54 protein-coding genes and 3 pseudogenes are annotated in these 57,128 nt (G+C 41.7%); 40 read left to right on the forward strand and 17 right to left on the reverse strand.

What is annotated here, in order from left to right; all coding sequences use genetic code 11:
- The 3 genes from B2727_RS07105 to B2727_RS07115 all read left to right on the forward strand — a co-directional run.
- The coding region (locus B2727_RS07105) for an iron-containing alcohol dehydrogenase (RefSeq protein ID WP_291348696.1) at positions 1-790 on the forward strand (790 nt) is incomplete at its 5' end.
- Positions 791-875: 85 nt separating this feature from the next.
- A complete protein-coding gene (locus tag B2727_RS07110; RefSeq protein WP_031956405.1) occupies positions 876-1,553 on the forward strand; it encodes a type 1 glutamine amidotransferase domain-containing protein in 678 nt (225 codons plus the stop codon).
- 200 nt (positions 1,554-1,753) lie between these two features.
- Positions 1,754-2,881 carry an alkene reductase gene (locus tag B2727_RS07115; protein ID WP_291348701.1) on the forward strand — a complete coding sequence of 376 codons (1,128 nt, stop codon included), beginning with the start codon at positions 1,754-1,756 and terminating at the stop codon, positions 2,879-2,881.
- Between the two features lie 83 nt (positions 2,882-2,964).
- Here B2727_RS07115 and B2727_RS07120 read toward each other — a convergent pair whose 3' ends face one another.
- Together B2727_RS07120 and B2727_RS07125 are read right to left on the reverse strand one after the other, a co-directional pair.
- On the reverse strand, positions 2,965-3,195 hold the full coding sequence (locus B2727_RS07120) for a hypothetical protein (protein WP_005206927.1): 231 nt from the start codon (positions 3,193-3,195) through the stop codon (positions 2,965-2,967).
- Positions 3,196-3,299: 104 nt separating this feature from the next.
- Entirely contained in the window at positions 3,300-3,908 is a 609-nt protein-coding gene (locus B2727_RS07125; protein ID WP_005093648.1) for a TetR/AcrR family transcriptional regulator, read from the reverse strand.
- A gap of 143 nt (positions 3,909-4,051) precedes the next feature.
- On the opposite strand from B2727_RS07125, the gene B2727_RS07130 reads away from it, so the two are divergent.
- Together B2727_RS07130 and B2727_RS07135 are read left to right on the forward strand one after the other, a co-directional pair.
- Positions 4,052-5,071, forward strand: coding sequence for an NADP-dependent oxidoreductase (locus B2727_RS07130; protein ID WP_005206929.1), 1,020 nt, complete (start codon positions 4,052-4,054; stop codon positions 5,069-5,071).
- Between the two features lie 16 nt (positions 5,072-5,087).
- Positions 5,088-5,726: a glutathione S-transferase family protein gene (locus B2727_RS07135; protein WP_005206931.1), complete on the forward strand. Its 639-nt coding sequence runs from the start codon at positions 5,088-5,090 to the stop codon at positions 5,724-5,726.
- Positions 5,727-6,138: 412 nt separating this feature from the next.
- On the opposite strand, the pseudogene B2727_RS07140 reads toward B2727_RS07135, so the two are convergent.
- Positions 6,139-6,318, reverse strand: a pseudogene (locus B2727_RS07140) (hypothetical protein); the annotation flags it as partial.
- On the opposite strand from B2727_RS07140, the pseudogene B2727_RS07145 reads away from it, so the two are divergent.
- The 9 genes and pseudogenes from B2727_RS07145 to B2727_RS07185 all read left to right on the forward strand — a co-directional run.
- Positions 6,304-6,477, forward strand: a pseudogene (locus B2727_RS07145) (DDE-type integrase/transposase/recombinase); the annotation flags it as partial. The pseudogenes B2727_RS07140 and B2727_RS07145 overlap by 15 nt on opposite strands.
- 296 nt (positions 6,478-6,773) lie before the next feature.
- Positions 6,774-8,363: a peptide chain release factor 3 gene (locus B2727_RS07150; RefSeq protein ID WP_005312123.1), complete on the forward strand. Its 1,590-nt coding sequence runs from the start codon at positions 6,774-6,776 to the stop codon at positions 8,361-8,363.
- Between the two features lie 69 nt (positions 8,364-8,432).
- Positions 8,433-9,260 (forward strand): hypothetical protein, encoded by an 828-nt coding sequence (locus B2727_RS07155; RefSeq protein ID WP_033133799.1) that lies wholly within the window; start codon positions 8,433-8,435, stop codon positions 9,258-9,260.
- Between the two features lie 119 nt (positions 9,261-9,379).
- On the forward strand, positions 9,380-10,294 hold the full coding sequence (locus B2727_RS07160; protein ID WP_033133800.1) for an RsiV family protein: 915 nt from the start codon (positions 9,380-9,382) through the stop codon (positions 10,292-10,294).
- Positions 10,294-11,109 carry a TatD family hydrolase gene (locus tag B2727_RS07165; RefSeq protein WP_033133801.1) on the forward strand — a complete coding sequence of 272 codons (816 nt, stop codon included), beginning with the start codon at positions 10,294-10,296 and terminating at the stop codon, positions 11,107-11,109. Before B2727_RS07160 ends, B2727_RS07165 begins: the two co-directional genes overlap by 1 nt.
- Before the next feature lie 126 nt (positions 11,110-11,235).
- Complete coding sequence (gene acnA / locus B2727_RS07170; protein ID WP_033133802.1) at positions 11,236-13,992, forward strand: aconitate hydratase AcnA; 2,757 nt, start codon at positions 11,236-11,238, stop codon at positions 13,990-13,992.
- Positions 13,993-14,102: 110 nt separating this feature from the next.
- Positions 14,103-15,290, forward strand: a complete 1,188-nt coding sequence (locus B2727_RS07175) for an MFS transporter (protein WP_033133803.1) — start codon at positions 14,103-14,105, stop codon at positions 15,288-15,290.
- A gap of 61 nt (positions 15,291-15,351) precedes the next feature.
- Positions 15,352-16,122 (forward strand): tRNA threonylcarbamoyladenosine dehydratase, encoded by a 771-nt coding sequence (locus B2727_RS07180; RefSeq protein ID WP_033133804.1) that lies wholly within the window; start codon positions 15,352-15,354, stop codon positions 16,120-16,122.
- Positions 16,123-16,221: 99 nt separating this feature from the next.
- Entirely contained in the window at positions 16,222-17,328 is a 1,107-nt protein-coding gene (locus tag B2727_RS07185) for a DUF695 domain-containing protein (RefSeq protein ID WP_005312136.1), read from the forward strand.
- Positions 17,329-17,494: 166 nt separating this feature from the next.
- Here the strand turns inward: B2727_RS07185 and B2727_RS07190 are convergent, their stop codons facing one another.
- Positions 17,495-17,974, reverse strand: a complete 480-nt coding sequence (locus B2727_RS07190) for a CHAP domain-containing protein (RefSeq protein WP_005184842.1) — start codon at positions 17,972-17,974, stop codon at positions 17,495-17,497.
- A gap of 670 nt (positions 17,975-18,644) precedes the next feature.
- On the opposite strand from B2727_RS07190, the gene B2727_RS07195 reads away from it, so the two are divergent.
- The gene (locus B2727_RS07195; protein WP_033133805.1) at positions 18,645-19,124 is read left to right on the forward strand and encodes a copper resistance protein NlpE N-terminal domain-containing protein; all 480 of its coding nucleotides are present in this window, start codon (positions 18,645-18,647) and stop codon (positions 19,122-19,124) included.
- Between the two features lie 268 nt (positions 19,125-19,392).
- Here B2727_RS07195 and dusA read toward each other — a convergent pair whose 3' ends face one another.
- The 3 genes from dusA to B2727_RS07210 form a co-directional block, all read right to left on the reverse strand.
- The gene (gene dusA / locus B2727_RS07200) at positions 19,393-20,397 is read right to left on the reverse strand and encodes a tRNA dihydrouridine(20/20a) synthase DusA (protein WP_241345366.1); all 1,005 of its coding nucleotides are present in this window, start codon (positions 20,395-20,397) and stop codon (positions 19,393-19,395) included.
- A 112-nt stretch (positions 20,398-20,509) separates the two neighbouring features.
- Positions 20,510-21,703 carry an MFS transporter gene (locus B2727_RS07205; protein ID WP_033133831.1) on the reverse strand — a complete coding sequence of 398 codons (1,194 nt, stop codon included), beginning with the start codon at positions 21,701-21,703 and terminating at the stop codon, positions 20,510-20,512.
- 19 nt (positions 21,704-21,722) lie between these two features.
- Complete coding sequence (locus B2727_RS07210) at positions 21,723-22,130, reverse strand: RidA family protein (RefSeq protein WP_033133832.1); 408 nt, start codon at positions 22,128-22,130, stop codon at positions 21,723-21,725.
- 865 nt (positions 22,131-22,995) lie between these two features.
- On the opposite strand from B2727_RS07210, the gene B2727_RS07215 reads away from it, so the two are divergent.
- The 4 genes from B2727_RS07215 (at position 22,996) to B2727_RS07230 (ending at position 26,708) form a co-directional block, all read left to right on the forward strand.
- Positions 22,996-24,123 carry a Re/Si-specific NAD(P)(+) transhydrogenase subunit alpha gene (locus B2727_RS07215; RefSeq protein ID WP_004655720.1) on the forward strand — a complete coding sequence of 376 codons (1,128 nt, stop codon included), beginning with the start codon at positions 22,996-22,998 and terminating at the stop codon, positions 24,121-24,123.
- An 11-nt stretch (positions 24,124-24,134) separates the two neighbouring features.
- A complete protein-coding gene (locus B2727_RS07220; protein WP_004655717.1) occupies positions 24,135-24,458 on the forward strand; it encodes a proton-translocating transhydrogenase family protein in 324 nt (107 codons plus the stop codon).
- Between the two features lie 3 nt (positions 24,459-24,461).
- Positions 24,462-25,916, forward strand: coding sequence for an NAD(P)(+) transhydrogenase (Re/Si-specific) subunit beta (locus tag B2727_RS07225; RefSeq protein ID WP_004655715.1), 1,455 nt, complete (start codon positions 24,462-24,464; stop codon positions 25,914-25,916).
- 216 nt (positions 25,917-26,132) lie between these two features.
- On the forward strand, positions 26,133-26,708 hold the full coding sequence (locus B2727_RS07230) for a hypothetical protein (protein ID WP_016542050.1): 576 nt from the start codon (positions 26,133-26,135) through the stop codon (positions 26,706-26,708).
- A 93-nt stretch (positions 26,709-26,801) separates the two neighbouring features.
- On the opposite strand, the gene B2727_RS07235 is transcribed toward B2727_RS07230, so the two are convergent.
- From B2727_RS07235 to B2727_RS07265, 7 genes are all read right to left on the reverse strand, one after another.
- Positions 26,802-27,623: an SDR family NAD(P)-dependent oxidoreductase gene (locus B2727_RS07235; protein WP_033133833.1), complete on the reverse strand. Its 822-nt coding sequence runs from the start codon at positions 27,621-27,623 to the stop codon at positions 26,802-26,804.
- A gap of 180 nt (positions 27,624-27,803) precedes the next feature.
- Positions 27,804-28,424 carry an NUDIX hydrolase gene (locus tag B2727_RS07240; protein WP_033133834.1) on the reverse strand — a complete coding sequence of 207 codons (621 nt, stop codon included), beginning with the start codon at positions 28,422-28,424 and terminating at the stop codon, positions 27,804-27,806.
- 179 nt (positions 28,425-28,603) lie between these two features.
- Positions 28,604-29,002 (reverse strand): ribosome silencing factor, encoded by a 399-nt coding sequence (gene rsfS, locus B2727_RS07245; protein ID WP_004655709.1) that lies wholly within the window; start codon positions 29,000-29,002, stop codon positions 28,604-28,606.
- Between the two features lie 81 nt (positions 29,003-29,083).
- Positions 29,084-29,878 carry a hydroxypyruvate isomerase family protein gene (locus tag B2727_RS07250; RefSeq protein WP_033133835.1) on the reverse strand — a complete coding sequence of 265 codons (795 nt, stop codon included), beginning with the start codon at positions 29,876-29,878 and terminating at the stop codon, positions 29,084-29,086.
- Between the two features lie 23 nt (positions 29,879-29,901).
- A complete protein-coding gene (locus B2727_RS07255; protein WP_033133836.1) occupies positions 29,902-30,768 on the reverse strand; it encodes an NAD(P)-dependent oxidoreductase in 867 nt (288 codons plus the stop codon).
- A 21-nt stretch (positions 30,769-30,789) separates the two neighbouring features.
- Positions 30,790-31,578: a crotonase/enoyl-CoA hydratase family protein gene (locus tag B2727_RS07260; protein WP_033133837.1), complete on the reverse strand. Its 789-nt coding sequence runs from the start codon at positions 31,576-31,578 to the stop codon at positions 30,790-30,792.
- 129 nt (positions 31,579-31,707) lie between these two features.
- Positions 31,708-34,518: a GacS-like sensor histidine kinase gene (locus tag B2727_RS07265; RefSeq protein ID WP_033133838.1), complete on the reverse strand. Its 2,811-nt coding sequence runs from the start codon at positions 34,516-34,518 to the stop codon at positions 31,708-31,710.
- Between the two features lie 149 nt (positions 34,519-34,667).
- On the opposite strand from B2727_RS07265, the gene cysM reads away from it, so the two are divergent.
- From cysM to B2727_RS07285, 4 genes are all read left to right on the forward strand, one after another.
- The gene (gene cysM / locus B2727_RS07270; protein ID WP_005207044.1) at positions 34,668-35,597 is read left to right on the forward strand and encodes a cysteine synthase CysM; all 930 of its coding nucleotides are present in this window, start codon (positions 34,668-34,670) and stop codon (positions 35,595-35,597) included.
- A gap of 81 nt (positions 35,598-35,678) precedes the next feature.
- Entirely contained in the window at positions 35,679-36,500 is an 822-nt protein-coding gene (locus tag B2727_RS07275; protein ID WP_005207046.1) for a 3'-5' exonuclease, read from the forward strand.
- Between the two features lie 9 nt (positions 36,501-36,509).
- The gene (gene rlmD, locus B2727_RS07280) at positions 36,510-37,919 is read left to right on the forward strand and encodes a 23S rRNA (uracil(1939)-C(5))-methyltransferase RlmD (protein ID WP_005207048.1); all 1,410 of its coding nucleotides are present in this window, start codon (positions 36,510-36,512) and stop codon (positions 37,917-37,919) included.
- A 31-nt stretch (positions 37,920-37,950) separates the two neighbouring features.
- Positions 37,951-40,257 (forward strand): RelA/SpoT family protein, encoded by a 2,307-nt coding sequence (locus B2727_RS07285; RefSeq protein ID WP_004804453.1) that lies wholly within the window; start codon positions 37,951-37,953, stop codon positions 40,255-40,257.
- Between the two features lie 44 nt (positions 40,258-40,301).
- Here B2727_RS07285 and B2727_RS07290 read toward each other — a convergent pair whose 3' ends face one another.
- Positions 40,302-41,075, reverse strand: a complete 774-nt coding sequence (locus tag B2727_RS07290; protein ID WP_005207049.1) for an SDR family oxidoreductase — start codon at positions 41,073-41,075, stop codon at positions 40,302-40,304.
- Positions 41,076-41,176: 101 nt separating this feature from the next.
- Here B2727_RS07290 and mazG point away from each other — a divergent pair, with 101 nt between their 5' ends.
- The 9 genes from mazG to yjgA all read left to right on the forward strand — a co-directional run bounded on the left by mazG (position 41,177) and on the right by yjgA (position 47,835).
- Positions 41,177-41,983 carry a nucleoside triphosphate pyrophosphohydrolase gene (mazG, locus tag B2727_RS07295; RefSeq protein WP_005312258.1) on the forward strand — a complete coding sequence of 269 codons (807 nt, stop codon included), beginning with the start codon at positions 41,177-41,179 and terminating at the stop codon, positions 41,981-41,983.
- Positions 41,952-42,380, forward strand: a complete 429-nt coding sequence (locus B2727_RS07300) for a ComEA family DNA-binding protein (RefSeq protein WP_005207054.1) — start codon at positions 41,952-41,954, stop codon at positions 42,378-42,380. The genes mazG and B2727_RS07300 overlap by 32 nt, the downstream gene beginning before the upstream one ends.
- Before the next feature lie 140 nt (positions 42,381-42,520).
- Positions 42,521-43,975 carry a polynucleotide adenylyltransferase PcnB gene (pcnB, locus tag B2727_RS07305; RefSeq protein WP_005207055.1) on the forward strand — a complete coding sequence of 485 codons (1,455 nt, stop codon included), beginning with the start codon at positions 42,521-42,523 and terminating at the stop codon, positions 43,973-43,975.
- Positions 43,972-44,460 (forward strand): 2-amino-4-hydroxy-6-hydroxymethyldihydropteridine diphosphokinase, encoded by a 489-nt coding sequence (gene folK, locus B2727_RS07310; protein ID WP_004804461.1) that lies wholly within the window; start codon positions 43,972-43,974, stop codon positions 44,458-44,460. The genes pcnB and folK overlap by 4 nt, the downstream gene beginning before the upstream one ends.
- A gap of 39 nt (positions 44,461-44,499) precedes the next feature.
- Entirely contained in the window at positions 44,500-45,309 is an 810-nt protein-coding gene (gene panB, locus B2727_RS07315; RefSeq protein ID WP_004655682.1) for a 3-methyl-2-oxobutanoate hydroxymethyltransferase, read from the forward strand.
- 3 nt (positions 45,310-45,312) lie between these two features.
- A complete protein-coding gene (gene panC, locus B2727_RS07320) occupies positions 45,313-46,158 on the forward strand; it encodes a pantoate--beta-alanine ligase (protein ID WP_004804463.1) in 846 nt (281 codons plus the stop codon).
- Between the two features lie 20 nt (positions 46,159-46,178).
- The gene (gene rapZ, locus B2727_RS07325; RefSeq protein ID WP_004804464.1) at positions 46,179-47,030 is read left to right on the forward strand and encodes an RNase adapter RapZ; all 852 of its coding nucleotides are present in this window, start codon (positions 46,179-46,181) and stop codon (positions 47,028-47,030) included.
- Entirely contained in the window at positions 47,027-47,296 is a 270-nt protein-coding gene (locus B2727_RS07330; RefSeq protein WP_004804467.1) for an HPr family phosphocarrier protein, read from the forward strand. The genes rapZ and B2727_RS07330 overlap by 4 nt, the downstream gene beginning before the upstream one ends.
- 2 nt (positions 47,297-47,298) lie before the next feature.
- The gene (yjgA, locus tag B2727_RS07335; protein WP_005207061.1) at positions 47,299-47,835 is read left to right on the forward strand and encodes a ribosome biogenesis factor YjgA; all 537 of its coding nucleotides are present in this window, start codon (positions 47,299-47,301) and stop codon (positions 47,833-47,835) included.
- Between the two features lie 38 nt (positions 47,836-47,873).
- Here the strand turns inward: yjgA and B2727_RS07340 are convergent, their stop codons facing one another.
- A complete protein-coding gene (locus B2727_RS07340) occupies positions 47,874-49,520 on the reverse strand; it encodes an acyl-CoA synthetase (RefSeq protein WP_033133839.1) in 1,647 nt (548 codons plus the stop codon).
- 264 nt (positions 49,521-49,784) lie between these two features.
- On the opposite strand from B2727_RS07340, the gene thrS reads away from it, so the two are divergent.
- From thrS to B2727_RS07375, 7 genes and pseudogenes are all read left to right on the forward strand, one after another.
- Positions 49,785-51,707: a threonine--tRNA ligase gene (gene thrS / locus B2727_RS07345; RefSeq protein WP_005184776.1), complete on the forward strand. Its 1,923-nt coding sequence runs from the start codon at positions 49,785-49,787 to the stop codon at positions 51,705-51,707.
- Positions 51,708-51,712: 5 nt separating this feature from the next.
- Entirely contained in the window at positions 51,713-52,264 is a 552-nt protein-coding gene (gene infC / locus B2727_RS07350) for a translation initiation factor IF-3 (RefSeq protein ID WP_081400781.1), read from the forward strand.
- 171 nt (positions 52,265-52,435) lie between these two features.
- Positions 52,436-52,756: a DUF7709 family protein gene (locus B2727_RS07355; protein WP_033133840.1), complete on the forward strand. Its 321-nt coding sequence runs from the start codon at positions 52,436-52,438 to the stop codon at positions 52,754-52,756.
- Between the two features lie 128 nt (positions 52,757-52,884).
- On the forward strand, positions 52,885-53,505 hold the full coding sequence (locus B2727_RS07360) for a glutathione S-transferase N-terminal domain-containing protein (protein WP_004804476.1): 621 nt from the start codon (positions 52,885-52,887) through the stop codon (positions 53,503-53,505).
- On the forward strand, positions 53,502-53,945 hold the full coding sequence (locus tag B2727_RS07365; RefSeq protein ID WP_033133841.1) for a hypothetical protein: 444 nt from the start codon (positions 53,502-53,504) through the stop codon (positions 53,943-53,945). The genes B2727_RS07360 and B2727_RS07365 overlap by 4 nt, the downstream gene beginning before the upstream one ends.
- Positions 53,946-54,065: 120 nt before the next feature.
- Positions 54,066-54,916: pseudogene (locus B2727_RS07370) on the forward strand (arylamine N-acetyltransferase family protein).
- Positions 54,917-54,980: 64 nt separating this feature from the next.
- Entirely contained in the window at positions 54,981-55,406 is a 426-nt protein-coding gene (locus B2727_RS07375) for a YqaA family protein (protein WP_005207073.1), read from the forward strand.
- A gap of 34 nt (positions 55,407-55,440) precedes the next feature.
- Here the strand turns inward: B2727_RS07375 and B2727_RS07380 are convergent, their stop codons facing one another.
- The gene (locus B2727_RS07380; protein ID WP_005207075.1) at positions 55,441-56,694 is read right to left on the reverse strand and encodes an MFS transporter; all 1,254 of its coding nucleotides are present in this window, start codon (positions 56,692-56,694) and stop codon (positions 55,441-55,443) included.
- A 237-nt stretch (positions 56,695-56,931) separates the two neighbouring features.
- Between B2727_RS07380 and rpmI the strand changes: the two genes are divergently transcribed.
- Complete coding sequence (gene rpmI / locus B2727_RS07385) at positions 56,932-57,126, forward strand: 50S ribosomal protein L35 (RefSeq protein ID WP_004804484.1); 195 nt, start codon at positions 56,932-56,934, stop codon at positions 57,124-57,126.
- Positions 57,127-57,128 lie beyond the last annotated feature (2 nt).

The following is a 57,128-nucleotide window of genomic DNA, read 5'->3' on the forward strand; positions in this document are numbered from 1 at the left end:
TAAAATTACTCAAGCTTTGCCCTTTGCGAGTGTACTCACCCTTCCAGCAACTGGTTCAGAAATGAATAGCGGTGGGGTAGTCACCAGAAAATCGACCCAAGCCAAATTGTCATTTAGCAGCCCCTATGTTTTTCCGCAATTTTCCGTACTCGATCCGAATAAAACTTTTAGTTTGCCGACGCGCCAGTTAGCAAATGGCGTGGTTGATGCATTTATTCATGTCATGGAACAGTACTTAACTTACCCTGTCAATGCACAAGTACAAGATCGTTTTGCCGAAGGTCTATTGCAAACTCTGATTGAGATTGGGCCGAAAATCTTGGAAGATTCAGCAGATTATGACACGCGTGCGAATTTGATGTGGGCTGCTAGCATGGCACTGAATGGGCTAATTGGAGCTGGTGTACCACAAGATTGGTCAACCCATTTGATTGGGCATGAGCTCACGGCTTTACATGGTATTGATCATGCTCGTACCTTGGCCATTGTGTTGCCGGCCAATCTACAAGTGCGTCGTCAAGAGAAGCGAGAAAAATTACTACAGTATGCAGCTCGAGTCTGGCAGATTGTCGAAGGTGATGAAGAACAACGTATTGATACTGCTATTGCTCGTACTCGAGCCTTCTTTGAGCAACTTGGATTGCCGACTCGTCTTAGCGATTATGGACTGGGGGAGACGGATATTGAGATCATCATTACGCAACTTAAATCACACAATCTTACACAGCTAGGCGAACATAAAACTGTTTCATTAGAGATCAGTCGCCAAATTCTCGAGACGAGTATCTAAATAAGCGTATCTGTCATGGTCACGCTACACGACAAGTGATCATGCAACAATGCTCCTCAATCCTGAAAAATATCGGAGAAATAACATGAAAATTTTAATCGTTTTAACCTCACATGATCAACTTGGCAATACGGGTAAGAAAACAGGTTTCTGGCTAGAAGAACTTGCTGCACCGTATTACACCTTTATTGACTCTGGTGCTGAAGTTACGCTGGCGTCGCCTCAAGGTGGGCAGCCACCACTAGATCCTAAAAGTAATTTAGCCGATGCGCAAACTGAAGCCACTCATCGTTTTGAAGCTGATCCAACTGCAATGCAAGCATTGGCACAGACGCATAAACTTAGCGAAATTTCTGTAGCTGATTATGATGCAGTGTTTTATCCAGGCGGGCATGGCCCATTGTGGGATTTAGCAGAAGATCCGATTTCAATTTCTCTGATTGAACAGGCGATTCAGTCTGGCAAACCTGTTGCAGCAGTGTGTCATGCCCCAGGTGTTCTTCGTCATGTGAAAGCGAGTAATGGAGCGCCTTTAGTCAGCGGTAAATTAGTCACTGGTTTTAGCAATACTGAGGAGGCTGCTGTAGGCTTGACTGAAATTGTACCATTTTTAGTCGAAGACATGCTTAAAGAAAATGGTGGTCATTATTCTAAAGTAGATGATTGGCAAGTACATGTTCAAGTAGATGGCTTGCTGGTTACTGGACAAAATCCAGCCTCTTCTGCTGCAACTGCTACAGCATTACTTCAATTGTTGAAATAAAGAGTAGCTAGCGTCTGTTGTGGTGCTTAGCAGTGAATAACTTCTGACTCTGAGCAACGGGCGCAATAAGCAAAATAACCCTCACTTAATGGTGGAGGGTCTGAGTTAATAGCTTTCTTTCCTTTATTTTTCTATATACAGGAAGGAAGGGTATTTTTTAATTTAGATCAATTAAGTCATGATTACTTGGATACAATGAAGTGAAAGACAGCATACTTTTTCAAAACTTAAGCTTAGGCCCTTATGTTTTGCGAAACCGTATTGTATTGCCACCATTAACGCGGTCGCGCAGTACTCAGCCAGGGAATATTCCAAATGAATTGATGGCAACCTATTATCAACAGCGTGCCGGGGCAGGATTTATGGTCACCGAAGGTACGCAAATCGAGCCACGTGGTCAAGGCTATGCTTGGACTCCCGGTATTTACAGCCCTGAACAGATTGCTGGATGGCGTAAAGTGACTGAAGCAGTGCATGCTAAAGGAGGCATTATTTTTGCACAACTTTGGCATGTTGGGCGTGTTTCACATACATCTTTGCAACCTAATCATGCATCACCGGTCGCACCCTCGGCTATTAGGGCTGATAGTAATGTTAAAGTGTTTATTGAGACCGGGCCTAATGCTGGGACCTTGGCTGATCCTTCAATGCCACGTGCTTTAAGCAATGCAGAAGTTAAAGAATTAGTGCAACTCTATGCTCAAGCAGCACGCAATGCCTTGGCTGCTGGTTTTGATGGGGTTGAAATTCATTGTGCAAATGGTTATTTGGTAAATCAATTTATCTCTGCACATAGTAACCACCGTGAAGATGAATATGGGGGATCACTAAACAATCGTTTGCGTTTTTTACGTGAAGTAGTACAGGCAGTTGCTGAGGTGGTTGGTGCAGATCGTTTAGGAGTGCGTTTTGCCCCGCTATTTGAAAGTACAGAGGAAGATCGTGTTTACATGGGGTTGGTTGAAGATGATCCACATGTGACTTATATTGAAGCCATAAAAATACTTGAAGAAGTTGGGATTGCCTATTTATCGATTGCAGAAGCTGATTGGGATAATGCACCAGAACTTCCTCATGATTTTCGTAAAGATGTCAGAGACACTTTCAGTGGTCGGATTATTTATGCAGGTCGATATACGGCAGAAAGAGGGACTCGAATTTTAGAGGCAGGGCTGGCCGATTTAATTGCATTTGGACGCCCATTTATTGCGAATCCAGATTTACCCGATCGCATCGCCAATGGCTGGCCATTGAATGCAGTAGATGCAAGCACTATGTATGGTGGGACGGAAAAAGGCTATATTGATTATCCAGCTTACGCAGATTAATATTGACTTAATGAGTTATTTTGCCAACCTTTGTGGTTGGCAAAATAACGACTTAGGATTGCTGTTGCCAGCACAATTTCTTCTTAAAACAGGCTCTTAAAATTTTTTAGCTGTGTAATGAGCCAACCTGCCAGTGGGAAAGAAATCAGTTGCGTTACTGGCACTAATACTATGACTTCAATCAACACCATCATCGGGAAACTTTGATGCTGAGTAATTGGCTTTAATAAAGTGAGTACCAGTAATAGTGTGGGATATAAGCCTAAATATCCGACTAAAATACGAGTCATGAGGGCTTTAGAAGGAGAATTCATTGTGCGCTATACTCATGGATTGTAAATTGATCTAATAGCAACACATTAATAAGTAATTATTGGGCTGCTGTCATTAATTATGTAATTGATATTTAATCTAATTTTTATGAATCTTCACTTTTTAATAGAAATTTAGTTGCTCTCAGAGCTTGATGTAATGGTGTTTTATCTTTTTGCAACTTACTCAGTAATGCTGCACCTAACCACATTTGGTAAAGTACTTGTGCCAACGTCGAGGCCTCAGTATCTGCTTGGATAGACTGATCCTGTTTTCCCAAATCAATTAAACCAGCAATACGTTCGATTACATCATCGACGCCAGCGGACATAATGGAGCGCATATCTTCAGATAGATCGGCAACTTCTGCGGCAAGTTTCACAATTAAACAGCTATCCGCCCAACCACACTGTGTTTCAGGATCTTCTATCCATAAATTAAAATACTCAATCAGCTTTTGATAAGGGGATTTATCGCTACGCCATACATCATTTAAACGGACTTGGTAATTGTCTACATAATGCTGTACCAATTCACATCCGAAAGCTTCCTTGGATTGGAAATAATGATAAAACGAGCCTTTGGGGATCTCACAGCTCTGTAAAATTTCCTGTAATCCTACACCGGTAAAACCTTTATGCAAAATCAGGTCTGAACTAGTGTTAAGAATGTGTAAGCGTTTCGCTTCAGACTTTTTAATAGGATTAGGCTTCATATTAATTATTTACTCTATTGTAAAAAATAGACCAGTCGTATTGTTTTTTAGTATAACTCATCTACAATGGTTGTAAAGAAATTTTAATCATAATTTTTGATTGTGAAGAGAAATACTTCTAAATAAAACATGGAGTTATATTTGTGAAAACAGTTATTAATCAACGCATCGTTTTAGCTAAACGGCCAGTGGGTGAGCCAAAACACAGCGATTTTCGTATTGAGCAAATTGAGCTCAATGAACTTAAACAAGGCGAGATATTGTTAAAGACCATTTACTTGTCACTCGATCCTTATATGCGTGGTCGCATGAGTGATGCTCCTTCATATGCAGCACCGGTTGAAATTGGCGAAGTGATGGTCGGTGGAACAGTCAGTCAAGTGGTGGCCTCTAAAAACCCAAAATTTAAAGAAGGCGAGTGGGTTCTTTCCGGAAATGGCTGGCAGAGCTACGCAATTTCTAATGGGTCTGCCTGTCAAAGCTTAGGTATGCAACCTGAACATCCATCTTGGGCATTGGGTATTTTGGGAATGCCAGGATTTACTGCTTATATGGGGTTGTTGGACATTGGCCAGCCTAAAGCTGGTGAAACTTTGGTCGTTGCAGCTGCAACAGGACCTGTTGGTGCTACGGTTGGACAGATTGGCAAACTTAAAGGTTGTCGCGTGGTTGGCGTCGCAGGTGGGGCTGAAAAATGTCGTTATGCAGTAGAAGAACTCGGCTTCAATGCTTGTATCAATCATCATGATGAAAATTTTGCAGAACAATTACAACAAGCAGCTCCCAACGGTATTGATATTTATTATGAGAATGTGGGGGGTAAAGTGTTTGATGCTGTATGGCCATTGCTTAACTCTGCGGCACGTGTACCGGTGTGTGGTGTGGTTTCCCAGTATAACGCTACCGAGCAAGCACAAGGGCCAGACCGTTTACCGGGCTTTATTTCTACCCTTTTAAAAAAACGTATTCGCATGCAAGGCTTTATTATTTTTGATGATTATGGCAGTCAGTATCCGGAATTCTATCAGCAAATGTCTGAATGGTTGAAAGACGGAAAAATCAAATATAAAGAGCATATGGTGCAAGGTTTAGATAACACGATCAATGCTTTCAATGGTATGTTGAAAGGCGAAAACTTTGGCAAAGTCGTTGTAAAAATTTAAAAAAATAGGAATTATCATGATTACACTACATCATTTAGATCAATCACGTTCTTTTCGCATTTTGTGGTTACTTGAAGAAATCAAGCAGCCTTATGAGCTGAAACGCTATTATCGTGACTCAAACACGCATTTGGCCCCTGACTCTTTAAAAACCATCCATCCTTTAGGGAAATCTCCAGTATTGGAATGGGATGGCAAAGTTATTGCAGAGTCAGGCGCAATCGTTGAGTTATTAATTCAGAAACTTGCGCCGCATTTAGGACCTGATATGGATGAACCTACCTATGTCGATTATCTACAGTGGATTCATTTCTCAGAAAGCTCTGCCATGCTGCCATTTTTATTAAAAACGTTTAATGCGATTGAAACCAAGCAGGGTACGAAGTTGGTATTTCTAGAAAATTATACCCAAGTTGAGTTCGATAAAGTATTTAGCTATTTAAATGAATATTTAAAAGATAAAGAGTTTCTAGTGGCAGACCGTTTAACCGGTGCTGACTTTATGATGGGCTTTGGACTACATGCTTTAGTTTATCATATGGGACAAGGTGAAAATTATCCCCATATCCAACGTTATGTAGCAGGTTTAAGCCAACTACCTAGCTGGCAAGCCGCAGTACAAATTGAACAAAATGGTGTGAAAAGTCAAAAATAGCAAGATTGATTTTTAAGGCAATTGAGAAAAAGAATCGTGATTGTCAAGTACAGCTAGTTATAAAATAAGCTGACACATATTTAAGTAAACGCCTAATGAATTTCATCGGGCGTTCTCTATTTTAAAGATAAGGAATTACCATTATTTAAGACAAGTTGCGCCTGTTCTTCCACTGTAAATTCCTATCAAAAGAGCTTGAATATCGTGACGGTTACGTTGAAAGATATAATCAACTTTTGAAAGAAAGAAACGTGGCTAACGCACAGCAAGATTAAATTATTCCTCGGGGTCTTAAACAAGTAAACTACATCATTTTACTAACATAAACACATATACGTAAAAATCAGGCCCCGTTTAACTGGCAATAGTTTTTGAACTCTTGTATAAAAGCTTAAAAGAATCTAGCAAGTCTTTATTTAATGTTAATATTCATCCAGTATTGAGGTTTTTTATCTTTTCTTGCCTGTGATCTAGGTTGTAATACTCTAATTTCATACTCACCTGAAGCAGGTAAAATATAAATACCATTATCATCAAGCTCTGGAGAATATTCTCCAAGATTGATGGAGTCTTTTAATTGATTACCCCTGCTCTCAGCATGGCTGTTGGCAATCATAAACCATCTCGAAAATTAATCGTTCACTCGGACAGAGGAAGCCAATATTGCAGCCATGAATATCGCAATATGATTGAAAAATATGGATTTCAGGCTTCGATGAGTAAAAAAGGCGATTGCTACAATAATGCACCAAATCAAATGGCAGAGGACTTTTACAAGTTGCCTGCCTAGAATCTCCTAAGTAAGAGTGTCCTGTTAATCCAGCAAACATCAATTCCCGATAAGCCGAAAAGTCCGAAGCAAAGAGATAAATTGAGTTTATAAAACTAGGTGTTTCCCCCCCCCAAAAAAAAGCCACTGGATTTCCACCTATGCCTATACAACTCTAAATCTGCTACAATTACGCCAATTTTGAATTCCCACTTTTTCAGTTTTAGTACATATTTAGAAATGTGTACATAACTGTGTACATATTGTAGATTTTTCTTATGTTTAAAGATGAATTAGCTAGAGAAGTAAAGGCTCGTAGAACCTTTGCCATCATTTCCCACCCCGATGCGGGTAAGACCACCATGACAGAAAAACTGTTGTTATGGGGTAAGGCGATTCAAGTTGCTGGTATGGTAAAAAGCCGTAAGTCTGATCGTTCTGCAACGTCGGACTGGATGGAAATGGAAAAAGAACGCGGTATCTCGATTACCACATCGGTGATGCAGTTCCCTTATAAAAAGCACACCATTAACTTACTTGATACACCGGGGCATGAAGACTTCTCAGAAGATACTTACCGTACCTTGACCGCAGTGGACTCTGCGTTGATGGTGATCGATGGTGCAAAAGGTGTCGAAGAACGTACCATTAAATTGATGGAAGTGTGTCGTATGCGCGACACACCAATCATTTCATTTGTGAACAAAATGGACCGTGAGATTCGCGAGCCTTTAGAGTTGCTCGATGAAATTGAAAATGTCCTGAATATTCGCTGTGTGCCGATTACATGGCCTTTAGGTATGGGGCGTGATTTTGCGGGTGTTTACAATCTGCTTGAAAACAAACTGTATGTCTATAAAGCAGGTTTTGGCTCAACCATTACCGATATTGAAGTGCGTGATGGCTATGACCATGCCGATATTCGTGAAAAAGTCGGTGAGTTGGCGTGGGCTTCCTTTGAAGAATCACTTGAATTGGTGCAAATGGCAAATGAACCATTAGACCGTGAGTTATTCCTACAAGGTAAACAAACTCCTGTATTGTTTGGTACGGCATTGGGTAACTTTGCGGTTGACCATGTCTTGGATACCTTTATTAATTGGGCGCCAGAGCCGAAGGCACATCCAACGCAAGAACGTATTGTGGATGCCAATGAAGAAGGCTTCACAGGCTTCGTGTTTAAGATTCAGGCCAATATGGACCCGAAACACCGTGACCGTATTGCCTTTATGCGTATTTGCTCAGGTAAATATGAAAAAGGCTTGAAAATGAATCATGTGCGTATTGGTAAAGATGTCCGTATCAGTGATGCATTGACTTTCCTTGCGGGCGAGCGTGAGCATTTGGAAGAAGCTTGGCCGGGCGATATTATTGGTTTACATAACCACGGTACCATTCAGATTGGTGATACCTTTACCAGCGGTGAAAATCTTCATTTCACAGGGATTCCACACTTCGCACCTGAAATGTTCCGTCGTGTTCGCTTAAAAGATCCATTGAAATCGAAGCAATTGCAAAAAGGTTTGAAAGAATTATCTGAAGAGGGTGCAACTCAGGTCTTCATGCCACAAATCAGTAATGATCTGATTGTCGGTGCGGTCGGTGTGTTACAGTTTGATGTGGTTGCTTATCGTTTAAAAGAAGAATATAAAGTGGACTGTATTTATGAGCCTGTCAGTGTACATACGGTTCGTTGGGTGCATTGTGATGACGAAAAGATTCTGAATGAGTTTAAGAAAAAAGCGCATGATCAACTTTCAGTTGATGGCGGTGGCCACTTAACTTATCTTGCACCAAGTCGCGTAAACTTGCAGTTGATGCAAGAACGCTGGCCAGATATTCAGTTCCGTAACACACGAGAACACTAAACTGCACAAAAACAGCTTCTAATTAGAGGCTGTTTTTAATTGAACGAACTAAAAATAAAGGATGATGCAATGAACACTTTAAAACCACTTTTAGCTGTCAGTATGATGATTGGCATGATGGCTTTAACGGCATGTGATCATCCGAATAAAAATGAAAGTACTGCAGAGCAGACCAAAGAACAGGCTGCGTCATCAGTCGAAAAAGCCGAAGTTCTCCCTTATTTAAATATGAAAGAAGCCAAGGCAGATTATGCTTTGCCATTTTGTGAAAAGAAAAATTGTATTGATGTCGACATTCAAACCATTAAAACACAGGATGATTGGCTGAATGCGTGGATTGCGAAAAATCAGGCCAACGTGATTCAACAGCAGATTGAGTTAAATAAGAATCTAACCTTGCAACAAGCGATTAATGCCTATGTAAAAAAGTCGGATGAATGGCAGGATAAATATTCTAAAAATAAGGCTTATGAACTGCATTTAAATACCCGAATTGCTTCACAGCGAAATCAATATGTATTGTTGCAAGTTGGGGTAAATGCGCAGCAAGAGGATATTGCGGTGAAAGATCGTTTCTATTTCTTTGTCGCAGATCGCAAGCTACAAAAAAGTGTCAGCGTCTTAGACGTGATTCAAAAGAATCAGCAAAATGCATTAAACGAAATTATTCAGACGCATTACCAACAATGGATTGAGAAGCAATCTTCAGAAGTGAAAAAGCAGCTGCCGAAAAAATTGTATTGGGGGCAGGCAGATTGGTTCTTTGATGGTGAGGGCATTGGATTACATTATCGTGCCAACGAAATTAGTAAGGATGCACCACAACTGGATATCTATCTCAGCACTGAACAAAGTAAACAGATGCTACAAGCTGAAATTTATCAGCAAATGTTCTAATCAGATAGAGTACAAGATTTTTGAGATTCGTATAGAAATTGCATGCACTGCTAGCGGTTTTGTATGAAGTTCGATAGCATTTAAAAATCTTGTGTAATAACAATGCTGATAGGTTTTAAATGAAAACAATTGCTAAATTTAGCGTGCTTGCTTGTGCAATTTTACTTGCTGCTTGCCAGCCGAAATCAGAACCTAAAGAATCACAGGATAAACCGACAGATCCGCCAGCGGCACAGCAAACTGCCGAGCCGATTTTGCGTGGTGAAACAGTGAAGCTACAGGTGACTTTACCTGAATGTAAAGGTAATACCTGCCCCGATTTTACCGTTGAACGATTACAAAGTAATTTCCCCTTTATTGACCAGTTACTGGATCAGCAGATTCTCGATCAATTGAGTAAAATGCTCGATGTCGTTGATGCCGATGCTTCAGCAGCATCTGCACCAAAAACGACTGAGCAAAAAACAGGTTTAGATGCTCAGGCACAAGCTTATGCCAATGCCTTTGTTAAAATTGACGAAGAGTTAAAAGCGCTCAGTAGTAGTCATCAGATCAGCTTGATGATTAAGCCAAAGATTTTACAACCGAAAGGAACATTGGCAACCGTAGTGTTGAATAGCAGTAGTTATTTGGGTGGGGCACATGGCTCGACTTCACAACGCTATTACAACTTTGATTTAACCACTCAAAAACAGGTGCAGCTACACGACTTATTGTTGCCGAAGCAAAAAGCGAGTTTAGACAAATTGGCACATGAGGCGTTTAAAACATGGATTGTCGATTCCAAACTTGCAACAGATCCGAAGGAGTATGAACAGGCTTGGCCTTTCCAAGTCACCGATAATTTCTTATTGGGTGAACAGGGTTTAATTCTGCAATATGGCGAATATGAGATTGGTCCTTATGTCGTCGGTTTACCGCGATTAGTGATTCCATTTAGTGAGTTACAAGGCGTGTTAAAACCTGAATATTTACCAAAAATTGATACGCCAGCAGCATCTACCCCCGCTGCAAGTACGCCAAGTCAAAGTTAATGCAACTGTTCGATACCCATACCCATTTTGATGTTGCCGATTTTGATCATGATCGGCAACATCTGGCTGAACAAGCAAAACAGGTTGGGGTCGATGCTTTGGTGTTAATCGGTTTTGTTGAATCCCGATTCGATGAGCTGATCCACACCCATCAACAATTACACGCTTGGGATAAGGTGCCGACTTCTTATCTGGCACCTGGCTTGCATCCTTTTTATATCGAACAACATCAGCCAGAACATTTACAGCGACTTGAGCAAGTCTTACAGCAGCATGACTGTGTGGCTGTAGGTGAAATCGGTTTAGATACTTTTTTAAAACAACATAAACAGCCTGAACTATTTGCCAAGCAACAACATTATTTTATTGAGCAATTGGCATTGGCAACACAGTATCAAAAGCCTGTGCTATTGCATATCCGTAAGGCACATGCAGAAACCCTTGCCATTTTAAAAACACAAAAATTCAAATTGGGTGGCATTGCCCATGCGTTTAGTGGTGGTGTCGAAGAAGCCAAAGCCTTGGTTAAACTGGGCTTTAAAATTGGGGTGACAGGACAAATCACCAATCCAAATGCTAAAAAGCTGCATCAAGTGGTACAAGCGATAGGCAGTGAAAACTTGGTGATTGAAACCGATTGTCCAGATATGACGCCGTTGTGTTGCCAAACTTCGACCGAGCATCGTACCCGTAATACCCCAGTCAATTTACCTTATGTTCTAGAAAGTTTGGCTCAGACCCTTGGCCTGCCTGAGTTGCAGCTGGCTGCACAAGTATGGCAAAACTCATTGGCTGCGTTGCGACTTAAATTTTAAGAGAATAAGCAAATAATCTCGTTAAAAATAAGATACTAAAAGGGAACACATACTTTTCTAAACAGGGGTACATTAAAAGAACAATTTGATAATAAACAAATCAGCCAATACTGGGAGGGTAACCTTATGGCCAGATATAGCAAAATCAATAGTTTCAATGCATTACAAACACTCACCGTCGGTTCGACATCTTATCAAATCTATAGTTTAGCGCGAGCAGCTGAAACACTTGGCAATATTGATAAATTGCCAAAGTCTTTAAAGGTTTTGCTAGAAAATTTACTCCGTTTCGAAGATCAAAAAAGTGTAAAAGTGGAGCATATTCAGGCCTTGGTTGATTGGCAGAAAACCAAAAGTTCTGATCAGGAAATTCAATATCGCCCTGCACGGGTGTTAATGCAGGATTTCACTGGTGTTCCAGCAGTGGTCGATCTGGCTGCGATGCGTGCCGCAATGTCTCAAGCAGGCGGTGATCCTAACCTGATCAATCCTTTGTCACCCGTTGATCTGGTCATTGACCATTCGGTGATGGTTGATCATTTTGCTGATGAAAATGCCTTTGCCGAGAACGTTGAAATTGAAATGCAACGCAATGGTGAGCGTTATCAATTCCTACGTTGGGGACAATCTGCATTTAATAATTTTAGTGTGGTGCCACCCGGTACAGGGATTTGCCACCAAGTCAATTTAGAATACTTAGCGCAAGCGGTCTGGTTAGGTGATGATGAAGGTCAGGTTTTTGCTTTTCCAGATACCTTAGTTGGAACAGATTCACATACCACCATGATCAATGGCCTTGGTGTACTTGGTTGGGGTGTGGGCGGGATTGAAGCCGAAGCAGCGATGCTTGGGCAACCTGTATCCATGTTGATTCCAGAAGTGATCGGATTCAAACTCACAGGCAAATTGAATGAAGGCATTACTGCGACCGATTTGGTTCTGACCATTACCCAAATGCTGCGTCAAAAAGGCGTGGTGGGTAAATTCGTTGAGTTTTATGGTGATGGTTTGGCTGATTTACCATTGGCTGACCGTGCGACCATTGCCAATATGGCACCTGAATATGGAGCAACCTGTGGTTTCTTCCCGATTGATGATGTGACATTGGGATATTTAGCCTTAACTGGCCGCAAACAAGAACGTATAGATTTAGTCGAAGCCTATAGTAAACAACAAGGATTGTGGCGTCATGCAGGCGATGAACCTGTATTTACCGATACCTTGAGTCTGGATATGAGTACCGTACAAGCCAGTCTGGCTGGGCCAAAACGTCCACAAGATCGGGTTTTGTTGGGTGATGTTCCGAAAACATTTAATGCATTGATGGAGCTGAATTTAAAACCTGCGAAAGAAGCCAAAGAACGTTTAGAGAATGAAGGCGGCGGAGGTACTGCTGTTGAAGCCAAGAAAGCGAATTTAGCGCATGAAGAACCTGCTTGTACCATTGATGGAAAATCGTATCCATTGAAGGATGGTGATGTGGTGATTTCAGCAATCACCTCATGTACCAACACCTCCAATCCAAGTGTGATGTTAGCTGCGGGGCTATTGGCTAAAAAAGCAATTGAAAAAGGTCTGCAACGCAAACCATGGGTGAAAAGCTCGCTGGCTCCGGGCTCTAAAGTGGTCACTGATTATTTAGCGGCTGCAGGTGTAACACCATACTTGGATGAGTTGGGTTATAACTTGGTTGGTTATGGTTGTACCACCTGTATCGGTAACTCTGGGCCTTTACCTGAACCGATTGAAGAAGCAATTCAGTGCCATGATTTAAATGTTGCTTCGGTGCTTTCAGGTAACCGTAACTTTGAGGGACGTGTTCATCCATTGGTAAAAACCAACTGGTTGGCGTCTCCACCTTTGGTCGTGGCTTATGGTTTAGCGGGGAATATCCGTACTGATTTAACCACCCAACCAATTGGACAAGGCAAAGATGGACAAGATGTTTATTTGAAAGACATTTGGCCAAGTCAGTTTGAAATTGATCAAGTACTGCAAAAAGTGAATACCGACATGTTCCATAAAGAATATGCAGCAGTATTTGATGGTGATGCAACTTGGCAGGCGATTCAGATTCCACAAAGCCAAACTTATGCGTGGCAAGATAATTCGACTTATATTCGCCATCCACCATTTTTTGAGGAAATTAACCAGCCTCCGAAAGCCATTAGCAATATTGAACAGGCACGCATCTTGGCGGTATTGGGCGACTCAGTCACCACTGATCATATCTCTCCTGCAGGGAATATCAAGAAAGACAGCCCTGCAGGACGTTATTTACAGCAGCAGGGAGTTGAACCGAAAGATTTCAACTCTTATGGTTCTCGACGTGGTAATCATGAAGTGATGATGCGTGGGACTTTTGCCAATATCCGAATCAAGAATGAAATGCTGGGTGGTGAAGAAGGTGGTAATACCATTTTTATTCCAACGGGTGAAAAGCAGGCCATCTATGATGCATCCATGCTGTACCAGCAACAGAAAACACCGTTGGTGATTATTGCAGGTAAGGAGTATGGAACGGGTTCGTCACGAGACTGGGCTGCAAAAGGGACCAATCTCTTAGGCGTTAAAGCGGTTATTGCTGAAAGTTTTGAACGGATTCACCGCTCTAATTTGGTCGGTATGGGCGTATTGCCATTACAGTTTGTGGATGGGCAAACACGTCAATCCTTGAACCTCACTGGCCGTGAAGTACTGTCGATTCATGGATTATCTGATGATATCCAACCACATCAAACTTTGGATATTCAGGTACAACGAGAAGATGGCAGTCAAGACCAATTCAAAGTGTTATGTCGTATTGATACCTTGAATGAGGTGGAATATTTTAAAGCAGGTGGTATCTTGCATTATGTATTACGAAATCTGATTGCTGCATAACGAAACACACTCTTAAATCAAAGATGAAAGCTGGTCTTTCATCTTTTTTTGTTTGAATTTCAAGCATTCAGCGTTAAGGTAGTCAAGCCCGATTAAATTGGATAAAGGCTTTGAATCAGTTACCTCGCTATGTTTATTATCTCTTGGTTGCACAGGCCTTTAACTTAATTGCTGCGGTGTTGTCTGTTACCGTGGCTGCAATTGTGGGGTTAAAGTTAGCGCCAACTCAGGCTTTGGCTACAGTTCCGTATGGTTTGCAGTTTTTAGCGATGTTACTGACCACTTTTATTTTTTCTTTTCTAATGAAAAAGCTTGGGCGGCATTTGGTTTTCCAGTTTGGTTGCATCTGTCTTTTCTCTGCTGGTGTTCTCGGTTATTTGGCTCTACAGCAGCAACAGTTTTATTTATTATGCCTGAGCCATTTTTCACTAGGTTTATTTATCTCAACTGCGAATTTTTATCGCTTTGCTGCTTCTGATCGTTTGGCCACTGATTTAATTCCAAAAGCCACCGCGATGGTGATTTCGGGTGGGGTGATCGCAGCAATTATTGCACCGATGTTGGCAATTCAGTTTCAACAGGTAGCAGGCTTACCCGATTTCACTGCGATCTATTTCATCTTTAGTGTCTTGGCCTTATTGCTCTCTCCGACTTTGTATCTATGGAACAAAAAATTCCAACGCCAGCAAACACAGCAGGTGCTAATTGAACCAACCCAGCGTAGCAAACTGCCAAGCACGTTGATTATCGCTGCGGTGATCAGCGGTGCATTTGCCTACTATATTATGAATGTCATGATGATTATGTCCTCTTTGCATCTCAAGGAACATCACTCATTTCATTATGCTTCGATCTCGATTCAGTTACATGTATTGGCGATGTTTATCCCATCTTTCTTTGTGTCAAAGCTGATACAACGCTGGGGAACGCATACCACGATTTATGTTGGTTTTGCTTTGTTGATGTTATCGTCTTTAATTCCAATGTTTGGACAGGTCGGCATCTATATTAATGCTGCCTTGATCGTGCTGGGCGTGGGCTGGAATTTTGCTTATTCAGGTGCATCAACCTTGTTAGCGGGTCTTAACGAGCAGCAAAAACATCGTGTCCAAGGCATCAATGAAACTGGAATTGCTTTGTTTGCGACCTTAGGGGCATTTTTACCTGCACCGATTTTGAGTAGCCTCGGATGGATCAATGCAAACCTGTTGGCTTTGTGCATGAGCCTGATCGTTTTTATCTTGTTGGTGATTTTAATTCGTCGAGATCAACCATCAAGTAAAGTTTCACTGGGCTAACCTAAAACCAGTTAAACACGGTAAAATAGTGCTTTGACTGCAAAGATAGACCACGACTGTGATGACCGATGTTCCTGTAAATGATGAATATGAGCGCCGTTTTGCGGGTGTCGCCAAAATTTATGGAGAAACTGCCTTTTCGCATTATGAACACAGTCATGTCATGGTGATTGGAATTGGTGGCGTCGGCAGTTGGGCTGTTGAGGCACTGGCGCGGACAGGGATTGGTGAACTGACCTTAGTCGATATGGATGTGGTGGCCGCATCGAATATTAACCGTCAATTGCCAGCGATGAGTTCAACATTGGGGCAAGAAAAAATCGAAGTGATGGCGGAGCGTTGTCGTCAAATTAATCCACGTATGAAAGTAAACGTGATTGATGATTATCTGACGCCTGAAAATGTCAAAGAGATTCTAAATCCAGTGCCAAGCATTGTTCTGGATTGCATTGATGACGTCAAAGCTAAACTTGCCTTGATGCTACATTGTCGTTTTAACAAAATCCCATTGATTGTTTCGGGTGGTGCAGGTGGCAAACTCGATCCACTGAAGATTCGTGTCGCAGATTTATCCAAGACCGAACAAGACCCAATGTTAGCGAAGCTGCGTACTCAACTGCGTTCCATGGGAATTTGTAAAAAACCAAAAGAGAAATTCGGCATTACTTGCGTGTATTCGATCGATAATCCATTTTCAAGCGCAGATGTTTGCCCAAGTGCGGGTCTACGCTGTGGCGGATATGGTTCGGCGGTGGTGGTGACTTCAAGCTTTGCCATGGTCGCAGTGGCTGAAGTCTTGAAAAAGCTGGATCGTATGCAGATTAGCAAATAGTTGTTGAGGGTGATCAGCCCTTATTTAACAGGCATTTAACAACCACGGCAATTGAGCTAAATTGATTAGTGATAGATAAAAAAGTAGAGAATAATCAACATGAGTGTAAAAAATACTTTAGTCAATACAGAACAGCTTATATCAAACAATCAAAATAGTTATGCAGAGTTTTGGCAATGGTTTCAGAAGCATCAGCATGAGTTTTATCAAATATTAAATGCAAAGAATCAAGACGCAATCCAAGAAGGTTTTTTTGATAAATTATGGACTGAATTAGTGAATGTTCATGATGGAATTTTTTTCCTAGCAGGAATGGCCGATGAACACACAGCTGAACTGATATTGACACCAGATGGGGTGATTCGAAATATTATCTTTGTAGAAGAACTTATTGCCGCAGCACCTGAAATTACAGGGTGGAAATTTACAGCCCTTAAACCCGCTAGTGAAATCCATCAGACCTGTATTGGCATGCATGACTATGAATTTAGTCAAGACACCTTATCTTTTTATTTAAAAGACCACCCTGAATGTCCAGATGAAATAGATCTCTTTGTGGTTCATGATGAATATAATGAAGCGCAAAAAAGTGAATTTTTACAAGGAGTTTATATTTTCTTAGACAATTACTTAGGAGAATATGATTCGGTAACCAAACTCGATCAAGTTTCAGTACAATCCAGACAAGATGCTGAAAAAGAATTAATGCCGATTGCAAATTTAAAGAAAATTTTAACCTTAAAGAACAGTGAAATTTCTCGTTTTGATAAAGTGACTCGCTCAAATACAGATGAGGATGAATATATAAGTTTAGAAGGGGAGACCCATGAGGGTTTGCCACTTATTGCGACGTTGAATAGTACATTATTAGCGTGGGATAAAAAAGCATCGCATCCTTGGTTGATGATTATTGAAATACCTTATGATGGTGAAAATTTTAACGGTATGCCACCATCAAATGAATATGAGTTGCTTGAAAGTATTGAGCAGACATTAGTGGCTGAGTTAAAAGATGTAGAAGGGTATTTAAATATCGGTCGAGAAACTGGCAATAATTTAAGAACGATATACTTTGCTTGTAAAGATTTTAGAAAACCATCCAAGATAATTGACCAAATTATTCAAAATAATAGAGATAATTTTGAAATTGATGTTAGTTTTTTCAAAGATAAATATTGGCGTTGTCTGAATAAATTTGGGAGATAAAAAGCGTCATCAATTGAATGCTAAGGTAAATAGATCATTGCTATCTAACTGCTATTACTCAAATTCATGCAAATAGTATTTTTATGATGACTAGAGGAACTATGTCCATAGCGATTGAGCTACTTGGGTATATAAGTTTGGTGAGTTCATAATGACTCACCATAGGTTAAGCCTGCGGATACTGTGGTGCTAAGCGGTAATAGCTATACGTCACATTCGGATCTTTATAGACATCATAGCTAGTTTGCTTATAGTCAGACACCCATTGTGAACCGGTAAAGCCTGCAATGTGCCCATAGCGATGCTTTTTAGTGCGGTGGATAATGTAAATATCACCAGGTTGTGGGTTGTTAAATTCAGGATTAATTTTCTGATAACCAATTTGCTGTAAGGTGCGTCCCCAGTCTGATGCTGCAACAGGGTGCTGTACAATTTTAGCACCTGCTGACTGTAAAGCGATTCTGACAAATTTGGCACATTGCGATGAGCTACGATAAGACGCTCTTTTAGCCAACTTTTGAGAGAATTTACTGACATCAATGGCTGGCTCTGATGGAGCCTTCGGCATTTCTCGATAAGGAATAACCACCTGTTGCGAAGGTGGGTGAATCATACTGTGATCAACTGAAGGTACATCATAAATCATTGTGAATCTCTACCGCATTTTCAAAACAACTGAACGTGTGCCAGAATTTATTACGGCGCCCATAGTAAGCGATAAATCTTAAAAAAACTGAAATGTAACGTAATAATATAACATTTGAGCTGTTATACAGATCACTTAGCTAAATTGCTATTTAAGAATCTTTTTCATTATCAGTAAGTTGTTGGTTGATTAGTTTAGATAAAATGATTTGTAAGATTATATTTCATTTTTGATTAAAAAATAGACATATTGGCGTGGGTATTAGATCTGCTTTGATGCATAGTTTTTATATAAGTTTATGTTTAATATCATGATATTTAGTAAATTGTTTGAGGTGATCTGTCCTGCGAAATCTTCTGATTTTCATCAGCATAGTGCAATGAATTCAGCCATATATCAAAGATTTTGTTTTGAATAGCTGAGTGTTTAAAATATTCAGTTCAATATTGCGATGCTTGATGGTGAATACTTTAATATCAATCACCTTCTTCTGAATAAAAAACAGAGCCATTTCCTAAGACTGCTTTTTGCATAAAATCTAAAAATATTCCTTTGACTGACATCAGTATTGCAGTACTTGCCATGGCACCATTCCTGAACGTATAGTGATGCGCCGCGTTATGTTGAAGCTGCGCAGAATGTTAAATATTGAGTTTGAGGGAAATCGTATATGAAAAGGACATTACTGACTTCCTTTGTTTTTGCCAGTATCAGTTTGGGATGTTCACAGTCTAATGAGGCAAAAAATCAAAGCAATACGCAAGCACGAACGTCAGATATACACTCAAATAAGCAACATTTCGTCAATCATCCTGAGCTTAAGGCATGGGTCGGGCATTATTCTGGTGTCGTTCCATGTGCGACTTGCGTAACCAGTTGTGATGGCTGTTTGGGTACAGGAATTGATCTTAAAATCAACGCAGATCAAACCTTTGTCTTGGAACAAAGCAATAATAATGATAATAGCCCAGCTAAAATTTATGCAGGACAATTTAAGTTTCTGGATAATGATCAATTAAAGATTCAGCTACAAGGTGTTCCCACCCGAAATATGATTATGTTAGGTGATGAACTGACTGAAATCATTGATACAAAAACACAGCTGCCTTTTGATTCTTATGAAGAGTTCCAGTTAGCTAAAAAAGCTTAACTTTGGTTATATTCTTATTGAAAGTGCATCGGTCATGCTGAGCCGTGACACATTTTTAAAGATCGACAAATCCTGCCCTCAAGGGACATCAATTTTGGTTGCTTCTGGAAGATGTAATTGCGAAATTACGCTTGAGCATAACCATGAGTTTAAGTGGTTAAGCTCAAGTGATTGGTGAGACTTTTAGCTTATCGCAAGCTTAGTGGTAGTGGAACATAGCGGATTGCGCCATGTTCCGAAGCCGAAAAGTGATGTTTAGTAGATTAGATTAGTTCTGATGCTCTTTTAAATAATCTTCAGTGCGTTGCATCGCAGCCTGAATATTTTGAATGGCCTGTTCAATATCAGCGATGGTTTTGGCATTACCGCCACTCAGCGCTTGACGCCATTTACGTGCGCCTGGCAAGTTTTGAAATAAGCCCAGAATATGACGCGTGATAATTGAAAGCGGTGCACCCTCAGCAACACGCTGATGAATATAAGGCATCATTTGCTGCATGATCTCAAAACGATCAGGTGCTTCCAGATTCCAGAGTTGGCCCATCTCTGCCAATAAATACGGATTGTGATAAGCCTCACGACCAATCATCACCCCATCAACATGCTGTAAATGTTGCTGTGTTTCTTCAAAGGTTTTAATCCCGCCGTTAATCTCAATGGTAAGGTGCGGACGTTCTTGTTTAAGACGATAGACATCTTCATAGCGCAAGGGTGGAACTTCACGGTTCTCTTTTGGAGATAAACCCTGCAAGATAGCAATACGCGCATGTACGATAAAATGGGTACAGCCTGTTGCTGCTACCGTATCGACAAAATGTAGCATTTCTTCATAGGAGTGCATGTCATCAATCCCGATACGATGTTTTACCGTCACCGGAATTGAAACAGCTTTTTGCATACTGTGAATACATTCAGCCACCAGATTGGGTTCAGCCATGAGACATGCACCAATCTTATTATTCTGCACACGGTCACTTGGGCAACCTACATTTAAATTGACTTCGTTATAACCCCAGTCTTCAGCCATTTTGGTACAGGTGGCTAAATCTTGTGGATTTGAGCCGCCGAGTTGTAACACAATTGGATGTTCTTGTTGGTTGAAGTCTAAATGACGGTTTGCTCCACCATAGATAATCGCACCCGTGGTCACCATCTCTGTATAGAGAACCACATTTGGATTAAATAAGCGTGCAAAAAAACGGTAATCCTTTGTTGTCCAATCCATCATCGGCGCGACGGAAATACGTGGCTTTAATGATTCAAGTGATTGCATAAACGGATCTCGGATGTGGACAAGAAAAGAAAGGGCAGCATTATACGAGTTTTGTGATCAATTCACCAATGCTGATCCCCGTCACTTCAATTTTCACCATGCGGATGAATATCTAGGAGGTGAGCATATTGCTTCTCTTCGTCAAAAGATGGTCGAAGAAACTAAACAACATACAGGCAAAGACCAGACTGATTCCAGCCAAACACGTCATGCTCCAGCCGCCGTGATTCCATGCAAAAATGCCGAGTGCCGAACCACAGGCTCCACCAGTAAAGTAGGCAGTCATATAAATGGCATTGATACGGGATTTTGCATCAGGACGTAATCGGAAAATCACACTCTGATTGCTGGTATGGACTAAGGCCAATGCCAACTGAATCAATGCAAAGCCGAGGATATAACTGAGTAACACGGTTTGCCCAAAATAGAAGCAGATCCAGCTCAAGATAAATAAAGCACAACCCATCCAAGTTAATTGGCTGGTATAGCCTTGATCTGCATATTTACCTATATATTGCGTAGAGAGGGCACCAAAGATCCCGACCAAAGGCACCATACCAATTAAAAGGTCTTGCAGATGATGGGCCGAGGTCAACAGTAGTGCAATGGTTGAATATAGAATACTGACTGCAGCGAAAGCAAAACTGCCTGCAAGCGCACGTAAGACTAAGCGTTTCTCTTGCTTGAGTAATTGCGCCATGGAAACAAAGACTTGCCCATAATTCATTTTCATGCGCATGGCATAAGGTAAGCGGCTTTTCAGTGCATAGGCCAAGATCAGCATGAGCATGCCACTGACCACATAAATGACTTTCCAATGAAACAGATTAGAAAACAAGCCTGCAAGACTGGTTGAGAGTAAAATACCGACCAGCAATCCACTCATCAAGAAGCCAATCACTTCACCTGTTTTTTCTGGTTTTACGGTCATGGTTGCAAGTGGAATCAATACCTGTGCAGCAACTGAGAATAGTCCAGCCATGACCGTACCAAGCCAAAGCATAGGTAAGTTGATGGAGAAAGCACTAATAAATAGGCCAACAGCACATAACACCATCAATAAAGGAATGAATTTAGTTTTATTGACCACATCGCCCATTGGCACAATAAACAGTAAGCCCAATGCATAAGAGACTTGAGCAAAGGTTACCGTGAGCGCTGCTTGTCCTTCAGTCACTGCAAAATACTGCTGAATCGAGTGAATCAAAGGCTGACTATAATAGTTGGCACCCGCACACAAACCACATGCTGCAGCCATAAACCAAAGTAAGGTTTTATTTTGACTAATATCTTGAGGGGCAGACATAATTTTCTCTATTACTGGTTTATGCGGTATAAGCGGTTGCTTCAACTTCAATTTGCATCCCTGTTAATGCCAAGTGTGATACAGGAATAAGGGTGCAGACAGGAAAGGCATGCTGCGGCCATAAGTGTTGTATGGTTTTAGCCAAGATTTGAAGTTTCTCCGCATTGTGATCAACCACCAATATCCGTAAAACCGCAATGTCTGATAGTTGTGCTTGTGCTGAAGTTAAAGCGTGTTGGATATTATAGAAGACTTGTTGTACCTGTTGGTCAAAATCTTTAGAGAGCTCACCATTTTTATTTTCACCGCCCTGACCGGCAATATGAATAGTACGCATATTGGGTGGAACAATGCTCACATGACTATAGCCATTACTGCGTGGATCATAAAGTTCACTGGGATTGATCATTTTAAATGTCGGTTTCATCGTGACACATCATATGGAAGATGGAGATGACTCAGTATCAAAGCTCAATCTAACTTGAGGTCAAGAATATTTTGAGCCTAAAGCCAGCAAAAGTCCGAATAAATGAGCGATTTCTCAGTATTTTGGTTTTTAAAAAATTAAATTGAAGAGACGGATTGAGTGGGTGTTTAATATTTGCACCAATATTGTGCAATAAAGCAGCTTTTGCTAGACAAAACCATACAAATATCACTTGAAAAAATGCCTATTTAAGTTTTTTCCATTCTTTTAAATTTTTCTGAGCAACTAATTTCATCTAATTCAGATTTACTGATAAGCAAAAATCGTCTTTCATTCTCACTCTTTGATGGCTTGTTATAAATTGTTAGTTAAAACTTGCCGAAAAGACCAATAAAAGTTCAGACAAGCCAATCCCTCGCCACAACTGCATGATTATGATGCCGATTCAACCAATACATTGGTAGAGCGTCAAAGAAATAACCAATGTCGATGAAAATGGATTTGGTTAAACGCTCCTGATGATCAGGATGAGAGGTAGAGATGTTGAATAGATACCGCTGTGATTGTCCAAATCAGGAAGGGCACAGTATAGAAATGAACCGATTCAGTGCGTAAGCGGTCAGATTTGTATGTGAAGAAGAGATGGACGATCTGCGTTGTTCGATCAAAAGGCAAACCTGCGGATCATACAAGCTCTAAATATAAATGTGAATCATCAGTTCAAAATATAGGTATTTATTAAATAAATATTGGGTGGAAATTTAAAAAAGTTCCATTAGAATCCAAATTTCTACAAAGAATACTCCTGGGGGAAACATTGCTCTTGGCGATGTTTACTTAAGAAAAACTAGCTTGAGGAACGCTCATGCAGATCGGAATCCCAACCGAAACTGTTGCAGGTGAAAGTCGTGTAGCGGCAACACCAGAAACAGTGAAGAAGTTGATTAACGCAGGTCATAGTATTGTCATTCAACGTGGTGCTGGAGTTAAAGCAGCGTATATTGACAGTGCTTATGAACAAGTTGGCGCAACCATTACGGACGATGCATATACAGGCAGCCAAATTATTTTGAAGGTACGTGCCCCTAAAGGTGACGAAATTCAAAAGCTTGCGGCGAATACGACTGTAATTGCAATGTTTGACCCTTACCGCAATCCAGAATTAGACCAGTTTGCAACTCAGCAAGTGTCTGCTTTTGCATTGGAATTACTGCCACGTACGCTATCACGCGCACAAAACATGGACGTACTTTCTTCTCAAGCAAACTTGGCGGGTTATAAGTCTGTATTGTTAGCTGCGGCTGAATATCAACGTATGTTCCCAATGTTAATGACGGCTGCAGGTACTGTAAAACCTGCACGTGTTGTGATTATGGGTGTTGGTGTTGCAGGTCTTCAAGCGATTGCGACTGCGAAACGTTTAGGTGCTGTTGTGGAAGCAACAGATTTGCGTCCAACAGCAAAAGAGCAGGTTGAATCTCTAGGCGGCAAATGGCTAGACGTGCCAATGTCCGATGAGGAAAAACAACGTGCTGCTGAAGCTGCGAAAAGCGGTTATGGTTGGCAGCCGGGTGAGCAATACATCAAAGATCAAGCTGCGATTGTAGATAAAGCTGTATCAAATGCTGACATCGTAATCACCACTGCATTGATTCCAGGTCGTAATGCTCCGCGTTTAATTAAAGCTGAAACCGTTGCCAAAATGAAACCGGGTTCTGTCATTTTAGATATGGCTGTTGAAACTGGCGGCAACGTGGAAGGTTCTAAAGAAGGCGAAACAGTCACAACTGAAAATGGTGTGAAGATTTTGGGTATTCCAAATATTCCAGGCACAGTTGCGACTGAAGCATCGGCACTGTATGCACGTAACGTTTTTAACTTCCTTGAGACATTATTCGACAAAGACAAAGCCTTTGCGATCAATCAAGAAGATGAAATCCAAAAAGCGTTACTCGTGACTCATGGCGGTCAAGTACTGCTCAAGCGCGGTTAAGGAGAGTTCTCATGGTTGAAACGATTACAATTTTCGTCCTTGCCATCTTCGTTGGTTATTACGTGGTGTGGGGGGTAACGCCTGCGTTACATACACCATTAATGGCGGTAACTAATGCGTTGTCTTCCATTATTGTGGTTGGCGCGATGATCCAAACAGTGGGTATGCCTGCGATTGGTGTAGATGCTAACGTTGCATTCCAAAGTGTAAACGTGGTGAGTATCCTTGGTGCGATTGCTGTGTTCTTGGCAAGTATCAACATCTTCGGTGGCTTTGCTGTAACTGCTCGTATGCTTGAAATGTTCAAGCCGAAGCAAAAGAAAAAAGAGGGCTAAGCAATGGAATTCATTCGAGACTATGCGGATTGGTTCTACCTGATTGGTGCTGTCCTCTTTATCTTAACTTTACGTGGCTTGTCTGGTCCTAAGACTGCAATTGCAGGTAATCGCTACGGTATGATCGCAATGGCGATTGCAGTAGTAACGACCTTCTTTGTTGCTGAACATCCTGTTGTTTGGATGATCGGTGGTGCAATGGTATTGGGTGCTGTCGTTGGTATCGCACGTGCGAAAACAGTGCCAATGACACAAATGCCTGAGACGGTTGCGTTGATGCACTCTCTTGTCGGTTTGGCTGCGGTATTGATTGCAATTGCGGCGATTCTGCACAACAACCAACTTACTGCATTATTTGAACAAAACGAGGCGGCATTAACGGCTGCTGGTGTTCAACATGCACATATGAGTTCAGTTCATTTATTTGAATTGTTTGTTGGCTGCTTCGTGGGTGCGATCACATTTACCGCATCTGTATTTGCTTACGGTAAATTGGCTGCGAAGAAGTGGGCAAAAACAATTTCGGGTGCATGGGTTAAACCCGTTCAAGCAACCATCTTTATTGCGATGCTTGCATGTGGTTTCTACTTCTTCACTACGGGTAATATGACTGCATTCTGGGCAATGACAGCACTTGCACTTGCATTTGGCTGGGTGTGGATTGCACCAGTCGGTGGTGGTGATATGCCAGTTGTGGTATCGTTGTTGAACTCATTCTCTGGTTGGGCTGCAGCAGGTATTGGTTTCACACTTGAAAACAATATGTTGATCGTTGCTGGTTCGCTTGTAGGTTCATCTGGTGCGATTCTTTCTTACATCATGTGTAAGGCGATGAACCGTTCAATCATCAACGTTTTGTTTGGTGGTGCAATGGGTGGTGCAGCAGTTGCATCAGCAGATAAGGGTGAGCAAGTTCAACGTAACCACCGCTCTGGTTCAGCAGATGACGCAGGCTTCCTGATGTCAAATGCAGACAGCGTTGTGATTGTACCGGGTTATGGTATGGCGCAAGGTCGTGCACAGAATGCGGTGAAAGAATTGTGTGAAATCTTGAAAGAGCAGGGTGTAAAAGTTCGCTTCGCGATTCACCCGGTTGCTGGTCGTATGCCTGGTCACATGAACGTCTTACTCGCTGAAGCAGATGTTGCCTATGAAGACATCTTGGAAATGGATGAGATCAACTCAGATTTCCCTGCAACAGATGTGGTACTGGTGATTGGTGCAAACGACGTGGTTAACCCTGCGGCGAAAGATGATCCGACCTCACCGATTTATGGTATGCCGATTCTTGAAGCGCATAAAGCACGTACCATCATGGTGATCAAACGTTCTATGGCAACAGGTTATGCTGGCTTAGACAATGACTTGTTCTACAATGAAAAAACCATGATGATCTTCGGTGATGCCAAGAAAGTTGTGGAAGATATGACCAAAGCAATCAATGGTGGTGGTCACTAAACTGACCTCAATCAAGATTGTAAAAGCCACCCTCGGGTGGCTTTTTTATAAAGATATTATGTTGTCGTAACGTTGAATTTATCTAAGAATAAAGTGATGCGATTACTCTAAATTGATTTAGGTTAATAGGGGTAAGATTTTTATTGCTTGAAAAAATAAAAATATCTTATAGACTAAAAATACTGATAATAATGCACTCATGCATATCTTTGCATCATGATTGAAGTCACAGTTCAAGAAGCACACGAAGATTATCCAATAAAAAAGATTATATTGAATGATTTAGATGTTGGTATGGAACGATCTATTTGGGTGTCTTCCAAAATTACCTGCTTAGATAAAGATAATAATTTTATCTATGAAGAAATAAGCATAATTAATCGTTTAAATCGAGTTATCACCACCTCTCTCTACGCTGGAGAAAAATATAACTTAGTGGCTTATACTGAGCAGTATTCAGGTCGAGAAGTAAAGAATAGCGTTGGTTCCACCGTGGATCATTATATTTTAATCAATAATCAATTTGTATTGATGGCTAGAGATGTAGATGAATATGATCTAAAGGGCGGTAGAACCAATCATTTCGACAGAAATGGAAACTTGTATTTTTATCGAATTGCTAATTTTGATCTACCCCCTCCTGAATCCCATAAAGAGTACGACAAAGACGATAAAGAGTTGGGATATTGGAATTTGCATTTTATGGAGCATGAAGATATTTATAGAACTACAGGTAGTGTAACTCGTGAGTTAGAACAGGCTGTAATTGAAAAATATAGAATTAATGATTAAAACTCTAAAGCAATCAATGGTGGTGGTCACTAATCTGACCCTAATCAGGATTGTAAAAGCCACCCTCGGGTGGCTTTTTATTTGGCTTATTCTTTAAAGAAACTTTTCGACCAGTTGCATAGATTGTTGATAAAGATCACGTGCCAATTGCTGATTTTTGGCATGTGAAGATTTCCAATCTGGCATATGCGCACTGACATACGCTCCATTACGATTGGTCCATTCATCGCCAATTGCCATTTGAGTAATCAAATTTGCAGGAACAGAGGTTGGTACTAAGCCGAGTTTCATCGCCGCATAGACAGGTTTAGGCAAGTCTCGATAAATATCCGAAGCGACGCCCCCTGGGTGTAACGCATTATTGGTAATTGAGCTATCTGCTAGTTGTTCTGCTAATGCATTGCTGAACAGTAAATTTGCGAGCTTGGATTGTCCATAATAAAATAGCGGATTATAAAAACCCTCTGCGCGGAATTTGTTGGGTTTGATTGAGCCTGCCCAATGTGCAATTGAGGCTAAATGGACAATACGTGCTTGAGGAGATTGCTTTAAAACGGGAAGCAGTTTTTGGGTCAATAGAAAATGACCGAGATAATTGACACCAAACTGTTGCTCGAAGCCATCAGCAGTCAGCTGTTTGGTTTTGGCAAATAGGCCTGCATTGTTGATCAATACATCCAGATTGCCATAACGATCTGCGATTTCATCCGCTGCTTTTTGAGTCAGTTCAAGGCTGTTGAGGTCGAGGGAGATGAGATCGACTTGCCCTTGATCGAGTGCACGTAATTTGTTTTGTGCTTGTTGTGCTTTCTGTGGGTTTCGGCACGCCAGAATCACGTGTTGCCCTTGTTTGACCAACTGTTCTGCTGTGGCAAAACCAATGCCTGTATTGGCACCTGTAATCAGTATTTTCACTTCCTGTACTCCAGTTATGCTATTTCTTAGTGAGATTGCAAGAATCTGTATAGTGCTGCAATTTTGACAATTTGTCATGTCAAATTTAAAGGTGGGAGATGATTGGTATTTGCTAGTCCTTAGATAGCAAAGATGTTGTTTTTGGGGATTATGTTTTTTGATGGGTTTCAGAATTGAACGTTAGTCGAAATAAGTATTTTCGGGTAATTCTTGTAGTAACTCAAAAAATTGGTGGATTTGTGTTTCTGTAACACGAGCTGTCGAAATCGGTGGTAATTCATCCTTAGCAAAGAAACCCACCTCAGAGGTTTCGATGCTTGGCTTTAGTTCACCGCCAATCAGTTCACACCAGAAGAACGCTTTATAGACATGCAGGAACATAGCGGGGTGAGGGTGCTTTCTTCGGTCTGTGAGCGCGAGGAGTTTAACCGCTTTTACTTCTAATCCTGTTTCTTCAAGAACTTCTTTTTCCGCATTTTCGGCAGAGGAATATCCAACGTCTGCCCAGCCTCCTGGAATAGACCATAAGCCGTCCTGTGTTTCTTTGGCTAATAGAAGTTTATTGTCTTTAAATACAACAGCACGGACATCGATTTTGGGGGTTGTATAGCCAATATCTTGTAGTACGTTTGGGATAAAATGAGAGGTATCAATTTCTTTTAATTCAATCAGGGTACGGACGTGATCAAGTAGTTGCTTATAACGCTCTTTATCGTATACATCTTTGCTGTAGTACAAACCTGATTGCGCTAATCCTGTAATCTTATGGAGTGTTTCAATCCATGCGGCTGAATCTTTCATCTTATTTTTAGTTGTGATTAAGCAGAGGGTTTAATACTAGCATTGCTATTAAATTTTACAACGAGCAGTAGGGGGCAAGCATTGAGTCGGCTTATGTTTGCTTGTGTTTAGAGATCTCTTTTGATTGATGTATATCATATAAAAAAAGCGACCGATTCGGTCGCTTTTTTTGAGGAGCTTTATGCTACAGATTCGGGTGCACGCCATAAGCTTTCTAAGTCATAGAACTTACGCGCGGTTGGTAACATCACATGTACCACAACAAAACCGAGGTCGATTAAGATCCACTCAGCATCGCGTTCACCTTCGACACCGATTGGGCGGAAACCTGCTTTACGTGCTTCATCAGCAACATTGTCTGCAAGGGCTTTGACGTGACGAGTCGACGTACCGCTTGCAATTACAATTGCATCGGCAACATTACTGATCGTACTTACGTCAAGTTCAAGAATATCTTTGGCTTTTACATCAGTGAGAGCTTCATGTACAACGTTTAGGCACGCTTGTACATCTTTGTTCGCTGTTTTGATTTTTAGGTCGTGAGAATTAGAAGCGCTGGGCGATGGTTCTAAATTCATAGAGGGTATATTTTCCTGACAATTGCTCATTGTCAAATATACCGTTTTTCTCTAAAAAGTTCAAATTTTAGCAGTAACAGTTTATGTATTCACATCATTGGAAAAATACTTTTTTTTCCATGCAAAAGATTGATCTGACTGCGTTTTTGGCCTGTATTCCGCTGCAATTAGACCTCGGTAGTCACTTTGTAGCAACCAGTCAAAGATTTGTTTATAGGGGATATTTCCAGTATCGGGTTCATGCCGGTCTGGACAGTCGGCAAATTGGATGTGCCCAATCTGATCGATATTTTCTTGTAATCCTGCTAATACATCTTCACCCATCATCGCCATGTGATAACAGTCATATTGCATTTTTAGGGCGGGATGGTTGATGGCTTCCAGCATTTCTTGGGCTTGGGCAATATTTTGAACCAGGAAGCGCGGCATATCAGTGCCATTGATCATTTCAAAAACGGGTTCAATGCCTTGTTCGGTCAGCATGTGACAGGCTAGTTTTAAATTACTTGCAAGCGTATTCAGACAAGGCAGTAGATCGGCATCCAGCGGTTGTTTACCAGCGAGAATATTCACACGTGGTACATCCAGTGCAGTGGCATAACGAATTGCCAGCTCAAGCGCTTGATGGAATTCAATTTCTCGCCCTGGCACACCTGCAAGCCCATTGCCGCCTTGCATCAAGTCACCCGCAGGGACATTAATCAGGCAGAGGGAAAGATTGTGTTGTTCAAGTTGAGTTCGAATATCGATCACGTCGAGTTCATAGGGAAATTGAATTTCTACATGCTGAAAACCATGGGCGTGCGCTAAAGCAAAGCGCTCAATTAAAGGGACTTCAGTAAAAATCATGGATAAATTGACTGCAAGATGGCTCATTTTCAGACTCCCTGAATCAATAATTATTGTTCTGTAATTTTGATGATAGTCGCTAAATCCTTATCAGCAAAGCCATTTTCTTGGTGAGCTTGTAACTGTAATAGAGCTTTTTGTGCCACAGGTATCTTTAAGTTAAAACTTTGTGCCAGAAGTAATGCATTGTTTAAATCTTTTGATAGGGTTTGCACCTTCCATTGTACTGGCTCAAAGGTCTGTGTTGCCATACGCGGCGCAAGGATTTGAAAGGGTTTTGAGTCGGCAAAGCCGCCAGCGAGTGCAGGTGCAAGTAATGCCGTGTCGACACCTGCTTGATCGGCAAGGGCGACTGCTTCGGCAATCAGGGTACTATTGGCGGCAACAATTAATTGATTACAAATTTTAGTCGCTTGTCCTGTACCCGATGTTCCCATACGGGTGACACGCTGTGAGAGTACATTGTAAATTGGGGTGAGCTGTTCGATCGTCTTCGCATCACCACCTGCAAAAATAACCAATGTACCTTGTTCAGCTCCCATGGTGCCACCTGATACAGGAGAGTCAATCCATGTGACCTGTTGTTGTTGAGCAGACTGAGCCAATTTTTGAGTCGCAGAGACCGATAAGCTGGAGAAATCAACGATGATCTGCTCAGCTTTTAAATAGGGTTGAATTTGGGTGAAAACATTTTGCACCGCTTGATCATCGGCTAAACAGGTTAAAATAACAGGATAGCTTCCGATGTCATTTAGCTTTAAGTGTAATGCACCTTGCTGCTGTAGAGGTTCACATGCAAGTGGGCTACGGTTCCAGACCGCCACAGGATAACCTGCTTGTAAGAGTCGACTGGCCATACGTGTGCCCATTAAACCCATCCCCAAGAAAGCGATTGGTGTTTTTTGATTCGCATGCATGTGAATATTCTCCAGTCGGGATTATTTGTATTGGCGCGGCAGAAATTGAACTTCTGGGTTCTTGTCTTTTTTGCGTGCCAAACTACTGTTTTTACCTAAAAGTAGTTTGAGCTGCCAAAGTTTTTCCAAACGTAATGCTTTTTCAGGTTGGTGCTCCATTGCATCTAACACACGCTTCGCTGCCATAATGGCATCTGGTGAGCGTTGTAAAATTTCTTCGGCAATGAGATTTGCTTTCACTAATGGATCATTGTCTAAATGGGTGACTAGACCAATTTGTTTGGCGTATTCAGCATCAAAGATACGTGCAGTTAAGGTCAACTCTTTCGCTAAATCAACGCCAATCAGTCCTTTTAATGAGCGTGTCAACCCCATATCGGGTACAAGACCCCAACGACTTTCCATAATCGACATTTGGGTATTCGGTGTTGCAATACGAATATCGGCTGCAAGTGCGAGCTGCATACCTGCACCAAAGCAATAGCCTTCGATTGCTGCAATCACAGGGATCGGCAGGTTCTGCCAAATCAAGAATGCTTTTTGAAACAGACTTTGCCCTGGTTTGATCAGTTCCCAAGCGGCAAAAGCGGTATTTTTAGGATTGTTTAAATCAGAAAGGTCGATGCCTGCACTAAAAACCTGCGCTTCGCCTGTGAGGATGACACAACGGATTGAACGATCTTTTTCAATTTTTTTAGCAGTTGCCACCAGCTCTTTGAGTAAGGCAAAGCTCATTGCATTACGTTTGTCAGGTCGGTTTAGGGAAACAGTTGCGATTCCATTGTTCTTTTCAACGCGTAAAAGTGCCATCTGCCTTACTCTTATTGTGTTTGATGAGGCAGCATAGCACGAGTCTTTAGGTTGAAACATGACAGGGCAGTCACAAAAAAGACTGCCTGTATTTTAATCATTGATTATCCAATATCCCAACGTACAGTCTTATGAGTCATGGGCATGTAGGATTAAGTTGGCGGCTTGTCTCACTTGTTCAATCGCTGTACTGAGTTCATTGAAACGATGCGTGGTTTCACGAATAAACACATCATCTGCTTTACGGCGTTCTTTACGTAAGGTCGAGACAAATTGTTCAAATTCACCTGAGACTTGCTGTAAGTTTGGCGTACCGACATAGCGGGTCGCGCCATAGAGGCGATGTAGGACATGTTCCAGTTGTGGAAAATCTTCCATCTCAATCAGTTGCTGCATTTCTGCCAGTTCCGTATCGAAACTATCCACCAGCATATTTAATAGATCTTGCGCGAGATCTTCTTTGTTGGCTGCAAGTTGCACGCTTTGTTGCCAATTCAGGATTTGAGGATCAATTGATTCAATTGGTCGCTTTGGTTCAATGTTCGCAGGTTGGGCACTGAAGTTATTTTTGGTCCAATGCGTCAGAATCTGAATGATTTGCTCCATCTGAATCGGCTTGGTCACATAATCATTCATACCAACTTTGAGCAGCTTCTGCTTTTCATCGGCCAGTGCATGTGCTGTGAGTGCAATAATTGGCAGTTGCATGCCATTATCAAGTGTTGATTCCAATGAGCGAATGGCGCGAGTGGTATCAATCCCCGACATCACAGGCATTTGAATATCCATAAATACCAAATCAAACGGTGGTGATTTTTGTTCGATGCGCTCTTGAATAATGTCGATGGCCTTTTGTCCACTCAATGCTTTGGTGGTGGTGACATTGAGCTCACCGAGTAAGGCTTCAAGTACAATCAAATTAGGCAAGTGATCATCGACAGCCAAGATGTGTAAACCTTGGCCATTAAAGTCTTCTGGTTCCTGCTCAAAAACAGGCTCATTGCCGAGTAACTGGACCAACTCACGACGACTTAATGGTTGATACAATGGACGTGCGCGATATTCATTGAGCATGTTTGGCTCAAGACTCATCTGATAACCATAGACTGCTAAATTGCCATGATAACGCTGACGAATTTCTTTGAGTAAGGCTTCGGTATCACCACTATGATCTACAATCAGCCACGTATTTTCCTGCTGATTCAGATGGTTTAAACGGCTGAATAGGTCCAGAATCGACTGTGTTTCAATATGTGAAACATGATAGTTTTCGAGGTATGAACGCAGTACGCTGGCCGTTGCTGGGTGGGCAAGATAAGACACCACTTGTAAATGATCGAAACGAGGGTGTTCAACAAACTCATCTTGTTCTTCAACTTTAAATGAAGCGGTGAACCAGAAGGTTGATCCTTTCTCTGTCGGCGCACGTTCTTGGTTATCTTCAAAGCCAATTTGACCGTGCATCAAATGCACCAGCTGTTTGGAAATGGCTAAACCAAGTCCTGTGCCACCGAACTGCCGGGTAACTGAAGCATCACCCTGAGAGAACGATTCAAATAACTTTTTACGATCAGTGCCACTCAGACCAATACCGCTGTCTTGCACGCTAAAATGCAGTAGGCATTGTCCGATCTCATCGTCTTCCATACGCACACGGACAATGATTTCCCCATCAGGCGTGAACTTGATCGCATTGGAGATCAGGTTGGTCAGGATCTGTTTAAAGCGTAAGGCGTCACCGACTACATGCTTTGGAATGTTCTCTGCATAATAGAAGGCCATGTTGATATGTTTTTGTGCCGCCAAAGGCGAGAGCATATCCATCACATCGAAAATGGCTTCTTCAAGGTCAAACGGTGCAGTTTCAAGTTCGAGTTTGCCTGCATCAATTTTAGAGAAATCCAACACGTCATTGATCAGTGCCAATAGATGTGCCGATGATTTTCGGATGGTTTGCAGATAAAGATTTTGCTCATTACTCAGATTCTGCTGACGCAGTAATAAGTGAATAAAGCCATCAATACTGTTCAATGGTGTTCTAAGTTCATGACTGATGTTGGCCAAAAACACCGACTTGGATTGGTTTGATGAAATCGCTTGGTCACGTGCCTGACGATAGGTAATGTTCTGAACTTCTAAGGTATCGAGTGTTCGACGTAAGTCTTCTTCGGTTTGTTCGGTATGTTCTTTTAATTCTAAGAAGCTAAAGTGCAGGCGTTTCACTACATTGGCAATATCACGCTGTAGCAAACGCAGTTCACCGGTACTGTTTACCACAATATGCTGATCTAGGGTGTCGGCGTTGAGGCGTTGCATTTGCATGCGAATTTCATACAGTGGTGCGAGCCAACGACGAGAGAACACGTTTAAACAGAACAGTAGAATCAGTATGGTGATCAGCCCAGTCACGACCAAGGACAGTAGAATTTTATAGCGAGCCAATTCGAGGGGTTGGTTGTCTAATTCAATCATGAGCCAAACAGAATTAGGGTCGCCACTGTCGAGTTTCGAGCCATAAATGCTGTTGTGATTATGTGCAATTGGACCGAAGAAGTTGCTGTTTTCTGGAAAGTTTGGCCAAAAGCGATTGTTTTGATAGCCAACGCTTAAATAAGTCTGACCACGATTATCAATCAGTACTGCGCGCTGTAGGTTTTTTTCATCAAACATTTTCTGCATGATGTTTTGAGCACGATCATATTGATCGGGTTGTTCTTGTACCAGTTTTAATAAATCATTCGCGGTTTGATGGTAGCGTGCCAAAATGGCTGAAGCATCAGAGCGTTGTTGTGATTTTGCGGAGCTGGTCGTTTCGGATAAAACCCAAAGAATACCAACACCTGTCAAAATGGCAATCGGCACCAAAATCAGTGCAATCAATTGCCCATAAGCATGATTGAGGCGTAAGCGTTTCGATATGGTCTTATTGAAATTTGACATAGTACGGTCAGATTTATCATTCTGCGCAACATCTTAGCACGCTTTGTGAAAATCAAGGACATCTGCTTGCCAATAAAAAGCATAGTGAAAAGGTGCAGTATCTCTATTTTTTTCATACAATAGGCGCCACCTTGATATCGGTGTCGATCATGACGAATACGCAAACTGATTTTTTAGCAGATGAATTTTTACTGGACGATTATGTCGGTAAAACCCCTTTAGTACGTTTGCAACGTTTAGCGTGTCATACCCAAGCCACGGTATTAGCAAAATTAGAAGGTAATAATCCAGCAGGTTCAGTCAAAGATCGCCCTGCTTATAACATGATTGTTCAAGCGGAAAAACGTGGACAGATTCAGCCAGGGGATACCCTGATCGAAGCAACCAGTGGCAACACTGGGATTGCTTTGGCGATGGTTGCGGCTATGCGCGGCTATAAAATGAAGCTGATCATGCCGAACAATATGAGCCAAGAGCGTAAAGATGCGATGTTGGCTTACGGGGCAGAGCTAATTGAAGTCACGCAGCAGCAAGGCATGGAAGGTGCACGCGATCTTGCTTTGCAAATGCAGGCAGAGGGCAAAGGCTTTGTGCTAAACCAGTTTGGTAATCCAGATAACGTCGAAGCGCATTACCTGACCACAGGTCCAGAAATCTGGAAGCAAACGGATGGGAAGATTACCCATTTTGTTAGCTCAATGGGGACAACGGGAACCATCATGGGGGTCTCTAAATATCTCAAAGAGCAGAACCCTGATATTCAAATTGTGGGTTTACAACCATCAGACGGTTCAAGCATTGCAGGGATTCGCCGTTGGCCGGAAGAATATTTGCCAACCATCTTTGATCGCAGTCGTGTCGATCGCATCATTGATATTCCACAGATTGAAGCTGAAAAAACCATGCGTAAGCTGGCACGTACTGAAGGCATCAGTGCAGGAACATCTTCTGGTGGTGCAGTTTGGGCTTCGATCAAGATTGCTGAAGAATATCCTGATGCGGTGATTGTCTGTATTATCTGTGACCGCGGTGATCGTTATTTATCAACGGGATTATTCTCAGTACAAGATGAAGATTAACATCTGGCCTTACACTGTTATAATTACAGCTCCCCCTTTATTGAAGAGAGCTGTAATGCAGTTCTGTAAGGGAATTCTAAGATGAATTTACGTTTTCCGATTTTAGTTTTTGATATTGAGACACTGACCGATTTAAAGGCAGGTGCACATCTTTATCATCTTGATTTACCCGAAGCAGATGTTGAACAGGCACTGACCAAAATTCGTCGTCAAGAGTCGGGGATGGATTTTCAACGCTTACCATTACATGAAATCGTTTGTATTTCAGGGTTGTGGATCGATGAAAAAGGCTTTCGCCTGTTTTCATTTAGTCAGGAGCAGCATAGCGAAGCTGAAATGTTGGCAAAATTCTTATCGATCTTTGACAAGAAACAACCCACATTAGTTAGTTGGAATGGTTCGCAATTTGATTTGCCTGTGATTCTATTTCGCGCTATGTACCATGGCTTGTCTGCACCGAGCCTGTTTGATCAAGGTGAAATTGATCATCAAAAGCGCTTTAATAATTATCAGAACCGTTACCACCATCGTCATGTTGACCTGATGGATGTGATGGCAATGTTTAATGGCCGTAATTTCCAAAAATTGGATGATATGGCTTGTTTACTCGGTTTCCCTGGGAAACGCGGTGAAACTGGCTATCACGTGCCTGAATATGTACGTAATAAACAATGGTTAGAATTGACCAGTTATTGTGAAGGCGATGTATTGAATACATGGTTGCTTTATATTCGTTGGTTATTGTTAAAAGGCCAATTGAATCAACCAGATCACCAGCAGTTACTGCAATCAACGATTGCTTATTTACAAACGCAAACGCAACAAACAGAATTTTTACAGGTATGGCAGCAAACATCGCAATATACTGTATTCACCGCAGATACTTTTGCGCCAAAAAATTAGGTTCATCTTTTGAAACACAAAGCTAAACAACGTCCAGCTCAATATCCAACACACACCTTTCAGATTGAAGCTTTTTCTCATGAGGGGCGTGGTATTGCGCATTATGGGACACATCCAGATCATCCTAAAGAAAAACACGGCAAGAAAGTTTTTATCCGTTATGCCCTTGTCGGGGAAACGGTGCAGGCAAAAATTACCAATCAAACTTCGCGTCTAGAAGAGGCGGACATGATCATATTGGAAAGTGACGCGGCTGAAAGTCGAGTCGATCCAATGTGTCCACATTTTGGGGTGTGTGGCGGCTGCAGCTTGCAGCACATTCATCCTGATGAACAGATTTTGTTAAAGCAGAATGTTTTAAAATCTCACTTACAACATTTTGCAGGCTTACAGCCTGAACAATGGTTAGACCCGATTCGTTCGGTTAAAGCAGATTATCGTCGCCGTGCCCGAATCGGGGTGCGCTATATTGCCAAGCAAAATCGTTTGGTGATGGGTTTTCGTGAGCATCATAGTAATCATTTAACTGAAATTCAGCAGTGTAAGGTACTTGATCAAACCTTATCTGAATGTTTACCAGAACTTAAGAAACTACTCGAAAGTCTTACAGGCAAAGCGCATATTGGTCATATAGAATTGGCGATGGGAGACTCTGAGGTTGCATTATTAATTCGCCACTTAGATGAATTAAATGTGTCGGATGTCAACCAATTACGTCAATTTACGTTACTCAAAGGATGGCAGTTGTATTTGCAGCCAAAAGGGGCGGATAGTTTACATCGCGTAGATGATTCACAGGCAGAAATGCGTTTGCATTACAGTTTGGATGATTTTGCAGTCAAATTTGCATTTTCACCGTTAGATTTTACGCAGGTCAACAGTGGTGTAAATGCACAAATGATTCAGTTGGCATGTGAATTGCTTCAATTACAGAAAGGGGAAAGAGTACTGGACCTATTCTGTGGGTTAGGTAATTTTTCTCTACCGATTGCACGTTGTGTGGGTGAGGCAGGTCAAGTGGTCGGCGTTGAGGCGAGTGATGAGATGGTCAACAGAGCAACTGAGAATGCGCAAGCAAATCATTTGTCTCAGGCGGCGTTCTTTTCACAAGATTTAACAAAAGACTTTTCGCATCATTCTTGGGCGAAACAGGGATTTGATGCATTATTAATTGATCCTCCACGATCGGGCGCATTTGAAGTTATGCAATATGTACCTAATTTTGGAGCGAAAAGAATCGTTTATGTTTCATGTAACCCATCAACACTGGCAAGGGATGCAGGTGTACTGGCACAATATGGCTATCAATTGAAGAAAGCAGCAGTCATGGACATGTTTACGCATACTGAACATGTTGAATCGATTGCCCTGTTTGAAAAAATTGAACGGCTTGAAAAAATCGAAGAGATAAACGATTAAAAAATGAGTTACATATCCAGAGGAGAAAGGTATGGTCACAGTACGTGAGCAGTTACCTGGACGGCTCCAAGAGCTGTCTGAGGAAGCGACTGTAGAACATGCCGCTGAAGCGCAAAGTAGTCTAGTCTCTTGGCTAGATCGAGTGCGTGGTATTTTGGATGGGGCAGAGCTGAAGCAACTTCAACAGGTTGCGGAGCTGACCTTAGCAAAAGAGTTACAAGCAACGGGAAATCATCGGATCAATACCTTTAGTACTGGTATTGGCATGGCGGATATTCTGGCCCATTTACATGTCGATGAAGACACGCTTTCAGCGGCGGTGTTGTATCGTAGTGTACGTGAAGGGTTGATTACCTTAGAGGATATTCAACAACAGTTTGGCGAGCAAGTTTTGGCTTTGGTCCAAGGCACACTTGCAATGGGTAAACTGTCTGAGTTGATTGAAAAGAATAAACGTCTAGAAGATCATTTTAATAATAACCAGCGCGAACATTTAAATGGCATTTATAAAATGCTGATTTCAGTGACGGAAGATGTTCGTGTTGTCCTGATCAAACTGGCAGAGCGGACCTATGCTTTACGTGAGCTGGCGACAGCAAGCAAAGAGCGTCAAGAGCGTGTGGCACGCGAAATTCTCACCATTTATTCTCCATTGGCACACCGTTTAGGGATTGCCCAGCTCAAGTGGGAATTGGAAGATCTTGCCTTTCGTTATTTAGCCCCAGAACGTTATAAAGAAATTGCATCTTTATTGAATGAAAAGCGTTTGGAGCGTGAGCAATATATTCAGTTCGTGATTGATAAACTCAAAACTGAATTGGCGGCTTATGATATTCAGGCCGAAATCACAGGGCGTGTGAAGCACATTTATTCGATTTATCGAAAAATGAAAAGCAAAAATCTGAGCTTCGATCAGCTTTATGATATCCGTGCAGTGCGTGTATTGGTGAAAAGTGTCCCAGATTGTTATCACGCTTTGGGTATCGTACATCAGATATGGCGTCATATTCCCAACCAGTTTGATGACTATGTCACCAATCCGAAAGCCAATGGTTATCGCTCATTGCATACCGCGGTGATTGCTGAGAATAAGTCTTTAGAAGTACAAATCCGTACCTTTGAGATGCATAACGAAGCAGAGCTTGGGGTGTGCTCGCACTTTAACTATAAAGAAGGTGCCAAGAATACCGATCATTCCTTTAATGATCGTTTGCATTCATTACGTGCTGTGCTTGAGCATTATCAAGAGCGTACTGAAACCACCCCACATGGTGAAGATGACGAGTCGAATGGCATTGATCAAATTCAAGATTTTGAGAATTTTGAAAAGATCTATGTGTTTAGCCGTGATGGTGACATCAAAGAGTTACCACGTGGTTCAACTGTTCTAGACTTTGCGTACCATGTGCATACCGAAGTCGGCAATAAGTGCTATGCCGCCCGTGTGAACCAGCGTTATGTGCCTTTAACCTACACCTTAAAGACCGGTGAGCAGGTTGAGATTTTAACCAAGAAAGATCGTGAACCGAACCGTGATTGGTTGGTGAACTCGCTGGGTTATATCAAAACCGCACGTGCACGTGACAAGCTACGTCATTGGTTTAGACAACAAGATCGCAGTAAGAATGTTGAAGTTGGGCGTGAGTTACTCAATAAAGAGTTGGCCCGTTTAGCGATTCACCCGAAAAGTATTGATCTCAAAGATTATTCATCACATTTCAACCTGAAATCTGGTGATGATATTCTGGTGGCATTGGTTAGTGGTGATATCAGTTTGCATGCCTTGATGAATCAAGTGAATCGCCAGATGCACTTGGATCAAGACGAGCCAGAACTGGTGTTAAAACCTGCATTAAACCCACGTGCTAGTCATACATTATCGGCACATGGGATTCTAATTGATGGTTTGGATAATGTTGAATTGCATATTGCACAATGTTGTCAGCCGGTACATGGCGAGTCGATTGGCGGCTATATCACCTTGAATCGTGGGGTCAGTATTCACAAGATTGCGTGTCCAGACTACTTACGTATGACCACCCAAGAACCTGAACGTGCTGTTGAAGCCGATTGGGAAATGCAGCCGACCCGTGGTCAGAGCGTTCAGATCGTGGTGGAAGCTTATGATCGCCGTGGTTTACTGAAAGATCTGACACAAGTGATTTTCTCAGACCAAATCAATATTCGTCAGGTTAATACCATTTCTGAGGCGGATGGTATCGCCAATATGAAGTTGTTGATTGAAGTGAAAGGTTTGGCACAACTGTCACGTTTGTTGGCTCGTTTAGAGCAGCAACCAGGGATTATCAGTGCCAGACGTTTGGTTCAAGGAAGCTAGACAATAAAATAAAAAAGCTGCATTTCGATGCAGCTTTTTTATATCTAACGTTTCGCTAAAAAGATATTGGTGAGTCGGTTTAAAAACTGTGGGCTAATACTGGAGAGCTGATACATCAATTTGGTTTTTATCCCAACAGGTGTGTGGGTTGGGATTAGGGCATGGTCTTTTTGTTGTGCTAAATGCAATACCTGTTTCGCCACATCAGCAGGGGTTAAATCCACACCAATATTTTGAATACTGCCCGCATCCATGTCTTTCACCATATTGGTTTGTACAAATAGCGGCATAACGTCTAAGACGCGAATATTATACTTTTGCCATTCGACATCCAAGGCTTCCGTTAAACCGCGAACTGCAAATTTGCTGGCAGAGTAAGATGCTAAATCAGCTTGACCATAAATCGCGGATGCTGAAGAAAGGTTAATCACACGAGCATAGTGGGCTTGTTGCAGATGGGGCAAGGCTGCATGACAACCATTCAAAACGCCTTTAACGTTAATATCAATGGTGCGGTGATGTGATTGAATGGAGGTGTTTTCAAACGCACCTGAATAGAGAATTCCTGCATTATTGATCAAGATATTCAGTTCACCGGCCCAGCTTTTAAATTCTTGTAGTGCGATCTGCCATTGACGATGATTACTGACATCGAGATAACCTGCCTTGGCATTCTCTCCAAGTTGTTCAGCTAAGACTTGAGCTTGTTCTTCGTTGATATCATAGATGCCAACTTTGAAACCTTTTTTGTGAAATAAACGTGCGATTTCAGCACCAATTCCTTGTGCGGCCCCACTAATAAAAACACTATATGGCATGACTTTCCCTTGCTTTATATTGATAATTTTTGCGTGCGTGTATATTACGCATATGCAGCTTAGTGCTGCAACAATTTGCTTATTTGGGTTTGGAGATCATCATGGAAAAATTATTGGCAATCATGCAAGAGTTAAGACAAAAATGCCCGTGGGATCAACAACAAACCCCAGAAAGTTTGACACGATATGCCATTGAGGAGGCATATGAAGTTGAGGCTGCAATTCGCTCTGGTGAAGTGGATGAAATCCGCAATGAACTCGGTGATTTATTATTGCAAGTGGTGTTTCAATCTCAAATGTTTGATGAAAAAGGATTATTTAACTTTCAAGATGTGGTGGAAGCCATTAGTGAAAAATTAATTCGTCGCCATCCGCATGTATTTCAGGCTGAAAAATATCAAAATTTGGATTCCGAGCAGGTCGGTGAGTTGTGGAAACAAATCAAACAGCAAGAAAAACAAGGTAAAATACAGTCAAGGTTAGATGAGATTAAACATGCGCCAGCCTTGGTTCAGTCACATGAAATTCAGAGCAAAGCCGCTCAGTTAGGCTTTGATTTTGAAAGTGTGGATGATGCCTATGCCAAATTAGATGAAGAGTTAGAAGAGTTACAACAGGCGATAACAAGCCAAGATGTTGATCATATTCAAGAAGAGTTCGGTGATTGTTTATTTTCTTTAATCAATGTGGGGCGAAAGTTGGGGGTGTCGAGTGAGACCGCACTACTGGCAACAATCCATAAATTTAGAAGCCGTTTTGCTTTTATTGAACAACAAGCTCAACAACAACAGAAAGACTTGCAAGCAATGAGTTTGGCTGAAATGGACGAACTCTGGGAGCAAGCTAAACAACAATTAAAATCTCAGGAGAAAGACAATGAAGTTGCCGCATCTCCGCAGCAAACTTAATTTTTTTATAGGTTTTATTCTTTGCTTGGGAGGTGCTTCACACCTCCACGCACAGCAGTTTGACCAATCTTATCAGCAATGGAAAGCACAGCAGCAAGCGCGTGATCAGCAATTGGCGAAGCAGTCAGACAATAATTATTATTTATCTCGACCAACACAGCAGCACACTTCAAAGCAAATTCCATCATCTATAAATCTGCAGCGCGATAAAATCAGCTTGAACCAAGCAAGTTTGCAGCAATTACAGCTGTTAAATGGTGTTGGCGAGAAAAAGGCGCAAGCGATTATGGAGTATCGGCAAAAAAATGGTGGCTTTAAACAAGTTGATGAGTTAATGAATATCAAAGGGATTGGGCCAAAATTACTTGAAAAAAACAGAGCAAGGCTCATGTTATGAACTTAGAACTGTCGAAATCGGATTGATTAGGCAGACTGAACTGTTGAAACTTCCAACAGAATAAATTGCCCTTTGTGTGTGTTAGAGCTATGATTAGCGACAAATTGTTATTTACGTCCTGACGTAGGAGACAGTGTCTTTTGCAAACTTTGCGTGCGTCAAAATGTGGTTTGTCCACAACTCAACTCCCTTCCTCAATTCTAGATGTGATTGATAGCCTGACAAAAGCAGGCTACGAGGCATATATTGTGGGTGGTGGTGTTCGAGACATGATGTTAGGTCTTAATCCAAAGGATTTTGACGCGGTTACTAATGCTACACCAGCCCAAGTCAAAGAGGTTTTTGGTCGACGTTGCCGGATTATCGGACGACGTTTTGAGTTAGCACATGTCTATTCTGGTCGCGAACTGATTGAAGTTGCGACATTCCGTGCTCCGCCGAAAAAAGCAGTCACCAGTGCATCTGGGATGATTCTTCGTGATAATAACTGGGGAACGATTGAGCAAGACTTTGCTCGTCGAGACTTTTCGATCAATACCTTGTACTACCAGCCACGAAAAGGGGTTGTACTTGATTTCTGCCATGCAGTAGATGATATCAATACACGTACTTTACGTTTCCTTGGTGAACCTGCACAGCGTTTTGAAGAAGATCCTGTACGCATGCTGCGTGCTTTGCGCTTTGCCGCAAAATTGAATTTTAAAATTGATCAATCCATTCTTGATGTTTTTGATGCTGAGATGACGCAATTGTTGCGTGATGTCTCGCCACATCGTTTATATGATGAGTCTCAAAAACTATTCACTATGGGACATCTGACCCGTGTTCTACCGATGTTGATTGAGTTTGGTGTTTGGAAACAGCTTTTTGCTGAAATTCCACCGAATCTTACCGCTTTTATTGAGCGTGCAGCACGGAATACCGATCAGCGAATTCAAGTTGGTAAAACCATTAATCCAGCATTTTTCTATGCTGTATTGTTGTGGAAACCCTTTCTAGAGCGTTGTGATGCCTATCTAAGCAAAGGGGTTGTGCCTGCGGAAGCGCGTGCACAAGCTGGTTTGGATGTGTTGAAGCGTCAAGCGACGCGCACCATCATTCCGCGTTTTGCTGAAACCTTTATTCGTGAAGTTTGGGAAATGCAAACCCGTTTGCTCAATCCAAAACCACAACAAATCGAAGCACTGGCTGGACATGCGCGTTTCCGTGCAGGCTTTGACTTCCTGCTGTTGCGGGAAAAATCAGGTGATAGCAGTACTGAAGGTATGGGCGTTTGGTGGGAAGCCTACCAAGAAATGACCACAGACCAAAAAGAAGCTGTGATTCGTCAATACAACCGTCAACGTAGTAAGACACGTCGTAAAGCAGCTGAGGTGGATGAGCCGAAGACTACTGAAATTGAGCCTTTAGTCAATGTACCTGAGCCGAGAAGTCGTCGAGGCAAAAAAGAGCGTGTTAGAGCTGATGAATCGGCCAGTCGTTTTATTGAGAAAGCATCTTCGACTTCAGGTCAAATCAATGCCGATCACCCGATCCTCAAGCGTAAACGTGTACAACGTGATCTTAGCCAAGTGGTTTTTGGGCCAACGCAATGACCATTCGTACTTATATTGGTCTAGGCAGTAACTTAGGCGATTCGCAGCAGATTTTGAGTGAAGCTGTTGCGAAGCTCGCGACCTTGGGAGCTGTACAGGTATCGCGACTGTATCAAAGTCCGCCGATGGGACCACAAGATCAACCCAACTATTTAAATGCCGTTGTTCAACTGGATACCACGCTAGCACCACTTGCTTTACTTGATCAATTACAACAATTTGAGCAAGAGTCGGGACGTGTCCGGTTACGACGTTGGGGAGAGCGGACCCTTGATCTGGATTTATTAATCTACGGTCAAGCGCAGATCCAAAATGAACGTTTGACCGTGCCGCACATGGGGCTCTTGCAACGTGATTTTGTGATTATTCCCTTATTAGATTTAGATGCTCATTTACAATTAAATGGACATTCATTAAAAGATTTAGAACTGGTGCAGCAAGCAAACTTGACTGTAATAGCAGACCAGTCTTGGGCAACTGCTTAAGACTGTTTCGTTCTGGAAACGCCTGTAGAGGACATCATCATGATTAGTCTAAGTGACTTAAGAAAGTTTAAAGCCGAAGGACGCAAGTTCTCATGTCTTACTTGCTATGATGCAAGTATGGCTAAAGCTATGGAATTGGCTGAAATTGATACGATTTTAATCGGTGACTCTCTAGGAATGGCGATTCAAGGCAGAGACTCTACACTTCCTGTCACTGTCGAAGATATGGCTTACCATACCGCAGCTGTACGTCGTGGTAATGCGCATGCCTTAATCATGACTGATCTACCATTTATGAGCTATGCAACGCTTGAAGATGGCTTGAAAAATGCCAAGACTGTAATGCAAGTCGGTGCACAAATGGTCAAGATTGAAGGTGGGGCTTGGCTTAGCGAGTTGGTGACGGTATTAACCCGTAATGGTATCCCTGTCTGTGTCCATTTAGGTTTAACACCACAATCTGTACATGTGTTTGGTGGCTATAAACTACAAGCAAGAACACGCGAAGCAGCAGATCAATTGATCGCAGATTGCCAAGCAGTAGTTGATGCAGGCGCTGCGGTTTTATTACTTGAGTGTGTGCCAGCTCAATTGGGCAAAGAAATTGCTGAATTATTCCCGAATACGCCTGTGATCGGAATTGGCGCGGGCAATGAAACTGATGGTCAGGTTTTGGTGGTACAAGATATGCTCGGTTTGACCTTTGGTCGCGTAGCACGTTTTGTGCGCAACTTTATGAAAGAACAAGCGGGTGAAACCGCGATTGTTGATGCGTTTAAATCGTACCATGCCGCAGTGCAAGACCAGTCGTTTCCAGCCAAGGAACATACTTTCCAAGTTGAGCTTTAATTCATGAAAACTGAAACAACAATACAAGGCTTAACTGCATCACTTGCGCCTGCGCGCAGTTCAAAAAAATTGATTGGTTTTGTGCCAACCATGGGGAACTTGCACGAAGGTCATTTGACCTTGGTGCGTGAAGCAAAAAAACTGTGTGATGTGGTGGTGGTGAGTATTTTCGTCAATCCAATTCAATTTGGTGCAGGCGAGGATTTTGATAGCTATCCACGTACTTTAGAGCAAGATAGCCGTTTATTGGCAGATGTTGGTTGCGATATTATTTTTGCCCCAACGGTTGAGCAAATGTATGGCACTCAACCACGTTTGACCAATATTAGTGTGGGTCAAATTACCGATGACCTGTGTGGGAAATCACGTCCAGGTCACTTTGACGGCGTTGCAGTTGTGGTCACCAAACTGTTCAATATCGTCCAACCTGATTTTGCTTTCTTTGGTCAAAAGGACTATCAGCAATTGGCGGTGATTCGCCAGTTGGTACAAGACCTGAATATGCCATTAGAAGTCATTGGTGTGCCGATTGTCCGTGCTGAAGATGGTCTTGCTTTAAGCTCGCGTAATGGGTATTTGACTGAACAGCAACGTGTTGTTGCACCGACGATTTACCAACTGCTCAAACAAGCTGAACAGCAATTGCATGAAGGACAAGCTTTGTCACAAGTGTTAGAAAATATCTCTGCTCAATTGACACAAGTGGGTTTTGTTGTGGATTATGTGGAAGCTCGACAAACCAACTTGCAACCGATTCAACAATTTGACCAAAACTTGGTGTTATTTATTGCAGCCAAGCTTGGTTCAACACGGTTGATTGATAACCTACAAATCGACTTTAAAACATAAAAAATGAAGGGCAAAACGCCATGAAGCGTATTCTTATCGTTACAGGTCAATCCGGTTCAGGAAAATCATCTGCACTGCAAGTGCTTGAAGACTTGGGCTATTATTGTATAGATAATTTACCTTTGGCGTTATTGCCTGAAATTGTGGCAAAACTTGATCATGAAAATAATCTGGAGCAACTCGCATTAGGCGTCGATATCCGAAGTACCCGTGCGGATATGCAAGAGTTTGATCATGTGTTTCAGCAGTTACAACGGCACGGCACGGTTGATATTATTTATCTAACCACACAGGATCAGGACTTGATTGCGCGCTTTAGTGCATCACGTCGACCACATCCTCTGGCCAGTCGCTTTAATAGTCTGTTGCAATGTATTCAGGAAGAGAAGCAATTGCTCATTCCGATACAATTCCGTTCCACGGTGCATATTGATACAACGGATAAAAGTGTTCATGATTTAAAACATATTTTATTGTCTAAGCTTGGGCAGTCAGATAATTTAATCGTCATTTTACAGTCCTTTGGTTATAAGCATGGTATTCCGTTAGACGCAGATTATGTTTTTGACGTACGACATTTACCAAATCCGCATTGGGATTTAGAATTACGCCGTTTTTCAGGTTTAGATGAGCCTGTACGCCGCTTTTTAGAAGGTAGTCAACAAACCAATGAGATGTTTGAAGATATTTATACTTTTCTAGACAAGTGGTTGCCTGCTTTTGCAGAAGGGCATCGCCATTACATGACCATTTCTGTGGGATGTACAGGCGGGCAACATCGTTCGGTTTATATCGTAGATAGACTCAAACAAGCCCTTGAGGCAAAATGGGCTGTCCAAATCTTACATAGAGAAATGAAGCACTGGTCATGATAGACACAACAATTGATGTAATTAATAAACTCGGCTTACATGCTCGCGCATCTGGTAAACTAATTGAAGTGACGACCAAGTTTCGTTCTTCTATCCAAATTGGTAAAGGCGATAAATTAGTTGATGCAAAAAATATTATGTCATTGTTGATGTTAGGTGCGGGTAAAGGCACTACATTAAGATTGGTGATTGAAGGTGCTGATGAAGATAAGGCACTGGAAGAAATTCAAACGCTGTTCGCAGCAAAATTTTACGAGGCAGAGTAATAGTGGCACGTGGTACCCAACGTTATACCGATGAAGATTTTGAGTCATTAGAAGGACGTGCGAGTAGAACTGAGCAAAAAAAAGCTGTGCAGCGAATGGCAGCTTTGGGTGAGCAATTGGCTCAACTGAATAAAAAACAGATTCAGAAACTTCCAGTTGATGAGCGTCTCATTGATGCTTTACTTGAAATACAAAATATTAGTGCGCATGAAGCACGCCGTCGTCAATTTTTACGTATCGGTAAATTATTGCGAAATGAAGATGAAACCATCATTTTATCTTATTTAACACCGCAGCAAGGTGCTAAAAAACAAATGCAATTAATGCGTTGGGTTGACCGTATGATTGACCAAGGTGATCCAGTGATCAATGAGTTTAGTAAGGTGTTTAATGCATCTGAACGCCATACCTTGCGTCAGCATGTCTTGCGCATTCACCGTGATATGAAGCAGCAAGTGAGTGAAGAAGACCTTGCAGCATCTAAGCTTAAATTTGTGAATTACGTACAACAAGTTGCTTTGTTATCTGAACAAGGTTAAAACTAAAAAAGAAGTTTCCAAGGAAACTTCTTTTTTGATTATGAGTTTACTGAGCTATCTGCCGCCCGTTCCTTTGCCCATTCTCTTAAAATAAATTTCTGTAATTTCCCTGTCGAAGTTTTGGGGATCTCAGTAATCACCACATCTTTTGGGACTTTAAATCGAGCGAGTTCTTTTTGACAATGGGCAATGATTTCCTCAGCCGATGCGGATGCTCCTTGTTTGAGTTCAATAAAAGCACACGGCACTTCTTGCCAGCGTTGATCAGGTTTGGCTACCACTGCGGCAGTGAGCACAGCAGGGTGGCGATAAAGCACATCTTCAACTTCGAGCGAGGAAATATTTTCTCCACCTGAAATAATAATATCTTTCGAGCGGTCCGTAATTTTGGCATAACCATCAGGATGACTCACAGCTAAATCACCTGTGTGAAACCAGCCACCTTTAAATGCTTCTTCTGTGGCTTGGGCATTTTTCAAATAACCTTTCATCACGATATTGCCACGGAACATGATTTCACCCATGGTTTTTCCATCATTGGGTACCGGTTGCATGGTGTCTGGATCAAGCACACGCATGCTGTCTTGCAAAGGATAAGGCACGCCTTGACGAGAGTGGAGTTGTGCTTGCTCCTGAATGGATAAATCGCTCCAGCCAGCCTGTGAAGCACATAAGGCAGAAGGACCGTAGGTTTCAGTCAAACCATAAACATGATTGACGTTAATACCGATATTGCGCATCCCCTCAATGATTGCTACAGGTGGTGCAGCACCTGCCACCATAACTTCAACATCATGCTCAAAAGCCGTTTTCTGTTCGCTTGGCGTGTTGATGAGCATGGACAATACAATTGGTGCGCCACAGAAATAATCTACTTTGTATGCTGCAATGTATTTGAAAATTAATGCCGGATCGACACGACGCAGACAAATATTAGTACCGCCACTGGCTGCAATTGACCAAGCAAAGCACCAGCCATTGCAATGAAACAGAGGTAAGGTCCAAAGGTATACAGCACGAGGTTTCATACCACAGGCCAAAATATTACTTGCGGCATTCAGATAAGCACCACGATGATGATAGACCACACCTTTAGGATTGCCTGTGGTACCTGAGGTATAACTCAGACTAATTGCATCCCATTCATCTTGAGGCAGTAACCATTCAAAGGCAGGATCACCTTGTGCTATCCATGCTTCATATTCAAATTGACCAATTGCAATTTGTTCACCATCAAACTCAGTATCAAAGACATCAATCACAATAATGTCCTGTGGAACAAGCTTGAGTGCTTCTTCTGCAACCTGACGAAATTCAGGATCGACCAATAGCACTTTAGCTTCAGCATGTTCCAGCATAAATGCAATGGTCTTGGCATCGAGACGGGTATTCAAGGTATTCAGAACTGCGCCAGCCATCGGCACTGCAAAATGTGCTTCAATCATGGCAGGGATATTAGGCAATAGCACTGAAACTGTATCGTTCTTTTGGATACCTAAATGACGGAGCTGATGCGCAAACTGACGGCAGCGCTGATAAGTCTGTTGCCATGTGATTTGGCGTTGGCCATGGATAATTGCAGCTTGATTGGGATAAATATAAGCAGCCCGTTCCAAGTAGCGTAAGGGTGATAAAGCAACAAAATTTGCTGGATTTCTGGGTAGTTCGTCATATGCACTTACCATGTGTCTTGCTCCATTTCCGTTTTTTTCATTTATTGGTATTAACCTAGACTGTCATCGAGTCTAAATCATTTAGGCTTTAGTCGGAGATGAATCTGAACTGATCTCGGGTTTTTCTGGTTCAGAGGTTTCATCCATAGCTAAACCCGTGTAAAATCTTCGATACTTTTTTATCCGCCGTTTTTTATTTTTTGAGGCTTGCCTCAATACATAATCTCGCGGTGATATGCTCCTTCGTATAGGGCATCACTCCTTAAGGATTTTATTATGCCAATCATTACTTTACCAAATGGTGATCAGAAACAGTTTGATCATCCGATTTCTGTGATGGAACTTGCTCAGAGCATTGGTCCAGGTCTTGCAAAGAATACTGTTGCTGGCCGTATCAATGATCGCTTGGTGGATGCTTGTGATTTAATCACAGAAGATGCGACAGTTCAGATTATTACCCCTAAAGATGAAGAAGGTTTAGAAATCATTCGTCACTCATGTGCGCACTTGGTCGGACATGCTGTTAAGCAATTGTTCCCAGAAGCGAAAATGGTGATCGGTCCTGTGATCGAAGAAGGTTTCTACTACGACATCTGGATGCCACGTCCATTTACTTTGGATGATATGGCTGCAGTTGAAGAGCGCATGAAAAAGCTCATCGACCAAGATTATGACGTCATCAAAAAGATGACACCACGTGAAGATGTGATCGCTGAATTCACAGCACGCGGTGAAGAATACAAGTTACGCTTGATTGCAGACATGCCAAATGAAACTCAAATGGGCTTGTACTACCATCAAGACTATTTAGATATGTGCCGTGGTCCACACGTACCTAACACTAAATTCTTAAAATCATTCAAACTCACTAAAATCTCTGGTGCTTACTGGCGTGGTGATGCGAAGAATGAACAGCTACAACGTATTTATGGTACTGCTTGGGCTGATAAAAAACAGTTAGCTGCTTATATCAAACGTATTGAAGAAGCTGAAAAGCGTGACCATCGTAAAATTGGTAAGGCATTAGACTTGTTCCATATGCAAGAAGAAGCACCGGGTATGGTGTTCTGGCATCCGAACGGTTGGACGATTTACCAAGTGCTTGAACAATACATGCGTAAAGTTCAGCAAGACAATGGTTACCAAGAAATTAAGACACCGCAAATCGTAGACTTTACGCTTTGGGAAAAGTCTGGGCATGCGGCAAACTATGCTGAAAATATGTTTACGACTCACTCTGAAAGTCGTAACTATGCAGTCAAGCCAATGAACTGCCCATGTCACGTACAGGTCTTTAACCAAGGTTTGAAATCTTACCGTGATTTACCAATTCGCCTAGCTGAATTTGGTTCTTGTCATCGTAATGAGCCATCAGGTTCTTTGCACGGCATTATGCGTGTTCGTGGTTTTACTCAAGACGATGCCCATATCTTCTGTACCAAAGAACAGATTGGTAAAGAAGTTGCAGACTTTATTAAGCTGACTTTGGATGTGTATAAAGACTTCGGTTTTGAAGAAGTGCAAATGAAATTGTCTACACGTCCAGAAAAGCGTGTGGGTGATGATGCACTTTGGGACTTGGCTGAAAAATCTTTAGCAGATGCTTTAGATGATGCTGGCTTGGCTTGGGACTTACAACCAGGTGAAGGCGCATTCTACGGTCCGAAAATTGAATTCTCATTGAAAGACTGCTTAGGCCGTATCTGGCAATGCGGTACAATCCAGTGTGACTTCAACTTACCAATCCGTTTAGATGCATCTTATGTCACTGAAGACAATGATCGTGATCAACCAGTCATGCTTCATCGTGCAATTCTTGGCAGTTTCGAGCGTTTTATTGGTATACTAATTGAACACTATGCGGGCTTCATGCCACCATGGCTTACACCAATCCAAGCTTGTGTCATGAATATTACGGATTCACAAGCGGAAGCAAGTGAGCAAGTGGTCGCAAAACTCAAAGAAAATGGTCTTCGTGCTATTTCTGACTTGAGAAATGAAAAGATCGGATTTAAGATTCGTGAGCGTACCCTAGAGCGTATTCCTTACCTTCTTGTTCTCGGTGATCGAGAAGTTGAAGAAGGTACAGTCAATGTGCGTACTCGCTCAGGAAAAAATTTAGGTACTATGTCAGTAGATGCATTTATTGACTTAGTGAAATCTGCCGTTGCCGAACGTGGCCGGTATATCGTGGAGTAATAAAGATTAAACAGCCTGACCGTAACCAACAACAAGGTGCTAAAAGTAACCGTCCTGCAATTAACGATGAGATCCGTGCGAAAGAAGTACGCCTCGTCGCTGCAGATGGAGAACAAAAAGGTGTTGTTTCATTAAATGAAGCATTGCGTGCTGCAGAAGAAGCTAATCTTGACCTTGTTGAGATTGTGGCGAATGCAGAACCACCTGTTTGTAAAATCATGGACTACAACAAGCACTTATTTGACTTAAAGCAAAAGCAAAAAGATGCGAAGAAAAAACAGCATCAAGTGCAAGTGAAAGAAATCAAATTACGTCCTGCAACGGATGTAGGTGATTACCAAATTAAATTGCGTGCAATTTTACGTTTCCTTGAAGAAGGGAATAAGGTAAAAATCACTTTGCGATTCCGTGGTCGTGAGATGGCACATCAACAGCTTGGTTTGGCTCAATTGCAAAAAATTGAAGCAGACGTTGCTGAATTTGGCGTGATTGAACAAGCGCCGAAGATGGAAGGTCGTCAAATGGGCATGTTAATTGGTCCGAAAAAGAAAAAGTAATTTTTCTTATAAAAAAAGCACCGCTCTCAGCGGTGCTTTTTTATGCCTAAAAATGTATAACCTAATTCGAGATAAATCTGTTAAAAAAATTCTCAGCATCATTGGAACAGATGAAAACAAGCTATGATAGGGTTTGTTGATAATTACACTATTTAAAAATAGGAATAAGATATGTCTACAATTACTGGTACTCAACAACTCTCTGAAATTAATCAAAAAGTGGTGCAAGAAGGCGAAGTTCTGCCTCAAGTTAAACTCAAAGATGGTAGTCGAGTACAAACCGGTACCGTCGCGACCATGCTGCACAATATTAATTTATATAATGCAGGCGTTCGAGGTACGGTTGAAGATGAACTGATTTTAGCGGTGCCCACCTTATTTAAAGTCGGGATGTTTGATTTGTTCTCTGTGGAAGAGTGGATCAATGGCAGTAATGCTGGTCGTAAATTCGTTGGAGAGAAAGCCAAAGAATTCTTGGATAATCAAGCTTAAATCTTTGCAACATTGTCTTTGAAAACACCGCTTTATTGTTTCTTTTCGTGCTTGTCTACTGATCAATAAGTAGGAAGTGTGCTATAACGCAACAACAGTCAAGATAACGATGAATAGGACAATATAAAATGATTGACTTATATTATTGGGGTACACCCAATGGCCATAAAATAACAATCGCCTTAGAAGAAATGGGGCTCGAATATCAGATTTTTCCAATCAATATTTTGGAAAATGATCAGTTCCAGCCTGATTTTTTAAAAATCTCTCCCAATAATAAAATTCCAGCAATTGTCGATCAAAATGGTCCAAGAGGTGAACCGATTTCAGTATTTGAGTCGGGTGCGATCCTACAATATTTAGGTCGAAAAACAGGTTTGTTCTATCCGACCGATGAGCAAGAGCGAGTCGAGGTTGAACAATGGTTGATGTGGCAAATGGGGGGATTTGGTCCAATGCTTGGGCAAAATCACCACTTCAATAAGTTTGCCTCTGAACGTATTCCTTATGCGATTGATCGTTATGTCAATGAAACCAAGCGTTTGTATAGTGTCTTAAACAAACAGTTGATTGGTCAAAAGTTTGTAGCAGGCGAATACTCGATTGCGGATATGGCGATCTTACCTTGGGCATTGCGTTACGAATGGCAGGGCATTCAACTTGAAGACTATCCGTATGTGCAAGATTATATTGAACGCTTAACAGCTCGCCCTGCAATACAAAAAGCCTTGTCGATCAAAGTTGGATGAATCAAGGTATTGGACGACACTGCTACTTAAAGCATTGGGCGATTGCGATGGGATTGTTGTTGCTTACGGCAATTTCATGCAGCCTCATGCAGTATTTTCTTGGAATTGATATTTTCTGGTTTATTGTTCTAGCCTTTATAGGAAGTCTCAGTTTAATTTTTTCATCTTTATTTGCGTGGTTGCAGCTTGAAACTGGAAACTCGTATTTTAGTTCAGGGGTGTTTGTTGGATTTTTAAGTGTATATCTATTGTTATACATTTATCTTGACCTTACTGTGTCTATTGACTGGGCAGCAGTCTCTGCAGGTGAAATGCAGCTGACGTGGTACCAAAAAATGGTTAAGTCTGATCTTACATTTTGGATCGCATTCCTTTTTCCATTCGTTTTTTCAGTTATGTATTTTTCTATTCGGTCTAAAAAAGCGAAAACCAAAAATTAATCTTTGCAAACGCTATGATTTCGGGCATGTAAGCCTGACTATTTTATAATTGTGTAATTTTTCATCTAGTCTATGCATGTTCAGGCTACGATGCTTTAAGTTCAAAAAAGATAAAGCATCATGCAAGCAAAAAAATCAGCCCTTTATTTAAAAAAGCTTGGTTTTGAAGGAGATTTCTCTCCAACTTTGGCCAATCTAAAAAGCCTATTAAGTCTTCATGTACAAGCTATTCCTTTTGGTAATTTATCCTCTTTTTTAGGAGAGGAGGTTTCATTAGCGTCAGACCCACTTGCGCAAAAATTATTAATTGAAAATCGTGAAGGCTATTGTTTAGAACACAGTACCCTAACCAGAATTGTTTTAACTGAACTGGGTTATAAGGCATATAACGTACTCGGTCGAGTCTATTATCAAAGTTCGCCTGTCAGTACTCCGGTGAGAACTCATTTGGTCACACTGGTATGTATTGATCAGCAATTGTTTCTGTATGATCCCGGATTTGGGGGATGACCCCGACCACGGTTTTATCACTTGAGCATATAGGTGAAACACAGCAGACACCGTTAGAGCCTTTTAGATTTGTTGAAGCTGCCCAGAGCGGTTTAGATGTGACAGTGCTGACGGAAATGACTTATATGTTGCAAGTCTGTATTCATAATCAATGGATCAATGTCTATTCGATTAACCCCAACCAACAAATTGCAGATGCAGATGCTGTAGTTGCAAACTGGTACATTTCGACTTCGCCTGAATCCTTATTTACCCAGTATTTAATGTTATCTACTGCCAATGCAGAAATGCGAATAACCTTAAAAGATCGTGTTTTAAGAACACATGGCAAAGAAAGCTCTGACAAGAAAGAGTTAAACACCTTGGATGAATTTGAGGGTGTGATTAAAGCAGTCTTTCGGATTGATATTTCGCAGGAGATGCTTGAAGCGACTTGGGCAAAATTAACCTTGAATCCATAGCGTTCACGTTATATGGTCTGCTCTTGATGATGTGTGGCTGCCTGTTTGAGAGAACCTTGTTTTGATGTCTTATTTGTTATTGTTTCTCTCAGCCTTTGGTGCTGCCACCTTATTGCCTTTACAGTCTGAAGCGGTATTAATGACCTTGCTGATACAAGGTTTATCCAATCCTTTTTATCTCATCTTGGTTGCGACCATTGGCAATGTCTTGGGTTCCTGTGTGAATTGGTGGCTTGGATTAAAAATTGAGCATTTTAAAGATAAGAAATGGTTTCCTGTTTCAGAACAACGGTTGTTACAAGCACAGCAGATTTATCATAAATATGGCTTTTATTCCTTACTACTAAGTTGGACTCCTGTGATTGGTGATCCCATTACCTTGATTGCTGGGTTGATGAAAGAGAACTTTTGGCGATTTTTATTGATTGTCACCATCGCCAAAGGTGGGCGTTATTTAACGTTATATGCTTTATATATCGGGCTCTTTTAATGAGGACGGGAAAGATGGGCTCTTTCCCTTTTATTTAGTGATCCGAACCTTTCGTAATATCGACTTTGAATAAGTCATTGGTTTTAAACCAGCAGTAACTTACTACAGCAAGGGTCATACAACCCCCAAGAATAGTTGCCGTGATTGTGCCGAGGTATTTGGCTGCGAGACCTGATTCAAAAGCCCCCAGTTCATTACTTGAAGAAACAAACATCCCATTCACTGCCGCGACACGACCGCGCATATTTTCAGGTGGGAAAATTTGCAAGATGGTTTGACGAACCACGACTGAAACACTGTCACAAGCACCGGTCATGGCTAAGGCAAATAATGAAAGCCACATATGATTTGAGAAGGCGAACAGAATGGTAAAAATACCAAAACCTGCTACCGCTAATAACATATTTCGCCATGCATGTTGCATCGGAGGAAATTTGGTGAGTGCAATCATGGTGATGAGAGCACCAATAGATGGAGCGGCACGTAAATAGCCAAGACCTTCAGGGCCGACTTTTAGGATTTCCTCAGCGAAAATTGGCAATAACGCAATCACACCACCAAATAGAACCGATACTAGATCAAGTGAGATTGCCCATAAAACGATTTTAGTTTTCCAGATAAAGCGGAAACCATCAGTCAGGCTTTGTAGTACATTCTCCGTTTCCATTTTAGGGAAAGTACGATTTTGTAAACGCGTAATTAAGATGAAGCAGGTGGCCAATAAAGCCGTAACAGCAAATAAGCTGGTTTCACGTCCCAGAAATGCCAGCATAAAACCACCGAGCATAGGACCGATGATCACACCACTTTGCCATCCAATTGTAGTCCATGTTGCACCATTGGCATACAGTTCACGCGGAATTAGAAAAGGTTTAAGTGAGGTTGCCGATGGATTATAAAAACCTCGAATGGTCCCTAAAGCAAAAATCACGGCATAGATACCCCAAGACAGCGTGCTGATACCAATTTTTTCTAAGCCGTGTAAATGAAACAGTGTCCAGAGAATTAAAGGTAATGGAATCGAAAAGAATAAGCAGATTTTCATAATGGTCTGTTTATTCAATTTGTCGGCGAAATAACCGCCCCATAAAGACAGCGTGATAAATGGAATCGCTTCTGCCAGACCAATGAAACCCAAGGTGAGTGGATCACGGGTGATTTGATAAAGTGAATAGGCGACGATAATTTCCTGAATCAAAATTGCCAGTGTTAAGCAGAATTGATTAACGGTCACAATAGAGAAATCTCGGTACCGTAATGCAGCGAAAGCATCATTTTGTATAGTCATATTCTTTTGAATTTAAGAGCTTGTATTTATTATAGGTGTTAATTTTATGGATGTTTCTCGTAATTTGAGAATTGGTTATAGAAAATAACGTTTATAGAAAAGAGACGATTTACTATCAAAAAATGAGCATTTTACTTTCGTTTTAGCTTGCTATGCTTTAGAATACTGGCTCCCTTACCTGCAGGTCGTTTTTGCAATGGTGCAAACGTTCCGAACAGGTGTTCAAAAGAGGTTGTTATGCCTAAGATGAAAACTCGCCGTGGTGCAGCTAAACGCTTCAAAGCGACTGCAAACGGCTTTAAGCGTAAACAAGCGTTCAAACGCCACATTTTGACCAAAAAATCTGCTAAGCGTATCCGTCAATTGCGCGGCTGTGTAATGGTTCACGTAAGTGACGTTGCATCAGTTCGTGCTATGTGCCCATACATCTAAGG

Origin of the sequence: Acinetobacter sp. UBA991 (genome assembly GCF_002292065.1) — a bacterium.
Lineage (GTDB): Bacteria > Pseudomonadota > Gammaproteobacteria > Pseudomonadales > Moraxellaceae > Acinetobacter > Acinetobacter higginsii.

Excerpts from the sequence above, each read along its gene's own strand:
- B2727_RS07110 (WP_031956405.1), top strand. The coding sequence starts at position 876 with ATGAAAATTTTAATCGTTTTAACCTCACATGATCAACTTGGCAATACG.
- B2727_RS07120 (WP_005206927.1), bottom strand. The coding sequence starts at position 3,195 with ATGAATTCTCCTTCTAAAGCCCTCATGACTCGTATTTTAGTCGGATAT.
- B2727_RS07125 (WP_005093648.1), bottom strand. The coding sequence starts at position 3,908 with ATGAAGCCTAATCCTATTAAAAAGTCTGAAGCGAAACGCTTACACATT.
- B2727_RS07135 (WP_005206931.1), top strand. The coding sequence starts at position 5,088 with ATGATTACACTACATCATTTAGATCAATCACGTTCTTTTCGCATTTTG.
- B2727_RS07150 (WP_005312123.1), top strand. The coding sequence starts at position 6,774 with ATGTTTAAAGATGAATTAGCTAGAGAAGTAAAGGCTCGTAGAACCTTT.
- B2727_RS07155 (WP_033133799.1), top strand. The coding sequence starts at position 8,433 with ATGAACACTTTAAAACCACTTTTAGCTGTCAGTATGATGATTGGCATG.
- B2727_RS07160 (WP_033133800.1), top strand. The coding sequence starts at position 9,380 with ATGAAAACAATTGCTAAATTTAGCGTGCTTGCTTGTGCAATTTTACTT.
- B2727_RS07165 (WP_033133801.1), top strand. The coding sequence starts at position 10,294 with ATGCAACTGTTCGATACCCATACCCATTTTGATGTTGCCGATTTTGAT.
- acnA (WP_033133802.1), top strand. The coding sequence starts at position 11,236 with ATGGCCAGATATAGCAAAATCAATAGTTTCAATGCATTACAAACACTC.
- B2727_RS07180 (WP_033133804.1), top strand. The coding sequence starts at position 15,352 with ATGACCGATGTTCCTGTAAATGATGAATATGAGCGCCGTTTTGCGGGT.
- B2727_RS07185 (WP_005312136.1), top strand. The coding sequence starts at position 16,222 with ATGAGTGTAAAAAATACTTTAGTCAATACAGAACAGCTTATATCAAAC.
- B2727_RS07190 (WP_005184842.1), bottom strand. The coding sequence starts at position 17,974 with ATGATTTATGATGTACCTTCAGTTGATCACAGTATGATTCACCCACCT.
- B2727_RS07195 (WP_033133805.1), top strand. The coding sequence starts at position 18,645 with ATGAAAAGGACATTACTGACTTCCTTTGTTTTTGCCAGTATCAGTTTG.
- dusA (WP_241345366.1), bottom strand. The coding sequence starts at position 20,397 with ATGCAATCACTTGAATCATTAAAGCCACGTATTTCCGTCGCGCCGATG.
- B2727_RS07205 (WP_033133831.1), bottom strand. The coding sequence starts at position 21,703 with ATGTCTGCCCCTCAAGATATTAGTCAAAATAAAACCTTACTTTGGTTT.
- B2727_RS07210 (WP_033133832.1), bottom strand. The coding sequence starts at position 22,130 with ATGAAACCGACATTTAAAATGATCAATCCCAGTGAACTTTATGATCCA.
- B2727_RS07215 (WP_004655720.1), top strand. The coding sequence starts at position 22,996 with ATGCAGATCGGAATCCCAACCGAAACTGTTGCAGGTGAAAGTCGTGTA.
- B2727_RS07220 (WP_004655717.1), top strand. The coding sequence starts at position 24,135 with ATGGTTGAAACGATTACAATTTTCGTCCTTGCCATCTTCGTTGGTTAT.
- B2727_RS07225 (WP_004655715.1), top strand. The coding sequence starts at position 24,462 with ATGGAATTCATTCGAGACTATGCGGATTGGTTCTACCTGATTGGTGCT.
- B2727_RS07230 (WP_016542050.1), top strand. The coding sequence starts at position 26,133 with ATGATTGAAGTCACAGTTCAAGAAGCACACGAAGATTATCCAATAAAA.
- B2727_RS07240 (WP_033133834.1), bottom strand. The coding sequence starts at position 28,424 with ATGAAAGATTCAGCCGCATGGATTGAAACACTCCATAAGATTACAGGA.
- rsfS (WP_004655709.1), bottom strand. The coding sequence starts at position 29,002 with ATGAATTTAGAACCATCGCCCAGCGCTTCTAATTCTCACGACCTAAAA.
- B2727_RS07250 (WP_033133835.1), bottom strand. The coding sequence starts at position 29,878 with ATGAGCCATCTTGCAGTCAATTTATCCATGATTTTTACTGAAGTCCCT.
- B2727_RS07255 (WP_033133836.1), bottom strand. The coding sequence starts at position 30,768 with ATGCATGCGAATCAAAAAACACCAATCGCTTTCTTGGGGATGGGTTTA.
- B2727_RS07260 (WP_033133837.1), bottom strand. The coding sequence starts at position 31,578 with ATGGCACTTTTACGCGTTGAAAAGAACAATGGAATCGCAACTGTTTCC.
- B2727_RS07265 (WP_033133838.1), bottom strand. The coding sequence starts at position 34,518 with ATGTCAAATTTCAATAAGACCATATCGAAACGCTTACGCCTCAATCAT.
- cysM (WP_005207044.1), top strand. The coding sequence starts at position 34,668 with ATGACGAATACGCAAACTGATTTTTTAGCAGATGAATTTTTACTGGAC.
- B2727_RS07275 (WP_005207046.1), top strand. The coding sequence starts at position 35,679 with ATGAATTTACGTTTTCCGATTTTAGTTTTTGATATTGAGACACTGACC.
- B2727_RS07285 (WP_004804453.1), top strand. The coding sequence starts at position 37,951 with ATGGTCACAGTACGTGAGCAGTTACCTGGACGGCTCCAAGAGCTGTCT.
- B2727_RS07290 (WP_005207049.1), bottom strand. The coding sequence starts at position 41,075 with ATGCCATATAGTGTTTTTATTAGTGGGGCCGCACAAGGAATTGGTGCT.
- mazG (WP_005312258.1), top strand. The coding sequence starts at position 41,177 with ATGGAAAAATTATTGGCAATCATGCAAGAGTTAAGACAAAAATGCCCG.
- B2727_RS07300 (WP_005207054.1), top strand. The coding sequence starts at position 41,952 with ATGAAGTTGCCGCATCTCCGCAGCAAACTTAATTTTTTTATAGGTTTT.
- folK (WP_004804461.1), top strand. The coding sequence starts at position 43,972 with ATGACCATTCGTACTTATATTGGTCTAGGCAGTAACTTAGGCGATTCG.
- panB (WP_004655682.1), top strand. The coding sequence starts at position 44,500 with ATGATTAGTCTAAGTGACTTAAGAAAGTTTAAAGCCGAAGGACGCAAG.
- panC (WP_004804463.1), top strand. The coding sequence starts at position 45,313 with ATGAAAACTGAAACAACAATACAAGGCTTAACTGCATCACTTGCGCCT.
- rapZ (WP_004804464.1), top strand. The coding sequence starts at position 46,179 with ATGAAGCGTATTCTTATCGTTACAGGTCAATCCGGTTCAGGAAAATCA.
- B2727_RS07330 (WP_004804467.1), top strand. The coding sequence starts at position 47,027 with ATGATAGACACAACAATTGATGTAATTAATAAACTCGGCTTACATGCT.
- B2727_RS07340 (WP_033133839.1), bottom strand. The coding sequence starts at position 49,520 with ATGGTAAGTGCATATGACGAACTACCCAGAAATCCAGCAAATTTTGTT.
- thrS (WP_005184776.1), top strand. The coding sequence starts at position 49,785 with ATGCCAATCATTACTTTACCAAATGGTGATCAGAAACAGTTTGATCAT.
- B2727_RS07355 (WP_033133840.1), top strand. The coding sequence starts at position 52,436 with ATGTCTACAATTACTGGTACTCAACAACTCTCTGAAATTAATCAAAAA.
- B2727_RS07360 (WP_004804476.1), top strand. The coding sequence starts at position 52,885 with ATGATTGACTTATATTATTGGGGTACACCCAATGGCCATAAAATAACA.
- B2727_RS07365 (WP_033133841.1), top strand. The coding sequence starts at position 53,502 with ATGAATCAAGGTATTGGACGACACTGCTACTTAAAGCATTGGGCGATT.
- B2727_RS07375 (WP_005207073.1), top strand. The coding sequence starts at position 54,981 with ATGTCTTATTTGTTATTGTTTCTCTCAGCCTTTGGTGCTGCCACCTTA.
- B2727_RS07380 (WP_005207075.1), bottom strand. The coding sequence starts at position 56,694 with ATGACTATACAAAATGATGCTTTCGCTGCATTACGGTACCGAGATTTC.
- rpmI (WP_004804484.1), top strand. The coding sequence starts at position 56,932 with ATGCCTAAGATGAAAACTCGCCGTGGTGCAGCTAAACGCTTCAAAGCG.